51 protein-coding genes and 1 tRNA gene (2 of these 52 only partly in view) are annotated in these 57,671 nt (G+C 40.8%); 43 read left to right on the top strand and 9 right to left on the bottom strand.

What is annotated here, in order from left to right:
- The 6 genes in view from ACE1ET_RS16030 to ACE1ET_RS16055 are tightly spaced (at most 53 nt apart) and all read left to right on the top strand, a layout consistent with a single transcriptional unit that may run on beyond the window.
- Positions 1 to 307: the final stretch of a glycoside hydrolase family 97 protein gene (locus ACE1ET_RS16030; RefSeq protein WP_375729434.1), read on the top strand. The gene continues 1,646 nt to the left of window position 1, outside the view; 307 of the gene's 1,953 nt are visible here — the last part of the coding sequence; its start codon lies beyond the left edge, outside the window; it ends in the stop codon at positions 305 to 307.
- A 52-nt stretch (positions 308 to 359) separates the two neighbouring features.
- Entirely contained in the window at positions 360 to 1,289 is a 930-nt protein-coding gene (locus ACE1ET_RS16035) for an ROK family protein (protein WP_375729435.1), read from the top strand.
- A 35-nt stretch (positions 1,290 to 1,324) separates the two neighbouring features.
- On the top strand, positions 1,325 to 2,494 hold the full coding sequence (locus ACE1ET_RS16040) for an MFS transporter (protein ID WP_375729436.1): 1,170 nt from the start codon (positions 1,325 to 1,327) through the stop codon (positions 2,492 to 2,494).
- Positions 2,495 to 2,521: 27 nt separating this feature from the next.
- Positions 2,522 to 3,337, top strand: a complete 816-nt coding sequence (locus ACE1ET_RS16045; RefSeq protein ID WP_375729437.1) for a gluconate 5-dehydrogenase — start codon at positions 2,522 to 2,524, stop codon at positions 3,335 to 3,337.
- A 6-nt stretch (positions 3,338 to 3,343) separates the two neighbouring features.
- Positions 3,344 to 4,615: a DUF4861 domain-containing protein gene (locus ACE1ET_RS16050; RefSeq protein ID WP_375729438.1), complete on the top strand. Its 1,272-nt coding sequence runs from the start codon at positions 3,344 to 3,346 to the stop codon at positions 4,613 to 4,615.
- 53 nt (positions 4,616 to 4,668) lie between these two features.
- Positions 4,669 to 5,670, top strand: a complete 1,002-nt coding sequence (locus tag ACE1ET_RS16055) for a type I phosphomannose isomerase catalytic subunit (RefSeq protein ID WP_375729439.1) — start codon at positions 4,669 to 4,671, stop codon at positions 5,668 to 5,670.
- A 664-nt stretch (positions 5,671 to 6,334) separates the two neighbouring features.
- Here the strand turns inward: ACE1ET_RS16055 and ACE1ET_RS16060 are convergent.
- Positions 6,335 to 6,405, bottom strand: a tRNA-Gln gene (locus tag ACE1ET_RS16060).
- A gap of 327 nt (positions 6,406 to 6,732) precedes the next feature.
- Between ACE1ET_RS16060 and ACE1ET_RS16065 the strand changes: the two genes are divergently transcribed.
- Positions 6,733 to 8,424 (top strand): Na/Pi cotransporter family protein, encoded by a 1,692-nt coding sequence (locus ACE1ET_RS16065; protein WP_375729440.1) that lies wholly within the window; start codon positions 6,733 to 6,735, stop codon positions 8,422 to 8,424.
- Between the two features lie 2 nt (positions 8,425 to 8,426).
- Here the strand turns inward: ACE1ET_RS16065 and ACE1ET_RS16070 are convergent, their stop codons facing one another.
- The 3 genes from ACE1ET_RS16070 to ACE1ET_RS16080 all read right to left on the bottom strand — a co-directional run bounded on the left by ACE1ET_RS16070 (position 8,427) and on the right by ACE1ET_RS16080 (position 11,232).
- A complete protein-coding gene (locus tag ACE1ET_RS16070; RefSeq protein WP_375729441.1) occupies positions 8,427 to 8,615 on the bottom strand; it encodes a PspC domain-containing protein in 189 nt (62 codons plus the stop codon).
- A gap of 93 nt (positions 8,616 to 8,708) precedes the next feature.
- Entirely contained in the window at positions 8,709 to 9,965 is a 1,257-nt protein-coding gene (locus ACE1ET_RS16075; protein ID WP_375729442.1) for a metallophosphoesterase, read from the bottom strand.
- A 145-nt stretch (positions 9,966 to 10,110) separates the two neighbouring features.
- Positions 10,111 to 11,232 (bottom strand): GNAT family N-acetyltransferase, encoded by a 1,122-nt coding sequence (locus tag ACE1ET_RS16080; RefSeq protein WP_375729443.1) that lies wholly within the window; start codon positions 11,230 to 11,232, stop codon positions 10,111 to 10,113.
- A 159-nt stretch (positions 11,233 to 11,391) separates the two neighbouring features.
- On the opposite strand from ACE1ET_RS16080, the gene ACE1ET_RS16085 reads away from it, so the two are divergent.
- The 12 genes from ACE1ET_RS16085 (at position 11,392) to ACE1ET_RS16140 (ending at position 24,748) form a co-directional block, all read left to right on the top strand.
- Positions 11,392 to 12,351, top strand: a complete 960-nt coding sequence (locus tag ACE1ET_RS16085; RefSeq protein ID WP_375729444.1) for an ROK family protein — start codon at positions 11,392 to 11,394, stop codon at positions 12,349 to 12,351.
- A gap of 8 nt (positions 12,352 to 12,359) precedes the next feature.
- Entirely contained in the window at positions 12,360 to 13,031 is a 672-nt protein-coding gene (locus ACE1ET_RS16090) for a hypothetical protein (protein WP_375729445.1), read from the top strand.
- 51 nt (positions 13,032 to 13,082) lie between these two features.
- Positions 13,083 to 15,212 (top strand): HD family phosphohydrolase, encoded by a 2,130-nt coding sequence (locus ACE1ET_RS16095; protein ID WP_375729446.1) that lies wholly within the window; start codon positions 13,083 to 13,085, stop codon positions 15,210 to 15,212.
- A complete protein-coding gene (locus tag ACE1ET_RS16100) occupies positions 15,202 to 16,593 on the top strand; it encodes a TlpA family protein disulfide reductase (RefSeq protein WP_375729447.1) in 1,392 nt (463 codons plus the stop codon). The genes ACE1ET_RS16095 and ACE1ET_RS16100 overlap by 11 nt, the downstream gene beginning before the upstream one ends.
- A 122-nt stretch (positions 16,594 to 16,715) precedes the next feature.
- Entirely contained in the window at positions 16,716 to 18,347 is a 1,632-nt protein-coding gene (gene pruA, locus ACE1ET_RS16105) for an L-glutamate gamma-semialdehyde dehydrogenase (RefSeq protein WP_375729448.1), read from the top strand.
- Between the two features lie 166 nt (positions 18,348 to 18,513).
- Positions 18,514 to 19,635, top strand: a complete 1,122-nt coding sequence (gene holB / locus ACE1ET_RS16110; protein WP_375729449.1) for a DNA polymerase III subunit delta' — start codon at positions 18,514 to 18,516, stop codon at positions 19,633 to 19,635.
- Between the two features lie 41 nt (positions 19,636 to 19,676).
- A complete protein-coding gene (locus ACE1ET_RS16115; protein WP_375729450.1) occupies positions 19,677 to 20,867 on the top strand; it encodes a PSP1 domain-containing protein in 1,191 nt (396 codons plus the stop codon).
- A complete protein-coding gene (locus tag ACE1ET_RS16120; protein ID WP_375729451.1) occupies positions 20,827 to 21,330 on the top strand; it encodes a gliding motility lipoprotein GldH in 504 nt (167 codons plus the stop codon). The genes ACE1ET_RS16115 and ACE1ET_RS16120 overlap by 41 nt, the downstream gene beginning before the upstream one ends.
- A 13-nt stretch (positions 21,331 to 21,343) precedes the next feature.
- Positions 21,344 to 22,099 (top strand): tRNA (guanosine(46)-N7)-methyltransferase TrmB, encoded by a 756-nt coding sequence (trmB, locus tag ACE1ET_RS16125; RefSeq protein WP_375729452.1) that lies wholly within the window; start codon positions 21,344 to 21,346, stop codon positions 22,097 to 22,099.
- Positions 22,096 to 22,428, top strand: coding sequence for an MGMT family protein (locus ACE1ET_RS16130; RefSeq protein WP_375729453.1), 333 nt, complete (start codon positions 22,096 to 22,098; stop codon positions 22,426 to 22,428). The genes trmB and ACE1ET_RS16130 overlap by 4 nt, the downstream gene beginning before the upstream one ends.
- 6 nt (positions 22,429 to 22,434) lie before the next feature.
- Positions 22,435 to 23,544 (top strand): Mrp/NBP35 family ATP-binding protein, encoded by a 1,110-nt coding sequence (locus ACE1ET_RS16135; protein WP_375729454.1) that lies wholly within the window; start codon positions 22,435 to 22,437, stop codon positions 23,542 to 23,544.
- A 1-nt stretch (position 23,545) separates the two neighbouring features.
- On the top strand, positions 23,546 to 24,748 hold the full coding sequence (locus ACE1ET_RS16140; protein WP_375729455.1) for a dipeptidase: 1,203 nt from the start codon (positions 23,546 to 23,548) through the stop codon (positions 24,746 to 24,748).
- A gap of 218 nt (positions 24,749 to 24,966) precedes the next feature.
- Here the strand turns inward: ACE1ET_RS16140 and tilS are convergent, their stop codons facing one another.
- From tilS to ACE1ET_RS16155, 3 genes are all read right to left on the bottom strand, one after another.
- Positions 24,967 to 26,280, bottom strand: coding sequence for a tRNA lysidine(34) synthetase TilS (tilS, locus tag ACE1ET_RS16145; RefSeq protein ID WP_375729456.1), 1,314 nt, complete (start codon positions 26,278 to 26,280; stop codon positions 24,967 to 24,969).
- Positions 26,281 to 26,369: 89 nt separating this feature from the next.
- Positions 26,370 to 26,639, bottom strand: a complete 270-nt coding sequence (locus ACE1ET_RS16150) for a hypothetical protein (RefSeq protein WP_375729457.1) — start codon at positions 26,637 to 26,639, stop codon at positions 26,370 to 26,372.
- A 161-nt stretch (positions 26,640 to 26,800) separates the two neighbouring features.
- Positions 26,801 to 27,178 (bottom strand): hypothetical protein, encoded by a 378-nt coding sequence (locus tag ACE1ET_RS16155; RefSeq protein WP_375729458.1) that lies wholly within the window; start codon positions 27,176 to 27,178, stop codon positions 26,801 to 26,803.
- A gap of 330 nt (positions 27,179 to 27,508) precedes the next feature.
- Between ACE1ET_RS16155 and ACE1ET_RS16160 the strand changes: the two genes are divergently transcribed.
- Both ACE1ET_RS16160 and ACE1ET_RS16165 read left to right on the top strand, forming a co-directional pair.
- A complete protein-coding gene (locus tag ACE1ET_RS16160; RefSeq protein ID WP_375729459.1) occupies positions 27,509 to 28,714 on the top strand; it encodes an anaerobic sulfatase maturase in 1,206 nt (401 codons plus the stop codon).
- A 35-nt stretch (positions 28,715 to 28,749) separates the two neighbouring features.
- Positions 28,750 to 29,160: a secondary thiamine-phosphate synthase enzyme YjbQ gene (locus ACE1ET_RS16165; protein ID WP_375729460.1), complete on the top strand. Its 411-nt coding sequence runs from the start codon at positions 28,750 to 28,752 to the stop codon at positions 29,158 to 29,160.
- Between the two features lie 247 nt (positions 29,161 to 29,407).
- Here the strand turns inward: ACE1ET_RS16165 and ACE1ET_RS16170 are convergent, their stop codons facing one another.
- Positions 29,408 to 30,145 carry a TrmH family RNA methyltransferase gene (locus ACE1ET_RS16170; RefSeq protein ID WP_375729461.1) on the bottom strand — a complete coding sequence of 246 codons (738 nt, stop codon included), beginning with the start codon at positions 30,143 to 30,145 and terminating at the stop codon, positions 29,408 to 29,410.
- Between the two features lie 140 nt (positions 30,146 to 30,285).
- On the opposite strand from ACE1ET_RS16170, the gene aspS reads away from it, so the two are divergent.
- From aspS to cobA, 11 genes are all read left to right on the top strand, one after another.
- Positions 30,286 to 32,046, top strand: a complete 1,761-nt coding sequence (aspS, locus tag ACE1ET_RS16175) for an aspartate--tRNA ligase (protein ID WP_375729462.1) — start codon at positions 30,286 to 30,288, stop codon at positions 32,044 to 32,046.
- Positions 32,043 to 33,140 carry a Nif3-like dinuclear metal center hexameric protein gene (locus tag ACE1ET_RS16180; protein ID WP_375729463.1) on the top strand — a complete coding sequence of 366 codons (1,098 nt, stop codon included), beginning with the start codon at positions 32,043 to 32,045 and terminating at the stop codon, positions 33,138 to 33,140. Before aspS ends, ACE1ET_RS16180 begins: the two co-directional genes overlap by 4 nt.
- A 4-nt stretch (positions 33,141 to 33,144) precedes the next feature.
- Positions 33,145 to 33,885 carry a zinc ribbon domain-containing protein gene (locus ACE1ET_RS16185; RefSeq protein ID WP_375729464.1) on the top strand — a complete coding sequence of 247 codons (741 nt, stop codon included), beginning with the start codon at positions 33,145 to 33,147 and terminating at the stop codon, positions 33,883 to 33,885.
- A gap of 108 nt (positions 33,886 to 33,993) precedes the next feature.
- Positions 33,994 to 34,578: a nitroreductase family protein gene (locus ACE1ET_RS16190; RefSeq protein ID WP_375729465.1), complete on the top strand. Its 585-nt coding sequence runs from the start codon at positions 33,994 to 33,996 to the stop codon at positions 34,576 to 34,578.
- A complete protein-coding gene (locus tag ACE1ET_RS16195; protein WP_375729466.1) occupies positions 34,575 to 35,357 on the top strand; it encodes a hypothetical protein in 783 nt (260 codons plus the stop codon). The genes ACE1ET_RS16190 and ACE1ET_RS16195 overlap by 4 nt, the downstream gene beginning before the upstream one ends.
- Positions 35,358 to 35,838: 481 nt before the next feature.
- Positions 35,839 to 36,096 carry a DUF2061 domain-containing protein gene (locus ACE1ET_RS16200; RefSeq protein WP_375721605.1) on the top strand — a complete coding sequence of 86 codons (258 nt, stop codon included), beginning with the start codon at positions 35,839 to 35,841 and terminating at the stop codon, positions 36,094 to 36,096.
- 11 nt (positions 36,097 to 36,107) lie between these two features.
- Positions 36,108 to 36,554 (top strand): precorrin-2 dehydrogenase/sirohydrochlorin ferrochelatase family protein, encoded by a 447-nt coding sequence (locus ACE1ET_RS16205; protein ID WP_375729467.1) that lies wholly within the window; start codon positions 36,108 to 36,110, stop codon positions 36,552 to 36,554.
- An 8-nt stretch (positions 36,555 to 36,562) separates the two neighbouring features.
- Positions 36,563 to 38,341: an assimilatory sulfite reductase (NADPH) flavoprotein subunit gene (locus ACE1ET_RS16210; RefSeq protein WP_375729468.1), complete on the top strand. Its 1,779-nt coding sequence runs from the start codon at positions 36,563 to 36,565 to the stop codon at positions 38,339 to 38,341.
- Between the two features lie 18 nt (positions 38,342 to 38,359).
- Complete coding sequence (gene cysI, locus ACE1ET_RS16215) at positions 38,360 to 40,060, top strand: assimilatory sulfite reductase (NADPH) hemoprotein subunit (RefSeq protein ID WP_375729469.1); 1,701 nt, start codon at positions 38,360 to 38,362, stop codon at positions 40,058 to 40,060.
- Between the two features lie 40 nt (positions 40,061 to 40,100).
- Positions 40,101 to 40,925 (top strand): SDR family oxidoreductase, encoded by an 825-nt coding sequence (locus ACE1ET_RS16220; RefSeq protein ID WP_375729470.1) that lies wholly within the window; start codon positions 40,101 to 40,103, stop codon positions 40,923 to 40,925.
- Positions 40,922 to 41,659 carry a uroporphyrinogen-III C-methyltransferase gene (cobA, locus tag ACE1ET_RS16225; protein ID WP_375729471.1) on the top strand — a complete coding sequence of 246 codons (738 nt, stop codon included), beginning with the start codon at positions 40,922 to 40,924 and terminating at the stop codon, positions 41,657 to 41,659. Before ACE1ET_RS16220 ends, cobA begins: the two co-directional genes overlap by 4 nt.
- A 419-nt stretch (positions 41,660 to 42,078) precedes the next feature.
- Here cobA and tnpA read toward each other — a convergent pair whose 3' ends face one another.
- Positions 42,079 to 42,531 carry an IS200/IS605 family transposase gene (gene tnpA, locus ACE1ET_RS16230; protein ID WP_375729472.1) on the bottom strand — a complete coding sequence of 151 codons (453 nt, stop codon included), beginning with the start codon at positions 42,529 to 42,531 and terminating at the stop codon, positions 42,079 to 42,081.
- A gap of 607 nt (positions 42,532 to 43,138) precedes the next feature.
- Here tnpA and ACE1ET_RS16235 point away from each other — a divergent pair.
- The 11 genes from ACE1ET_RS16235 to ACE1ET_RS16285 all read left to right on the top strand — a co-directional run.
- Positions 43,139 to 45,313 (top strand): hypothetical protein, encoded by a 2,175-nt coding sequence (locus tag ACE1ET_RS16235; RefSeq protein ID WP_375729473.1) that lies wholly within the window; start codon positions 43,139 to 43,141, stop codon positions 45,311 to 45,313.
- 91 nt (positions 45,314 to 45,404) lie between these two features.
- The gene (locus ACE1ET_RS16240; protein WP_375729474.1) at positions 45,405 to 46,712 is read left to right on the top strand and encodes a DUF4861 domain-containing protein; all 1,308 of its coding nucleotides are present in this window, start codon (positions 45,405 to 45,407) and stop codon (positions 46,710 to 46,712) included.
- A gap of 3 nt (positions 46,713 to 46,715) precedes the next feature.
- Positions 46,716 to 47,441, top strand: a complete 726-nt coding sequence (locus ACE1ET_RS16245) for a DUF6250 domain-containing protein (protein WP_375729475.1) — start codon at positions 46,716 to 46,718, stop codon at positions 47,439 to 47,441.
- 184 nt (positions 47,442 to 47,625) lie between these two features.
- Positions 47,626 to 49,209, top strand: a complete 1,584-nt coding sequence (locus ACE1ET_RS16250) for a T9SS type A sorting domain-containing protein (RefSeq protein ID WP_375729476.1) — start codon at positions 47,626 to 47,628, stop codon at positions 49,207 to 49,209.
- Positions 49,210 to 49,220: 11 nt separating this feature from the next.
- A complete protein-coding gene (locus ACE1ET_RS16255; protein WP_375729477.1) occupies positions 49,221 to 51,515 on the top strand; it encodes a family 78 glycoside hydrolase catalytic domain in 2,295 nt (764 codons plus the stop codon).
- 164 nt (positions 51,516 to 51,679) lie between these two features.
- Positions 51,680 to 52,825, top strand: a complete 1,146-nt coding sequence (locus ACE1ET_RS16260) for a type III PLP-dependent enzyme domain-containing protein (RefSeq protein ID WP_375729478.1) — start codon at positions 51,680 to 51,682, stop codon at positions 52,823 to 52,825.
- A complete protein-coding gene (locus tag ACE1ET_RS16265) occupies positions 52,822 to 53,910 on the top strand; it encodes a hypothetical protein (protein ID WP_375729479.1) in 1,089 nt (362 codons plus the stop codon). Before ACE1ET_RS16260 ends, ACE1ET_RS16265 begins: the two co-directional genes overlap by 4 nt.
- Before the next feature lies 1 nt (position 53,911).
- Complete coding sequence (locus ACE1ET_RS16270; protein ID WP_375729480.1) at positions 53,912 to 54,913, top strand: GNAT family N-acetyltransferase; 1,002 nt, start codon at positions 53,912 to 53,914, stop codon at positions 54,911 to 54,913.
- 2 nt (positions 54,914 to 54,915) lie between these two features.
- Positions 54,916 to 56,286 carry a B12-binding domain-containing radical SAM protein gene (locus ACE1ET_RS16275; RefSeq protein WP_375729481.1) on the top strand — a complete coding sequence of 457 codons (1,371 nt, stop codon included), beginning with the start codon at positions 54,916 to 54,918 and terminating at the stop codon, positions 56,284 to 56,286.
- Positions 56,279 to 57,601, top strand: coding sequence for a B12-binding domain-containing radical SAM protein (locus ACE1ET_RS16280; RefSeq protein WP_375729482.1), 1,323 nt, complete (start codon positions 56,279 to 56,281; stop codon positions 57,599 to 57,601). The genes ACE1ET_RS16275 and ACE1ET_RS16280 overlap by 8 nt, the downstream gene beginning before the upstream one ends.
- A 31-nt stretch (positions 57,602 to 57,632) precedes the next feature.
- Positions 57,633 to 57,671, top strand: the 5' portion of a protein-coding gene (locus tag ACE1ET_RS16285; RefSeq protein ID WP_375729483.1) for a B12-binding domain-containing radical SAM protein. It continues 1,260 nt past the right edge of the window; the window shows 39 of its 1,299 coding nt (coding positions 1–39); the start codon lies at positions 57,633 to 57,635; the stop codon falls past the right edge of the window.

The raw sequence follows: 57,671 nt of genomic DNA on the forward strand, positions 1-57,671 counted from the left end.
TTGGGATGATACCAAAGTATTGAATGGTGAAATTGGTCAATACATTACGGTTGCACGTCGTTCAGGGTGTGAGTGGTTTGTGGGGGGTATTACAAACAACGATGCCCGTAAGCTGGAAGTCCCTTTTTCTTTTCTTAAAGAAGGTAAGAAATACACTGCAACCATCTATTATGACGATAAGAAATTAAACAGCCGTACCAATGTAAATATAAAAACAAAAACAGTGGATAGTAATTCAGTGTTAACGTTTAATTTGGAAAATAGTGGAGGTGTTGCTATTCATATTGTTCCTAAAGGCTCAAAATAGATATTTGAAGTTTTGTTTGTGAAATATTGAAAAGACTTTAAAATTTAAAAAAATGAAACGATTTGCAATAGGTGCAGATATAGGTGGTAGTCATATCAGTTGCGCGTTGGTTGATATGTTTGAAGGTCATATTTTGGCTGAAAGTCACACTGAAAGGGACATCGATAACAAAGCTAATGCTGATGTAATATTAAATGGTTGGACGGAAGCTCTCCAGGGTACAATTTCCAGGGTTGGAGAGGATAATGTTGCCGGTGTAGGTTTTGCAATGCCAGGTCCCTTTGTTTATGATAAGGGCATTGCTATGTTTGATACATCTGTAGCTAAATTTGAAAAGTTATACAAGGTAGATGTGGGAAGTGAACTTGCTATACGACTTGGCCTTGATGTTCCATTCTGTTTTATGAACGATGCATCTGCATTCGCTGTTGGTGAAGCCTGGCTTGGAGAAGCTTCCGATGTAAAGAAAAGCGTTTCTATAACACTTGGCACAGGCTTTGGGTCAGCCTTTATTGAAAATGGCGTTCCTGTGGTTGAGGGAGTCGGTGTCCCTCCTATGGGGTGCGTCTGGCACTTGCCCGTTATGGCCGGAATAGCCGATGATTATTTTTCAACACGGTGGTACATATCACGTTGGGAAGAACTCTCAGGGGAAAAAGTAAATGGAGTTAAATCCATAGCAGATAAGGCTACAACAGATGAAAAAGCATTGAGTATTTTTACAGAATTCGGGACAAACATGGGTAACTTTCTTGGGCCATGGCTTAAGGATTTTGGTTCAGATAAATTGGTTATTGGTGGAAATGTAACTGGTGCATATAACCTCTTTGGACCTGCTTTTGAATCCGTATTAAAGCATTTGGGCGTAGGTACACAAATTGTGTTGTCAGGTCTAAAAGAAGATGCTGCAATCATCGGAAGTGCTCGAATGATAGACCCTGAATATTTTAATCTCATAAAACCTGTCCTTCCGAAAATGTAAGACAACATAATTTACAATTAACGATACAAATTACTATGGCTCAAAAAACAAATTATGCAAAGATACTACCTGTACTGTTCGGGTTCTTTGTAATGGGATTCTGTGATGTAGTTGGAATTACTTCAGCACATGTTAAAGAGGATTTACTGGGTGCATACAGTCCCGAGTTTAGGGATACACTGTCAAACCTGATTCCGGTAGCTCTCTTTTCAATGTTTCTGATATTTTCTATTCCGACAGGAATGCTTATGAATAAAATAGGGAGAAAGAAAACAGTGGTGCTGAGTAATATTATCACCATCATTGCCATGTTTATCCCTCTGATCGATTATACCTTTATCATGTCGTTAATTGCATTTGCATTATTAGGAATTGCAAATACTATCCTTCAGGTCTCTTTGAATCCTTTACTTACAAATGTTGTTCAAGGAGATAAACTTACAAGCAGTCTTACTGCAGGTCAGTTTGTAAAGGCAATTTCATCATTCAGCGCACCATTTATAGCTGCATTTGCAGCATCGCAGCTGGACAACTGGCAATACATATTCCCTATATATGCTGTAATTACCTTGCTATCTACTATTTGGTTAATGGCAACACCAATAGTGGAAGAACCAATTGAAGCTGAAGTAAATACATTTGGGAATGTAATGGCATTACTGAAAGATAAAACGATTTTTCTACTTTTCCTTGGAATATTATTTGTTGTAGGAGTTGATGTAGGAATCAATACCGCTTCACCAAAAATTCTGATGGAAAGAGCAGGACTGGATTCCATTACAGCAGGATACGGTCCCAGTGTGTATTTTGCTTTACGTACTCTTGGAACCTTTCTTGGTGCTTTCCTCTTAGCTAAATACGCATCCTCAAAATTTTATAAAATAAATATTATAATTGCTGTATTGGCTTTGGTTGCATTGATTTTTGTCAATGAAAAGTACCTGATCTTTGGTCTGTATGGTGTTATTGGATTTACCATCGCAAATATCTTTCCAATAATATTTGGAATCGCAATTCAGAAACGTCCTGAGAAAGCAAACGAAATTTCCGGGTTAATGATTACAGGTGTTTTTGGTGGAGCAGTAATACCCTTCTTTATGGGCGTGGCATCTGATATTATTGGATCACAGGTAGGTGCTGTTCTGGTTATTTTAGCAGGGGCCTTATACCTGATGTATGCTGCATTTGCTCTTAAGGGGCAGTAGAATATAGAACTATTGATATAAACTAATATGGCTAAATTCGAGTTTAAACTCGACCATTTATTTGATTTGCAGGATAAGGTAGCACTTATTACTGGTGGTGGTCATGGTATTGGAATGGCTATTGCAAAAGCTCTTGCCGGTGCGGGTGCTAAGATTTGTATCAATGGGACTTCTGAAGAAAAGCTTTCCAAAGCTAAAAGGATTTTTCAGGACTTCGGTATAGATGTCTTTACAGTGCGATTTGATGTGTCTGATGAAGATGATGTAAATGCTGGTATTACTACTATAGAAAACGAAGTAGGATCAGTTAATATATTAATTAACAATGCGGGTATAATTAACCGTGTTCCAATTCTGGATCTTACTGTAAAGGATTTTAGACAGGTCATTGACATAGACCTTGTTGGGCCTCTGATTGTTTCGAAACGTGTTGTTCCTAATATGATCCGGAAAAGGGAAGGAAAAATCATCAATATCTGCTCACTGATGAGCATTTACGGAAGGTCTTCTGTATCAGCATATGCAGCAGCTAAAGGAGGATTAAAACTTCTGACTTCCAATATGACTTGTGAATGGGCCAAATATAACATTCAGATTAACGGTATTGGACCGGGGTATATTGCTACAGATCAAACAGGTCCAATAAGAGAAAACGGACACCCTTTTAATGATCTGGTGATGACCCGGACACCTGCTGCACGTTGGGGTGAACCCGAGGATGTTGGTAATGCGGCCTTGTTTTTAGCGTCAAAAGCGAGCAATTTCGTGAATGGGCACATATTATTCGTAGATGGTGGAGTATTGGCTAACTTTGGATATGTAGTGGGTGAAAATGATATTTAAAAAGATATGAAAAAATATACCATTTTAATTTTCTTTTTAGGAATAGTCCTCTTTTCGTGTAACAAGGAAATAACAGTTCAAATTGTTAATCCTTTGAACGAGGGAAGAAGCGATGAAGTAATTGTGCTATCCAGGAATGATATAGAACATAGAATCACTTTGGATTCCATGAATATTCCTTCTTTTAAATCAGGGGAAGAACCTGTTCCATATCAGCTTGATGATATGAATGGCGATGGTCTCTGGGACGAAGCTTCTCTTTTACTAAACTTTTCCGCAAAAGAAATCAAAACGATTGTTATAGGACAGGTATCTGAAAATGATACACCCAAATTTGAAAAACGCACTAATCTGCGGCTTGGAATTCATAAGGAAGATGGTAGTTATAAAGAGGTAGATACCTACAAAGCATTACCATGCACTGATGAATTCAGAATAATTGCACAAGGAGAAAGTGTGAGTTGGGAAAATGACAGGATTGCGTTCAGAGTGTATTTTGATTGCAGGAACGTGAAAGACCTTTTTGGTAAATTAAAACCAGGGATGATTATAGATAAAATTCATACTGCTGCAATTCCGGATTATCATGTATTGAATGATTGGGGAATGGATGTGTTACATTGTGGTAGTTCATTAGGCTCAGGAGGAATTGCATTGTTGAAGAACGATTCACTTTACAGGTTAGGATCGACAGATGTTTATGAGTATCATAAAATTACTGAGGGACCGGTTCGATCAGTCTTCGATCTGGTTTACAAGGGCTGGCATGTTGATGGAGATGTTCTTGAAGCTACCGAGCGAATAACAATTTATCCTGGCAAATATTGGTTTTTATCGGATGTAACAGTAACGGGTGCCCCAAAAGGATCACAAATTGTCACCGGTATTGTAACAAGTCTGCTCAAAAGAGAGCCATTTGCATTCGTAGCTGACAGTTTTCAATGTATCGGCACTCATGATAAACAATCGTTAAACAATGACGAACTTGGAATGGCCGTGCTTGTACCTAAAGATGACGCAGGTAAAATAGGGCGTACAAGTAATATTAACTTCTATGATTTAGGTTATCAAACTGTCCCTGAAAAAGGATTTAGTAATATTATTTCAGACACTTATTATATAGGGCAGAAATTTAAAGATAGCATTCCTGCACGACATTATTTCTTCTCGGTTTGGGGGTTGGAAAAAGATAAGTGGAAAACAGAAGATGGCTTCAAACGGTATATTGCAGATGAAGCAAAGAAGTTGTCACAGCCTAATATATGTAATTGGAAGTGATGAAACTTCTATCTGTTGTTATTTACTAATTGATCATTCAAGTATAGCCATAAATGTCAGAAAAATTAGCAAATAAAAAGTTATATCCTTTGAAATTTGATCCTATCCTGAAGGAAAGAATTTGGGGAGGCAATAAGCTTAAATCAATGTTGGGGAAAAATCCGGATAAACTTGAAAGTATTGGTGAAAGCTGGGAACTTTCTGCTGTTAAAGAAAATGTTTCATTAGTAGCAAACGGTGAATTAAAAGGAAATTCTTTAACGGATTTGATTAAGTTATTTAAACACCAGTTGGTTGGTAAAAAGGTGTATAATAAGTTCAAGGAAGACTTTCCTCTATTGATAAAGTTAATTGATGCAAAGGACGATCTTTCCGTACAGGTTCACCCGGATGATGTGCTGGCTACAAAGAAACATGATTCTTTTGGGAAAACAGAGATGTGGTATGTGCTTGATGATTCTAAGAAACCAAAGCTGGTAAATGGATTTAAGAAACATACCTCAAGGGAAGAAGTTTTGTCTATGCTCAGGGAAAATACGTTTACTGAACTTCTTAATATTGATTCAGTAAAGAAAGGTGATGTCGCCTTTATTCCGGCTGGACGAATTCATGCCATATGTAAAGGAAACCTTGTGGTTGAGATTCAGCAAACATCAGATATAACATACAGGGTTTATGATTACGATCGGGTAGACAAAAATGGTAAAAAGCGTGAATTGCATGTCGAAGATGGTCTGGATGCTCTGGATTATTCTGCAGTTGGAGATTCAATCATCCCTACTCGTGGGAAAAACAACAAAGTTGAAAAAATAGTAAAGTGTCAGTATTTTACCTGTAATTTAATTCAGTTTGATTCGTTGATTAGTCGAGAATATATGGCTCTTGACTGCTTTAAGATATTAATAGGGGTAGATGGAGTGACTGCTTTGAATGTTGAAGACAATGAAGAAATAATTAGGACTGGTGATGTAGTACTGATACCTGCAATAAAGAATAATATTAAATTGGTTACTGATCTAAAACCAGCAAAGTTGCTGGAAATCTTTATCGATTAATTGACGATGGAATAACCTTAATTCCAAACCAGATAATTAATCCAGTGATATTTTATACACGGATACAATTAGACTATTTAGAAAAAGCATTCTGCTTTTATATGATTTTTGCGTAGTAGTGAAGAGGTCAGGTATTATAATATAATTCCATTATAGCTGTGTCAAAATTTCCTTATTTTTCTAAATATCTAATGATTCTCGACACTTCTTGTGTTAAAATTGTAAAATATTGATGAGTTTTGTATATACCATAAAGTATGTGAAATCCACTTCGTATTATGAATTGAAAGGATTCTCTGAGATGTTATAAATTAACGATATTTTGGGTGTATTGTTCAGTCTGCTTATTGGGATGATATTTCACTAATAATTTCTAAAATATTCATAGATTTTAACGATTTAAACAATAAGGTTCTATAAATCTATTTCATGTCAGTAAGAATTAGAGAAAATTTCGTAAAAATTCTCAGTTGCAGATTCAGAGTCCAGTTCGTATTATGTATGAGAAAGATTTCATGATGTAGTAAAATTTATGTATTTTGTTAATTTGAAATTAAACAACATTTGAATTTAGAATTACACAGAAAGGGTATGAATAAGGGTATGACAATAAACCACTTTAAACAAAAAAGCCTAACTAATAGATAGTTAAGCTTTCTGCCTGTTGTCCCACAAGGACTCGAACCTTGACTGACGGTACCAAAAACCGGAGTGCTACCATTACACCATGGGACAATCCTGAGCTCATTTCGTTTGAGCGCTGCAAATATAGAACACTTTTCAAAAATGCCAAAGCAGAAAATATAATATTTCATATTATAGTTACAGGTGACGCGTGACATGTTGCGAAGAAAGAATTTTATTGTTCGTTTCTCACTTTAAATTGTTCATTACATAGTTCACCTGTAACCCAGTCACCCGTCACCTTGAGACCTGTCACTTTTTTAGAATAATTACATATTAGTATGTTTTTGGCTAAAAAATGAAACCCTGTTGAAATATCTGTTTCAAACCTGTTTCAAAATAATATATTTGCATGAGGAAATTTTGTAAACAAACACAATGAATTATTCCATTTACGATGTCCTGACGCTCATCGGGTCGCTTGGCCTTTTCCTGTTTGGGATGAAGATGATGAGTGAAGGTTTACAGAAAGTTGCAGGTGAGAAAATGCGGGCCATTTTAAGTGCCATGACTACCAACCGTTTTACCGGAATTCTCACCGGCGTTTTAATAACTGCACTTATCCAGTCTTCGTCGGCCACCACTGTTATGGTGGTTAGTTTTGTTAATGCAGGTTTGCTGTCGTTGATCCAATCTATCGGGGTGATAATGGGTGCCAATATCGGAACCACGGTTACCGCATGGATCATTTCCATCCTGGGCTTTAAGGTCAAAATGAGTGCCCTTTCACTGCCTTTAATTGGATTAGGTTTACCGTTTATCTTTTCAAAAATTGGAAAACGCAGGTTCTGGGGCGAATTTATCATTGGTTTTGCCCTGTTGTTTATGGGACTTGAATTCCTTAAGGATTCTGTACCCGATATCAAACAAAATCCTGAAATACTGAGTTTTCTTTCCAACTATACACATCTTGGCTTTGGTTCGGTTTTAATATTCCTGTTCATCGGAACGCTTCTGACCATTGTTATTCAGTCCTCCAGTGCCACCATGGCGCTTACGCTGGTGATGTGTAACAATGGGTGGATTTCATTCGATCTGGCAGCGGCTATGGTTCTTGGAGAGAATATTGGAACAACTATCACCGCCAATCTGGCTGCGGCTGTAGCCAATTCCACGGCAAAGAAAGCCGCCCGGGCTCATCTCATTTTCAATATATTCGGCGTCGTCTGGATGTTGATCATGTTCCGGTTGTTTTTGCATGGCATCGATTACCTGGTATCGGATGTTATCGGACTTGATTCACCTTACCAGGAGGCAACGGCTATTCCTATAGCCTTGTCGTTGTTCCATACATCGTTTAATGTAATCAATGTGCTGGTGATGTTCTGGTTGGTTCCCGTTATTGTAAAAACAGTCAACTGGATGGTCAAACAGAAGGAATCAGACGAGGAATTCAGATTGAAATATATTGCAACTGGACTGCTGTCAACATCCGAACTGTCGTTGGTTCAGGCTAAAAGCGAGATAACACTCTATGCCGAACGTGTACATAAAATGTTTAAGATTGTGCGCAAGCTGTACGATATAAAAGATGAACGTGATTTCAGCAAGCAATACAGCCGCATTGAGAAGTATGAAACGATTTGTGATAACCTTGAAGTTGAAATTGCCACTTATCTGACTCAGGTTTCCGAAGGAAAAATGACCCAGGCCAGCACCATTAAGTTGCGCTCCATGATGCGCATTATAAGCGATATTGAAAGTATTGCCGATTCAAACTTTAATCTGGCTAAAACTGTTTTGAGGAAAAAGGAGGGTAAGGTTAAATTTGATGAAGACATTGAAAAGGAAATCTTCATGATGTTTGACCTGGTTGAGAAGGCGTTGAAAAAGATGGAGGAAAATCTTGCCGTTACTGATTCAAAGGATATTAATATAAATGACGCGCTTAATATTGAACACGAAATCAATAACTACAGGGACCAGTTAAAGATTCAGCATCTTGAATACATCAAGACCAAACGCTATAAATACAAAGCCGGTGTAATTTTTATGGATCTGGTTACCGGAAGTGAGAAAATGGGTGATTCCATTATCAATGTGTCTGAAGCACTGGTAGATAAAAAATAGTTCTACCAGGGTTCTTCAGGAATCACAAAGATGCAAATGATGTAGGCAATAAGTCCTCCGCCCCACAGAGAGAGGACAACCCACAGAATTCGCATAATAACCGGGTCTACATTAAAGTATTCACCCAATCCGCCGCAAATGCCGGCTATCATCCTGTCGTTACGACTTCGGTATAATTTTTTAGTATTCATCTTTGCTGTTTTTACAACAAATATACTGTCGGTCCGGCTCGATGTCCAGAAAGAATAGATGAAATGAGGAATTTTGTCGGTTAAGTTATGGAATCAGGCTTTGCGAAGTTCGAGCAGCGTAATTTCAGGAGGCATACCGATGCGCATCGGTATCCCGATAAAGCCGAGCCCCCGGTTCACATATAAATGGCGGTCGCCTTTGGTATAAAGTCCATCCCAGTACCGGTATTTCCATTTGGCCGGACTCCATTTAAGATTTTTATAGCTGATTCCCATTTGCATGCCATGGGTATGACCTGCGAGGGTTAGTTCTACATTTGAATCCGGTAATATCTCGGCTTCCCAATGATCCGGGTCATGCGACATTAATATTGTAAAATCATCTTTCGATATGCCTTTCAGTGTCTTTGTCAGGTCTCCATATTGTGGAAACGGAGGTAAACCCCAGTTTTCGTTACCGGCCAGCTTAATGGTCTGATTGTTTAAAACCAGGTCTACATTCTGATTCCTCAGTAGTGTGAACCCAAACCGTTTATGAGCCTGGACGATTTCATCGAAGTTGCGTTTTTTTGCTTCTTTGGATTTCCAGCGGCTGTAATTCCCGTAGTCGTGATTCCCCAGTATAGAGTATTTGCCGTATTTAGCTTTGAGCTTATTAAATACAGGAGCCCAGCCAATGGTTTCATCACTGAAGTTATTGACGAGATCACCGGTAAAGAGAATCAAATCAGGATTCTCGTCATTGATCATATTAATAATCGGATACAACCGATGATACTCCTTGTTATAATTGCCCAGATGAATATCCGATATCTGAATAATTTTGTAACCATCGAAGGCATCCGGCAGGTTTTTAAATTTAACGGGAGCATGCTTTACATAATAGTTGAAACGGCCTTTAGCCATTCCATACAGCATGGAAGCAAAGGGTATTGCAGCCATCAGCAGACCTGCTTTGCCTAAAAATTCCGAACGTGTAATCTTGTCTCCTTTACGGGGACGGCGCTCACTTTTAAGGTTTACAACAAACTGCCGGATCAGATTATAGATTGTATTCAGAAGGATGAAAAAAAGGTAGATCAGTTTTGGTACATATATCAGCAGGAACATCCCTATAATCCACATAAAATGGTAATAATAGTTTCCCGTGTCAGCCTGTTTTAACAATGAAAAATAATAGACAAAGATCACAGAGAAAGCTACAGGAATAATCCAGTAGACGGTAAAAAAAGATAGTTTAATGAGTTTTTGCTTCCGGGTCATCCAGCGGTTGATGTACTTATAGATTAGTCCGTCAGCAATGAATAATAAAGCAATAATTACAAATAAAAACCAAAAATCAGCCCTCATTCCCTTTTCTGAATTTGGAGGGCAAAAGTAATATAATTCTTTTACTAAGGTGTTTCAAATTAAATAATTAACAAAAATTGCCTGTTGTTAAGATTTTGAATGTTGTGGTAGTGCAACCCGAAATCGTACTACCATGATAACATCCTTAAATATCCTTTTTAAAACACCGCTTCCTTTTATGCTGAATATGATCGAACGATTTCCACATCTGTATGGCTACAAAATTATTCTCGAGCATAGCTGTTGTTTCAACATATTTAATTCCTGCTTTATTGGCTGTCTTCCATAAATCATTCATCATTAGTGCTGCCACGCCCCGTTTTTGAAACTCCGGTACGACCCCAGTGAGCATCAGGTCCATTTCATCCGGATTTTTGAACGCCTGCATGATATGATACCACCCAAACGGGAACAGCTTTCCTCCGGCTTTTTGCATCGCTTTTGATAATGACGGCAATGCAATCAGGAACCCGATCATTTTATCATTCTCATCTACCACAAGTTTTACATATTGTGGTAAAAGAATGGGATAATATTTGTCGATGTAAAAGGTGATAACCTTTTCCGGCAATTCATATGTTCCGAACAGTTCAGTAAATGCCTTATTAAACAATTGAAAAATCTGTTCCTTATAAGGATCAAGTTCTTTTTTCGATTCAAATTCAAGGCTTCTTAGTTTGAACCGGTCACGTAACAAATCAGCCACACGAAATGATTTTTCAGGCAGGGCTTCAGGGAAGGTGATCCTGAATTCCAGCCAGTCTATTTCCTTTTCAAAGCCTAATCTGTCGTAATGCTTTTTGTAATAAGCAAAGTGGTAATCCGATGCTACAGCAGGCAGCCATTCGTGGCCTTCAATAAGTAGGCCCTGGTGATCCAAATTTGAAAATCCAAGCGGACCCATCAGGGTTTGCATGCCTTGCGATTTTGCCCATTCTGTAAAGGTTTCAAATAATTTATCTGCCACTTCTTCGTCGTCAATAAATTCAGGCCGTGTGAACCGTGCTATTTTTTCACCGGTCTTTTCATTGCGGGCCGGAATAATTATTCCTCCAATGCGGCCAACCGCTTTGTTGTCACGGTAGGCAACCCAGAATTTTGAAACAGCAAATTCCATGGCAGGATTTGTTTCGGGCGAAAGTGCTTTCTCCTCGTCTTTTTTCATGGGTGGAACCCAGTACGGATCGTTCCTGTATAATTTGTACTGAAAATTTACAAAATCCTTAATCAGTTTGGTTGAGTTTACCTCTTTAATTATGACTGCCATGATGAATTGTATTTTAAGCTGTGAAAATAATAATTTTTAACGCTTCCAGGAAAATTCATTTCATATATCATATCATTCAGGCTATAATTCCGGTCTTTTTAAAAAAAACCGTATATTCGGGAGTTTTAAATCTAATCACGAAATCGTAAGTTTAATAATATGGAAAAGGTAGTTTTAGGAATAGATATTGGTGGAACCAATACTGAAATAGGTTTTGTTACGGAAAAAGGAGAAGTGGTTGCCACAGCTCACACGCCCACGTTAACCAATACGGATTTCAAACATTATTTTAATGCGCTGGTTAAGGCTATTCGAAGGGCAGAGCAGTCTCTTAAGGGAAATTACAAAATTGCTGGTGCTGGTATTGGTGCTCCGAACGGAAACTACCTGAATGGTTGTATTGAGAATGCCGTAAATCTGGGCTGGGGAGATAAAGTACCAATCATCGATATGTTAAAGGAAGAATTTGACTATGACGTATGTGTGCTTTCCAACGATGCCAATGCAGCAGCCGTAGGCGAAATGATCTTCGGTGGAGCCAGGGATTTTAAAAACTTCATTATGTTAACCCTCGGAACCGGACTTGGAAGCGGAATTATTATAAACGGACAGTTGGTGGTTGGAACAGATGGCAATGCGGGTGAACTGGGCCATCTAACCGTTGTCCCGGGTGGCCGTGAATGTGGTTGCGGTCATCTTGGGTGTCTGGAAAATTATTGTTCAGCTACGGGCATGGTAAGAACAGCGCTTGAGTTTATGGCGTATAATAAGGTACCAAGTGTTTTGCGAGATTTCAAAGCGTCGGAGCTGACATCCAAAGATATTTTTGATGCTGCACAGGCAGGGGATTCTATCGCGCTGGATACATTTCAGTATACCGGTGAAATTCTGGGTGCAGCCATTAACGATATGATTACTTTCTCAAGTCCTGAAGCCATTGTCCTTTTTGGCGGACCAACAAAAGCAGGTGATTTTATCCTTAACCCAACTATAGAATCCATGAAGGCCAACAAGCGCAAGTTTATGAAAAACGACGTAAAAGTTTTGATTTCCGAACTTGACGGAGCACAGGCTGCCGTGTTGGGCGCTGCAGCCATGGCCTGGAACGATATTCAGTAAGGCAAGTCATGAGTGCCCGGTCTCTGATACTCACAATCCTGTTGTTGGTGCCGTTAATTCTGCCGGCTCAGGATGATGTGTTCATAACCGAGGAGGACGATCTGCCATACTACGGATTCTTTGTTCCGATCAATGTTGTTGCCAACCGTAATGAATCCCCGTTGAAGGGAGGGGCTGGTTTTGGATTTATGTATGCATCGAATCCCTTACCCAATAAAGCAGTTTATATGGGAGGAGAGTTTTCGTACGTATTTATGGGAAGTGATAAAATCACGTATAACGAAGATGAATATCTCTCCAGTTCTGCGTCATTCTGGAACCTGAATTTATTGTTGCAATACAGAATTTTCAGGCATAATAAATTCGGGGTTTACCCGGAAATTTCTGCAGGTTTGCTCATGCCGGGTTTTTCATCTACGTATAATGTTTACGATTATCAACAGGATGACTATGTGGGTTCATTAGAGAAAATAAGGCTGTTTCTTACCCCAAATTCCGGTATTGGTCTTGGCGTCAGGCTGTTTGAATATGTTGATGTTAAATTCAGGTACAGCGTAAGTATGCCTGTTAAGCATTTTCACCCGTCCGATGTGTATGAGGTTGGCTCAAAAATTTTCTATCCTTATGTTAAGAAGCCCATCAACAGATTTGAAATAAATCTGGCGGTTATGGTTAATTAAGCTTATTATGACTGAATTTTACTAAATTTACAGGAGTCAAAACTGAAATGAATGGCTGCAAAAATTAAAAAGAAACATTTTGGATACCTGTACCGGGCTTTATTATTTATGGGTGCGGTGGCATATATTTTATATCTGTTCCCAAGGGAAGGTAAGTTTCGTTATGAATATCAGAAGGGCAGAACATGGCAACACAGTACGCTTTATGCCCCGTTTGATTTTCCGGTTATGAAGTCGCAGCGGGAACTGACGGCAGAAAAAGATACACTTTTAAAGAATCACCATCCCTACTATAAAGTTTCATTAAAGGAAACTGAAGATATTGAAAAGCAGATTGATAAGCGCTTCGATCTGGAATGGCAGCAGTATGACCTTCAGGAGAATAAGGAACAGTCGTATCTTGATGTGGTGAATAAACTTGTTGATGATACCTATTCGCAGGGTGTAATTTCATATTCCGATTTTAACCAGTTACAGATTGACGGACAGGAAGCCGTTGTGGTGATAGGAGAAGATTTTGCCAAAACAATATCAATTTTCGATCTGCAAACATCGAAAATGGCGTATGAAAAGATCATGAACGCTGTTGCAAAAATTGATTCTCTGCCACGATTTTCGGAGTTTGTGACCAGTCTGGATCTGAACCAGTATCTGGCATCGAATCTGGACTTTGATAAGGAACTGACCACAAAGTCAAGAGAAGAGCTTTTGGATAAAGTTTCTCTTAGCAGCGGACTGGTGAGGGCCGGTGATCCGATTGTGGATCGTGGTCAGCGCATTGATGACCAGGTTTTTAAGGTGTTGGAGTCTTTCAGAACGGCTTATGAAAGCAGACTTGGATCATCAGAAAAGCGGGATATTATTATTTTGGGTCAGGGAATTATTATTACGGTATTGCTGACAACCTTCTATACTTTTCTGTTTTTCTATCGCATTGATATATTCAATAATAATCGTGATATCACCTTTATTGTTTTCAATATACTGATATTTATTACCATTACGGCATTGCTAAGGAGGTTTACATCTCTGTCGTTATATCTGATTCCGTTCGCTATTTTACCCGTTGTATTGCGTACGTTTTTTGACTCACGAACCGCGATTTTTGCAAATGTGATTACCATCCTGCTGGCCTCCTTCTTTGCAGGAAACAGCTTTGAATTTATATTGCTGGAGATAACAGTTGGTATGGCTGCGGCTTTCAGCCTGAAAGAGTTGTATAACCGTGGACAGTTGTTCCGTGCGAGCATTATCGTATTTCTTTCCTACTGTTTGATCTATCTTGGGCTTGCACTTGTACAGGAAGGGAGTTTCAGTCAGTTGGTGCTGGAATATAAACACTTTTTGTATTTTGTGCTTAACGGACTACTGATGTTGTTTGCCTATCCGCTGATTTACATTTATGAAAAGGTGTTTGGCTATTTATCGGATGTGACGCTTATGGAGTTATCCGATACCAACCATCCGCTGTTGAGGCGTCTTTCTGAAAAAGCACCTGGTACATTTCAGCATTCCATTATGGTGTCGAACCTGGCACAGGAAGCAGCCATAAGAATTGAGGCAAATCCGCTTCTGGCACGCGTCGGAGCACTGTATCATGATATCGGTAAATCGGTTCAATCCGTATATTTTACCGAGAACCAAACAGGGCATATAAGTCCGCATAGCTCGCTGGAACCGGAAGAGAGTGCGAAGATTGTCATAGACCATGTAAAAGAAGGGGTGAAGCTGGCCAATAAATACGGATTGCCTAAAATGATTACAGATTTTATTTTAACACATCATGGCTTAGGTAAAACAAAGTTTTTCATGATCCAGGAAGCCAAGGCTCATCCTGATAAAGAAATTGACGAACACAAATACATGTATCCCGGACCGAATCCGTTTACAAAAGAAACGGCCATTTTAATGATGGCTGATTCTGTTGAGGCGGCCAGTCGGTCTCTGGAAGAATATACCGATGAATCCATTAATAACCTGGTGGAAAAGATCGTTCAGAATCAGTTGGATGAAGGTTTCTTTAAATTTGCGCCTATTACCTTTCTGGAAATAGAAAAGGTAAAAGAAACCTTTAAAGAAAAGCTAAAGAATATTTATCATACCCGTATTGCGTATCCAAAGGAAGCACTGGAATCAAAAAAGGATAAACAGAATAAGACTAACAGTACTGATGAGAAGTAAGGTTCTGTGGCTCGCGGTTCTGTCTTCTGTTTTGCTGAATGGTTTTGTGTTTGCCCAGTCCACAACCGTTGTTGCAGGCAGGGAAAGTTCACTTGCCGGGCGAAAACTAAAAGTTCAAAGTTTTAATCAGCAGATTTTTATTCATCCGGTCACGCTTGATACAACCACTGCAGACAGTACCGGTGCATTTCTTTTCAGGTTTAATATTCAGGGAGTGAGATCTGCTGAACTGAATCTGGGCTCCTTTACCTTACAATTTTTCGTTGATCCGGGCGATAGCTTATTCCTGCATTTACCTGAATATTCGCCATTAACACGATCGCAGTTGTACGATCCTTATTTTAAACCCGATGTTTATCTGTATGTGCCTGACGGGGAAAAATCCGGTCCGTTGAATGAAAAAATTCTGACGTTTGAAACCTGGTATGATTCGGTTTATCAGGCTTCCATGAAATCGGTTGTGGTTTATCATAATGATTCGGTAGTGGCAGACACCTGGCTGAAAAATTTCGGATCAATGCCCAGAAACAGTTTTATGGATGGTTACAAATGGTTTTCTTCTGCCTCGCTATACCAGATGGCTTATCCGTACGCAAAAGATAGTCTGATAAAATTGTATTTCAGAGGATCGGGACCTGATTTGTATAATCCTGCGTTCTGGAGTGCATTCAATGCCACGTTTAAATCTGCCATTATTGAAGAAGGGAACAATACCATATTTAAAAGTGTGGTGGATCCTGTATGGAAAGGCGATTACATTGGGCTGCGTCGGGCGATAAATTTATTTTACAGGTTAGAGAATGATGCAATGAGCGATTTGGTCACGCTGAAGGGTGTGTATGAGGTATGGTTCCTTTTCCCTGATCTGCATCCCATGCTGGAAAAACTGTTGAATAATGGATTAGGATATATTCAGGATTCCAAAATAAGAACGATGGCAACAGATATGCAGCGGGAGTTGACTGCCTTGCTACCCGGAAAACCCGTGCCGGAATTCACTTTGAAAGATGTGCGTGGTGGCTCAGTTAACCTTTCCCGTCCCGGGAATTATGTTTTGTTGGGATTTGTAAGTCCCGAACTTTTACAGTGCCGTAAAGATTTTATGGTTCAGGATGAAAAGGCTGAACTTTTCGGTGATCATTTAACAATGGTTAATGTGGTTTTGTATCAACCTAAAAAGGACTTTCAGGAATTTATGAAATCTTACCAGGGCAAAATACGGTTTGCATATCCGGATCAAACCGAAAAGCTGGTGACCGGTTTTAACGTAAAAGGCTTGCCTGAGTATTATCTTATAAGCCCTACAGGTACTATTATTGCTGTGCCACAGCACGTGGGATTAGTACAAATGTTCGAAAAACTTGAAACTTTGTATAAATAAGGGCACTCCTGATTTTTTTCATACTTTTTCCATCGCCTGACCCATATATTTGTTACCGCACACAAGTCAGAAAAACGGGTGTTTTACAACTATGCCCGAATTTTTAAAATTTACAGATTAACATGGGAAAAGGATTTTATCACGTACCGGTTGCAAAAAATGAGCCTGTGATGAGTTATGCTCCGGGTTCGAAAGAGAGAGCAGCGATAAAAAAGAAATTGGCTGAAATGAAAGCAGTGACAGTGGATATACCAATGGTTATTGGGGGTAAAGCTGTTTACACTGAGGTAAAAAAAGACATTCGTCCGCCGCACGATCATAGCCATCTTTTGGGACAATTTAATTACGGCGATCAGTCGCATGTAAAATTGGCTATTGAAGCTGCATTGGCAGCAAAAGAAAAGTGGGCTGCTCTGGAATGGCAGCACCGTGCCGCCATATTTTTGAAATGTGCAGATTTAATTGCAGGTCCTTACCGCGATAAAATCAATGCAGCTACCATGCTGGGACAGTCAAAAAATATTTTCCAGGCCGAGATAGATGCAGCCTGCGAAATGGCTGACTTTTTCAGATTTGGAGTCAAGGAAATGGTTAAAATGTACGATATGCAACCAGAGTCTTCTGCCGGTATCTGGAATTATAATGATTTTCGTCCGCTGGAAGGTTTTGTGTTTGCGCTCACACCATTTAACTTCACCTCAATAGCCGGGAACCTGCCTGCTGCGCCTGCCATGCTTGGCAATACAGTGGTTTGGAAACCATCGCGCACAGCGATTTACTCGGCTCATGTATTGATGGAAGTATTCATTGAAGCAGGTGTACCTGCCGGTGTCATAAATATGATTTTTACATCGGGACCTGAAACTGCTGAGGTGGTTTTTGAACATCCCGATTTTGCAGGAATCCACTTTACCGGATCAACGGGAGTTTTTCAGGGCATTTGGAATACCATTGGTAAGAACATTCATAAGTATAAAACATATCCACGTATCGTGGGTGAAACAGGTGGTAAGGACTTCATCTTTGCCGATCCTACAGCAAACCCACAGGCTGTGGTTACTGCTATGACCCGAGGTGCATTTGAATACCAGGGGCAGAAATGTTCTGCTGCATCCAGGGCTTACATTCCAAAATCGATATGGAGTGAGGTTAAAGAAGGTGTTGGAAAAGATCTGGCTGCCATTAAAATGGGTGACCCGGAAGATTTCTCAAACTTCGTGAATGCCGTGATTGATAAGGCATCTTTTAACAAACTTTCCGGCTATATCGGGGAAGCTAAAAAATCGGCTGATGCTGAGGTGGTGTTTGGTGGTGTATGCGATGATTCCAAAGGATATTTCATTCAGCCCACTATCATTGAGGCAAAGGTTCCGGATTACATCACGATGCAGGAAGAATTGTTCGGTCCTGTGCTAACGGTTTATGTCTACGATGATGAAAAAATGGAAGAAACACTGAACATCCTTAACAGTACTTCGATGTATGCACTGACAGGAGCTATTTTCTCTCAGGATCGTTATAACATCACACACATGGTGAAAAAGCTGGAGAATGCTGCAGGAAACTTCTATATCAACGATAAACCAACCGGTGCCGTAGTTGGACAACAACCATTTGGTGGTTCAAGAGGATCGGGTACAAATGATAAGGCAGGCTCTATTTTCAATATGCTGCGCTGGGTAAGCGTTCGCACTATCAAAGAAAATTTTGTGTCGCCCAAAGACTTCCGGTATCCTTTTATGGATGCGGAATAACCATACCAATATTTTTTTTACCATAAACAGGCGGCATTTTGTCGCCTGTTTTCATTTATGAACAACCAGTAGCCTGACAAAAAATATTTTGCCAACTTCTGATATCATTTTATAAATCTTGCCTTCTTACTTTTTTAGGTTAAATTTGGGTCTTTAAAACGTAAACATGTATTTCAAAGATATTGCCGGACAGACTGTCGTGAAACAACAATTACTGGATGCCTTTAAAAAACAGCGCATTCCCCATGCCATGTTGTTCAGTGGACCCGAAGGAAACGGGAAGCTTGGTCTGGCAATTGCTTTTGCCCGGTACATCGCCTGTAAGAACCGCACAGAAAACGATGCGTGCGGTACATGCCCGTCGTGTGTAAAATTCAATAAACTGGAACATCCGGACATGCACTTTGTGTTCCCGGTGGTTAAAAAGAAGGGTAAACAAGGTATATCTGACGAGTTTGTAGAAGAATGGAGGTCTTATATTATTGGATCACATTATGTGTCTATTAATGGCTGGATGCTGCAGATTGATGCCGAAAACAAGCAGCCCATTATTTACACTGAGGAAAGCGAGTCGATTGTTAAAAAGGCTAATACAAAATCCTACGAAGGTGGTTACAAGTTCATGATCATCTATTATCCTGAACGTATGCACCTGAGTTGTGCCAATAAGTTGCTGAAGCTGATAGAGGAGCCGCCGGACAAAACATTGTTTATTCTTGTAAGCGAAAATTCAGATCAGTTGCTGACGACAATTCTGTCGCGATGCCAGATTATCAATATCCCTCGCATTGCAGATGAAGAACTGAAAACGGCGTTACTTGAATCTGAAGATATTGAAGATTCCAGGGCTGATGAGGTGGTTCGTCTGGCAGGAGGAAATTTTGTAAAAGCCAGGGAGTTGATTTCTCAGTCAGAAGAAAACCGGGCTAATCTGGAATATTTTATCAGATTGATGCGTCAGGCTTATGGCCGTGATATTGTGTCGCTGAAACAGTGGACGGAAGAAATGGCATCTTCGGGAAGAGAGAATCAGAAAAACTTTCTGAACTTTACACAACGGCTCATCAGAGAGAATTTTATATTAAACCTGAAGCAGGAGGATTTGAATTACATGAGTGCAGAAGAACGTAATTTCTCGGTGAAGTTTTCGCCGTTTGTGAATGAACGTAATGTGATAAAAATTTATGAAGAGCTTGATCTGGCGCAACGGCATATTGAACAAAACGTACACGGGAAGATGGTTTTTTTTGACCTGTGTCTCAAAATGATCATGTTGCTTAAGTCCTAATTAAAAGCTACTTTTGCATATTTAATACTAAATTATTAGTGATGGAGGAACGAACTAACGGAGGGTTGGAAAACAATAACATAAATCCCAATATCAACATAAAATCCGATCAGTTACAAAGTTTCAGGCTTGATGCCCAGAAGCTGAGTGTACACGATTGGTTAAGTGATTTGCCTGAGGCTGTTCAGGCCAGTGATCTTGTAGAAGTTCAGTTTAAAAATACACGAAAAGGCTATTTTCGCAATTCGGCCAAACTAAAGTTGACAATTGGCGATATTGTGGCAGTAGAATCGTCTCCCGGGCATGATATCGGAGTGATAACACTGATGGGCGAACTGGTGTTGCGCCAGATCCGTAAAAACAATATAGATACAAACCGGTATGAAATAAAACGCGTCTATCGGGTCGCCAAACCCAACGATCTTGAAAAGTGGGAAAAAGCCAGAGCAAGGGAACATAACACCATGATTCGCTCACGCCAGATTGCCAAAGATCTTGGACTTGATATGAAAATCGGTGACGTTGAATTTCAGGGCGATGGCAATAAAGCCATTTTCTACTACATTGCGGATGGGCGTGTGGATTTCCGCCAGTTGATAAAAGTGCTGGCGGAGGAGTTTAGGGTCAGAATAGAGATGAAGCAGATTGGCGCAAGACAGGAAGCAGGACGTATCGGAGGTATTGGTCCTTGTGGCAGAGAATTGTGCTGTTCATCATGGATGTCAAAATTTACATCAGTAAGTACAGCTGCTGCGCGTAATCAGGAGCTATCGTTGAATCCACAAAAACTTGCAGGTCAGTGTGGTAAACTGAAATGTTGCATGAATTATGAACTGGATAACTACCTGGAAGCCAGGAGTGAATTGCCGGATACCAACATCGCGCTTGAAACGAAAGATGGAAGGTATTTCCATCAGAAGACAGATGTTCACAAAGCATTGCTAACCTATCTGTCCAGCGGTTCTAAAGGACCTAATATGGTGACGATTTCTGCTGATCGCGTGAATGAGGTGATCCGAATGAATAAGAAAGGTAAAATGCCTGATAAACTGGAAGCCAAGGCAACGGTTGAGGCAGCACCTGAAGTTGGTTACGATAACGTGGTAGGGCAGGATGACCTGCACCGGTTTGATAATAAAGCCCGTAAAAAAAGGCGCAAACCAGGCAGAAATAAAAGGAATAACAGACAGAATGGTCAGAATAATAACCGGAACAACAATACTCAGAATTAGGAAACTGATTACGTTTGGTACGTTATCGTTATTACTGTATGCCTGCGATCCACACATGGTGTACGATACCTGGAACACCATTCCTGATAATTCATGGAATAAGGATAGTGTGACTGTTTTCAACCCCAACATACTCGATACGATAAATCCGGTAAATATTGTTATAGGTGTACGTAATACAAACGACTATCCATATAGTAATCTTTGGTTGTTTGTCACTACCAAAACGCCATCCGGAATGTCACTAAAGGATACCTTTGAAGTCGTTCTTGCTTCATCTTACGGTAAATGGTATGGCTCAGGATGGGGAAATACGTATACATCACTGCATTATTATCAGCGTAACGTTATTTTGAACGAAAGTGGGGAATATACTATTTCATTGCAGCACGGCATGCGCAAAGATAACCTGGAGGGCATTAATGCTGTCGGGCTCAGGATTGAAGAGGTACAATCTGAATAAAGTTGGTTGAGTCGTGGGAAAAGGAAAACTACAGAAGTTTGCTGATATGGAAACGTTTCCTCACGTTTTTCAGTACCCGTTTGGAGTGCTGAAGGAAAAGGGGTTTTCGTTGAAAGGGAAATGGAATAAGGAATTTTTCAAAAATACAAATCCTGTTGTATTAGAGCTGGGTTGCGGTAAAGGTGAATATACTGTTGGCCTTGGACGGTTGTTTCCTGAGAAAAACTTTATTGGAATTGATATTAAGGGAGCCCGCATGTGGAGCGGTGCACGGCAAAGTTTTCAGGAAGGCATGAGCAATGTAGCTTTTATAAGGACCAGTATTGAATTGCTTGATCATTTTTTTGAACCGGGCCAAGTAAGTGAGATTTGGCTCACGTTTCCGGATCCACAAATGAAAAAGGTCAGAAAGCGTTTGACCGCCACAAATTTTATGGAACTTTACCGTAAGGTGATGAAGCCGGACGGATTGATCCATCTAAAAACCGACAGCAACTTTCAGTACCGGTACACCTGCGAGATGGTAAAAGAAAACGGATTTGAGGTATTGGAATCAACCGATGACCTGTATCACGAGGATTATACAGGTGAGGTTTTGTCCATTCGCACGCATTATGAACAGCAATGGCTGGAAAGAGGCCTGACCATAAAATATATCCGGTTCAGGATGCATGATAAATCACTGAGGGAGCCGGAGGTGGAAATTGAACACGATGCATACCGCAGTTACAATCGCAGCAAAAGAGGTATGAAAGAGGCAGGTGCATGAGCGATTTATATGATCAGATATACAATATTGTGCGTCAGATACCGCCAGGCAGGGTAACTTCATACGGTGCCATTGCCCGTTGTCTGGGAACCAAAAGTGGCGCAAGGATGGTTGGTTGGGCCATGAATGCAAGTCATAGTACTGAGAATTGGGTTCCTGCGCATCGTGTGGTGAACCGGAATGGAATGTTGAGCGGGAAGCATCATTTTGGCGGATCAACCGTTATGGAAGACCTTCTGAAAAGTGAAGGTATTGATGTGGTGAATGATCAGATTGTGGATTTCAGGAAACATTTCTGGGATCCTTTTGTTGAACTGGAAATAAAATAAACAGTTATGGATCAAATATATCCCAAATTAGTGACCGAGGCGTTAAGCCATGTAAAATATCCCGGAAACGGAAAAGACATTGTTTCTCTGGGAATGGTAGAGGACGACATCAGAATTGACGGACGAAAAGTTAGTTTTTCACTGATCTTTGAAAAGCCAAACGATCCGTTCCGTAAATCCCTTGTAAAGGCAGCTGAGACCGCCATTAAAACCTACATTGGATCAGATGTGGAGATTGAAGGGAATGTACATATTAAGGTGAAGGAACAGCCTAAAAAGAAAGAACGAAAAATATTACCGGAGGTAAAAAATATTATTGCCGTTGCTTCAGGGAAAGGTGGCGTGGGGAAATCTACCGTAGCTTCAAACCTGGCTGTAGCTCTGGCAAAGGCCGGATACAAGGTGGGCTTGTTTGACGCAGACTTATTCGGACCTTCGGCACCGAAAATGTTTGATGTGGAAAACGAAAAACCTGTGGCTATTGAGTTTGAAGGTAAAGAAGGCATTGCTCCCATTGAAAAGTATGGTGTCAGTATGTTATCTATCGGTTTTTTTGTTGATCCGAACAATGCCCTGGTTTGGCGTGGTGCCATGGCAACCGGTGCCATTAAACAGCTGATTGAAGAAGGTCACTGGGGCGAACTGGATTATTTTGTCGTTGACCTTCCTCCTGGAACTAGCGATATCCATTTGACGCTGGTTCAAACGGTACCGATAACCGGAGCCGTAATTGTAAGTACACCTCAGGAGGTTGCTTTGGCTGATGCCAGAAAGGGAATAAATATGTTTGAGAATAACAATATCAAAGTGCCTGTACTAGGACTGGTGGAAAATATGGCCTGGTTTACGCCGGAAGAATTGCCGGATAATAAGTATTATCTGTTTGGTAAAGAGGGGTGTAAAAAACTGGCAGAACAGATGAACGTTCCGTTACTGGCACAAATTCCTATTGTGCAAAGCATACGTGAAGGTGGCGACGAAGGGCGGCCTGTGGCACTGGATGAAACATCCATTATGGGAAAGGCTTTTGCTGATCTCGCAAAACGTGTGGTGGAAGAAACTGACCGGAGAAACCGCGAACTGGAACCCACAAAAAAAGTAGAACTTAACGATTAACATGATACGAACTACCCTGCTCTCACTCTTAGCAATACTTATGTTCAGTTGCTCCGAAACTCTTGAACAAAAAGCAAACCGGATTCATAGTACAATTGTCACACTTGATTCGCATACCGATACACCATTGAATCTGATGGACAGCACATTTGACATGCAGCAAAGGCATGATCCTCTCGTCACACATTCAAAGTACGACTATCCAAGGATGAAAGAAGGCGGACTTGATGCTGCTTTTTTTGCGGTTTTTGTGGGACAGGCAGCACGCACTGAAGAGGGAAATCAAAAGGTGATTGCTAAAGCACATCAGATTATGGATGCCATTTCCCGTGAGGTTAAAATGAACAGCGATGTGGTTGGTCTTGCTGTTGATCCGGATGATGCTGCCCGATTGAAATCAGATGGTAAACGGGCCATTTACATGGGAATTGAAAATGGGTATGCCATTGGAAATAATATCAGTCTTTTAGATGAATACTATAATCTGGGCGTGCGTTACATGACCCTTTGCCATACCCGTAATAATGATATTTGTGATTCTTCGACCGATTCGATGGAATTTTCCGGACTCTCAGAGTTTGGTTATAAAGTGTTGGATCGTATGAACGATCTGGGAATGCTGGTAGATGTATCGCATATCAGCGACAGTTCGTTTTACGATGTGATCCGGGCAACTAAAGCGCCGGTTATTGCGAGTCATTCCTGTGCAAGAGCCATTTGCGATAATCCGCGTAATTTAACGGACGATGAATTAAAAGCACTGGCTAAAAATGGTGGCGTGATCCAGATGTGTATCCTGAGTGATTACGTTAAAACTCCCGCACCTAATCCACAACGCGATTCTGCTATGGCAGCACTAAAGCAGCGTTATAACAACTTTAAAAATCTCACAGACGAGCAGAATAAGAAGGTATGGCAGGAGTGGAGTGATGTTGATGATGAATACCCAAACGAACTGGCTACCGTGAGCGACGTGGTGGATCATATAGATCATATTGTTGAAGTTGCCGGAATCGACTTTGTTGGCATCGGAACAGATTTTGACGGCGGAGGTGGCGTGAAGGACTGTTTTGATGTAAGCCAGATGAAGAATATTACCATTGAACTGTTACGTCGTGGATATTCTGAAGAAGATATTGCCAAAATCTGGAGTGGTAATTTCATGCGTGTCTTCAGGGAAGTTCAGAGTTTACGGAAGGTTTGAAATATTCATATATTGCCCTTTCAGGGCGGTTTATTCTCATCATTTGTTATATTCCAGGTATTGCTCGGAATTGTTGCAGTAAAGCCGTTGTCGTATGTAAATCACCGTTTTTTGAATAAAGTCCGAAGGACTTAAAGCATTAGCAAAGGGCAACGCCCTTTTGTTTAGTCGTTAGACTAAGAATCGCCCTGAATGGGCAGAAGCATAAAATAAAGAGATTATTCCACCAAATGTTCAATCCAGAGAATGAATTGGGTGTTTTTTGTGGTTTTAAACCGGTCGTCAATTCTGTAGCCAATAACCCAGATTATATTATCTCCTGAAAGCAGTACATTAACGCTTTCTTTTTCGGCCAGGTTAATTTTATTATCAATCAGAAAATCGCTGACTTTTTTAAAACCTTTCATGCCCAGCGGTCTGAATTTATCGCCTTGTCGCCATGGTCTGATCCGTAAAGGCAGTGTAAGTTGATCCATGTCCAGACAGGCAATATGTGCTTCTTTGGGAATAGATTCCAGTTCATTAATGGAAAGTTCCTCAAAATGCAGGTTTGAATCCAATTTATTTTCCGGATAAACCTCTCTGGCTCCAACCTCTTGCTCTTGCTGTTTTACGGGCTCAATAAGCAGGTAGTCCCGGTCCGCCAATATATAGTATGCACCTCCCAAAAAACGTGAACCGCTTTGATAAGGCCAGGCATTATAAATGTCCTGAATAGCAGAGGCCCCGAAACCAAATTCAGACAGGATGCCGTATAATATGGTCAGGCTTGCAGGACTTTGAAACAGCTTCTCAATCGGAATCCGATCCTGATCAACCATGTTTTTCCCTTTCCATTTTCTGATGTATTCTTCAACAATGATCCCGGATTCTGCAAAGCGCTGCGATAAATCATCCACAGATTCTGTAAATGCCGGATTCAGCTTTTCGATACGTGGAAGAATTTCGTGCCGTATAAGGTTGCGCCGGATTGTGGTATCCGCGTTTGTGGCATCTGTCCTGAATTGAAGTTTATGTATGCTGACATAGTCTTCCACTTCTTTTCGGGTCATGCATAACAACGGACGGATGATCTTCCCGTTTTTGGGCAACATGCCTCTCATCCCAGTAATTCCGGTTCCGCGGATCAGGTTCATCAGGATGGTTTCGGCCTGGTCATTTTTATGGTGTGCCACAGCAATGGCATCAAGTTGATAGGTTTCAAGCAGCTTATTAAACCAGTTATACCGGATCTCGCGGGCAGCCATTTCAACCGAAAGTTTATGCTTTTTGGCATAGGCTTTAGTGTCTTCCTCCAGGTAGTAGAAAGGAATATGAAGCTGTTCACAGAAATTACGGCAAAACCGTGCATCTTCGTCAGAAACTTTACCACGCAACCTGAAGTTGACATGCGCGGCTTCGCAGGTATAACCCAGCTCAGAAAGCAGATGCAGTAGTACAACAGAATCGGCACCACCGCTAAAGCCAACAAGGACTTTTTCTGATGACGCTATAAGTTCATGCCTGTCAATAAAATCTGCTACCTTTTTCATCCTGGCAACAAAGGTATAAAAGTTTGGCCTGAAAAGATATTCGTGTAAATGGAATCAGAGTAGTTGCACTGAAAAGATGCCAATTGGTTTTAGCGCATTATTCCTGCACCCATAACCATCGTTGAAAAAGCTGTAACTGCTATTCCTGCTCCGATAATGATAATAAAAATACCGATCCATTTAATGATATTCCGGACTTTTTCGTAGTGGTACTGCTCTATCAGTCCCTCAGGAACTGGTTTGCGAATAATTAAGGAAAGAATGGTTTCAAAATGATCTTTGATCAGTAAGCCGATACTGATCCACAAACCGGCTTTAGCCAGCGAAAGTAAGAATGGGATAAAAAAGAACATGCGCATAAAGTATATGTTAAAGGTTAATCATAATATTCTGTTTTTGACAGGAGCGTTCAGTCTAAATATAATTTCTAAAAGTAATTAATTATTTACAATCATCGAATATGTATGATTACATCTTCTGTTAAAGTGTTTATAAGGAAAAACGGAATAATGCTGTAAGTTTACGTTGTCAGCCATTTCAGCGCTTCTTCTTTTGTTGAAAAAACACGAACAATAAATCCTACTTCATCCAGTACTCTGTTTTCAAAAAAGAGGGATAAAGCTGTGCTGACCGGATCATCGACAAGTAAAGCCTGTTTTTTCCCTTTCAGAATTTCTTTGAGGTTGGATAATATGTCAATTATATCATCAATTTCACTGATAGTACCGGTTATTTTCGAGTCGGAGTAGTCCGATAGTAGGTTGTATCCCTGGCTTGTGAATTCGGTAATTTTCAGTAATTCATCCCATGCTAAACCGATATCTTCTTTTCTGATAACTCCGGAATGCTTATATCGTATCAGCTTGTTGGTATGATCTGTTTTTAATGAAAAGTTCATGTTTATCAAAATTAGGGTTATATGTTTTGCAAAACATGAGTAACTCAAAAGCCTGTTAAGAGGGACATTTCATAAATAAGGTAATATTTTGGTTTTATCTTGACAACCATAAAGTTAAGATATTTATTCGACATCAGGAAGTAGCTGAGCCAATAGAAAACAGACCCGTAATAACTATTTCTTTCCCACGCATCCATGCATAAATGAAGTTTTTTACTTATGTTAAATATCTGTCTGATATCTGATCAACTGACCATTCAGAATCTTAACCTGTCTTTTATAATCTGTAACCTGTTTAGTTTTTATTACTTTTGAGGAAAATCATTTAATATGGCATTTAAACCATTGGAATCTGTTTTGATCAAACCTGCCGGTCCGGATTGCAATCTGGGGTGTACGTATTGTTTCTATCTCGAAAAGGAGCAGTTATTTACTCAAACCCAAACGCACCGAATGAGCGACGAGGTATTGGAAATGCTGATCAAACAGGTTATGCAGCAGTCAGGTCAGTCTATATCCATAAACTGGCAGGGTGGCGAACCGACTTTGATGGGACTGGAATTTTACCGCAAAGCCATGGAATATGAGAAGAAATACGGTTTTGGGAAAAATGTGGGGAATGGACTACAGACCAATGGATTATTGCTGGATGAACGATGGGCTGATTTTCTGAATGAATATAACTGGCTGGTCGGATTAAGTCTGGATGGACCTGAATATATTCATAACAGGTACCGGCTGACCCCAAACAGCAAACCGTCGCATGCCATTGTAGAAGAAAAGGCCAGAATGTTGCTTCGCAAAGGCGTGGAGGTAAATGCCATGTGCTGCATTACCAGTTACAGCTCGGGATATGCCGAAGCACTCTATAACTATTATAAAGATCTTGGAATCAGTTGGATGCAGTTTATTCCCATTGTGGAGACGGACAAGGATAATCCGCGTAAATCTGCCCCATTCTCACTTACAGCAGAGCAATACGGTGATTTTATTGTGGAGCTCTTTGATCTCTGGAAGGCAGATTTTGTGGATGGACAACCAACAACGCACATCCGCGATTTTGATTCGGTATTTTATCCTTATGTTGGATATGAGGCCCCTGAGTGCACCTTGCGGCCGGAATGTGGTGTTTATACTGCCGTGGAACACAATGGCGATGTATATTCCTGCGATTTTTTTGTGGAACCCAAATGGAAACTGGGCAATATTATGGAAGGGGACCGACTGATTGATATGCTCAACTCTAAAAAGCAAACTCAGTTCGGCCTGATGAAAACCAAACTTCCCCGTAAATGCCAGGTCTGTCATTGGAAAAAATATTGCTATGGAGGATGTACAAAGGATAGGATAAAGGATCCAAGAGACAATGGAATGCCCCGGTTTTGTCGGTCATACATCACCTTTTTTGAACATGCCGATCCGTTTTTAAGAGAACTGGCCGGGAAATGGAAGGTGGATCAGGCAAAAATGGATGCCCAACAGCAACAACAACAGTCCAACAGCAATACCTATAATGCATTCGGAGATTTTTCCTGATTTAAACTTTTTGCCCGGATAAGAATTATACAGATATGGTTACTCAAAAAGAATTTACACTCGGAAATAAATCAAGGGGATTTCATTTGGTCACAACTGAAGTGTTACGTCATTTAGACACATTACCGGAGACCGGATTACTGCATTTGTTTATAAAACATACATCTGCTGCTTTGTCATTGAATGAAAACGCGGATCCTTCAGTGCGTTACGACTTTGAGCAGATTATGAACCATATTGTACCAGAGAATGAGCCGTATTATACCCATACCCTGGAAGGGAGTGATGACATGCCGGCGCATGTAAAATCATCTCTAATAGGGCCCTCTGTAACGGTGCCTATTAAAAATCACCGGTTGAACCTGGGAACCTGGCAGGGGATTTATCTCTGTGAATTTCGTAACTATGGTGGTGCCAGAAGATTAGTGGCAACGATTTATTCATAGCTTTCTCCTGCAGATTTCGCAGATAATTGCAGAAATAAATTTTGTCGTATCAGGGGACAACGCTTGAAATCATATAGCTACTGCTAGAGAAGTTACTTAAGGTATCTGTTTTGGATAAAAATGATTAATATGTTTGGTGGACCCTGTAGGGAATTAAAGGGTAAGCGCAGGAATAAAAACATGCGTCATTTCATACTTTACATGATATTAGAATATAAAATCTAATCTGCGCAGATCTGCGGGAAACTCAAATGCTCCTTCTGAACTCCGAGCACACAATGGCCGTTGCTGTCGCCACATTCAGTGATTCAGAAGTTTGTGAATTCCCGGGATATGGAGGAATATAAAGTTTATGTGTAACCAGGTCTGATACAGCATCCGAAATTCCGTTACCTTCGTTTCCCATTACAATAATTCCGTTCGAAGTAAGATCAGAAGAGTATATATCCTCTCCTTCCAGAAATGTGCCATAAACAGGTGCTCCCGAAATCCGCAGAAAGTCTGTCAGGTCAGTATAATGAATATTTATCCTTCCCAATGCGCCCATGGTGGACTGAACCACTTTAGGGTTATAAACATCCACTGTTCCTTTGGAACAGACAATATTTATAATTCCGAACCAGTCGCAGATTCGAATAATGGTTCCGAGGTTTCCCGGATCCTGAACGTCGTCCAGTGCCAGGATTAATTCTTTGCCGGGATCGCAAAGTGATAAGTCAGTACGTTTGTATTTAAATACGGCAAAAACACCCTGTGGATTTTTTTGGAGAGAGATCTTCTGAATATCGGATTCTTCAACAACTTCTGCCTTAAACCCTTTAAAATCTTCTTCGAATTTGTGTTCAATAAAGATACTTTCTGGCTTAAAATATGGCAGCAGATCAAGCACCAGTTTAGGTCCTTCTGCTATAAAAACCTGTTCATTGTCCCTGTTCTTTTTCAGCCCCAGAGAGCGGTAATACTTTATTTGTGATTTTGAAAGCATGTACAAATATAAGTGATTTTCCTTAGCGAGGGTTTCGCTTTAAGCGAAGCCCTCGCTAACCATAGAAACCATGATAAAAACTATTTTTCTAATTCTGCGGATTCAGTTATCTTTGTTCGACATTTTTAAACCGTATTTCGATGTACAGAACACACACTTGTGGAGAACTAAGATTAGACCATGTAAACCAGAATGTTACCCTTGCAGGATGGGTGCAGCGTACCCGTGATCTGGGTGGCATGACTTTCGTGGATTTGCGCGACCGTTATGGGATTACCCAGCTGGTTTTCGATATGGATACCAATAAAGTTTTATGCGAATCGGCCCGGAAGCTTGGACGCGAATTTGTGATCCAGGTTGAAGGGACTGTTCAGGAACGAAGCAATAAAAACAATAAAATACCTACTGGTGACATTGAGATCATCGTTAATAAGCTATCTGTTCTGAATCAGTCGGATGTTCCACCATTTACCATTCAACGGGATACTGATGGTGGTGACGAACTGCGCATGAAATACCGTTATCTGGATTTACGCCGGGAACCTTTAAAGGAGAATCTTATGCTGCGTCATAAAATGGCTTTTGAAACACGCCGTTATATGGATGAACAGCATTTTGTGGAGGTGGAAACACCGGTACTGATTAAATCCACACCGGAAGGTGCACGTGACTTCATCGTGCCATCGCGTGTGAATGAGGGACAGTTTTATGCACTGCCTCAAAGTCCGCAGACCTTTAAACAATTGCTGATGGTGGCCGGATACGACCGTTATTTCCAGATTGTAAAATGTTTCAGGGATGAAGATCTGAGGGCTGACCGTCAGCCCGAATTTACACAGATTGACTGCGAGATGTCTTTTGTGGAACAGCAGGATATTCTGGATACGTTTGAGGGATTGACTAAGCATCTTTTCAAAGCCATTAAAGGCATTGATATGTCGTATAGTTTCCCTAGAATGTCTTACGATGAAGCCATGACCAGTTATGGTTCCGATAAACCGGATACACGTTTTGAAATGAAGTTTAAGGAGTTGACCAGTCTGGTTCAGGGAAAAGGATTTGTGGTGTTCGACAATGTGGAATATGTGGGTGGAATTTGTGCTGAAGGATGTGCTGAATATACCAGGAAGCAACTGGATCAACTGACTGATTTTGTAAAAAAACCGCAGATAGGCGCCAAAGGTCTGGTTTACGTGAAGTTTAACCCGGATGGCACTATTAAGTCATCTGTTGACAAGTTTTACAGTGAAGAGGATCTGAAAACATGGGGTGAACAATTCGGGGCTAAACCTGGTGATTTGGTTTTAATTCTGGCCGGTGACCGCAAAAGAACATTGACGGCATTGAATGAGCTTCGCCTCGAAATGGGAAGCCGTTTGGGTTTGCGTGATAAAAATACGTTTTCGCCACTTTGGGTGGTTGATTTTCCGCTGTTTGAATGGGATGAGGAAACACAACGCTTTTATGCCATGCACCATCCGTTCACATCGCCTAAAAAAGAAGATGCTGAATATATCAACAGCGATCCGGGAAGGGTTCGCGCCAATGCCTACGATCTTGTGATCAATGGTGTTGAAATTGGTGGGGGGTCTATCAGGATTCATAACGAAGACCTGCAGCAAAAAATGTTCGATGCCCTTGGGTTCACTAAGGAAGAGGCCAAAGCACAGTTTGGATTCCTGATGAATGCATTTAAATACGGAGCACCGCCGCATGGTGGTATCGCTTTTGGTTTCGACCGCCTGGTTTCAATGTTTGCAGGACTCGATTCTATCCGCGATGTGATTGCCTTCCCGAAAAATAATGCTGCCCGCGATGTGATGATAGATTCACCTTCGAAAGTGGCACAGACTCAGCTCGATGAACTCAGCATAGCGCTGAATCTAAAACCAAAAGCGTGATTAAAGTCAGAGAGATAACCGAGGTACTGGAGGCTTTTGCTCCGTTGGCACTGCAGGAGAGTTACGATAATGCCGGCTTGCTTGTAGGAGATCCGGATATGAATGTCAGGGGTGTTCTGGTGACACTGGATGTAACATCCGAAGTGCTGGAGGAAGCCATGCAACACAAGCTTAACATGATTGTGGCCCATCATCCGTTTATCTTTTCTGGTCTTAAAAAAATAAATGGTAAAAACGATATCGAAAAGTGTCTGATTACAGCTATTAAAAATGATATCGCTATTTATGCCAGCCATACCAACACTGATGCAGCAGTTAATGGTCTGAACCAAAAATTTTGTGATCTGCTTCAGTTGAAGAACTGCCGGACACTTTCTCCAATGAATGATGCATTGGTCAAACTGGTCACATTTGTTCCTTCCGATCATGCTGAAAAAGTACGACAGGCCATTTTTGATGCAGGAGCCGGACACATTGGTAACTACGATTGTTGTAGTTATAATCTGGAAGGAGAAGGAACATTCCGGGCTTTGGAAGGAGCCAATCCGTTTGTAGGCGAAAAAGATCAGTTGCACGTTGAAAAGGAGGTTCGGATCGAAACGGTTTTGCCGGCCTTTATGCAACACAAAGTGGTGGCAGCTATGATCAGGTCACATCCGTACGAAGAAGTGGCTTATGATGTGTTTCCTCTGAAAAACACCTGGAATGGTGCCGGAATCGGTATGATTGGGGAATTGAATGAACCTTTGCCGGCTTCAGATTTCTTTAACGTGCTGAAAAAAACGTTAAATGTGTCTGTGGTAAGACATACAACGTTTTTGGATGGACCGGTTCAGAAAATAGCGGTTTGCGGAGGTGCCGGATCGTTCCTTATTAGCGATGCCATAAGGGCGAAAGCAGATGTTTTCATTACCGGAGAAATTAAATATCACGATTTTTTTAAGGCAGAAAACAGAATAATTCTGGCTGATATAGGACACTTTGAAAGTGAACAATTTGTAAAAGAAGTTTTTGGAGAACTACTTCAGAAAAATTTTTCTAAATTTGCAGTCCGATTATCGGAAGTAAATACAAATCCAATTAAATATCTGTAACAACATGGCAGAGAAAGTAATGACCGTTGAAGAGAGGTTAAAAGCGTTATTTGACCTTCAACTCGTAATGTCCGACATAGATAAGATTCGTACGCTTCGTGGTGAGTTGCCACTGGAAGTTCAGGATCTTGAGGATGATATCGCGGGTCTGGAAACACGTATTTCCAAATACAAAGAGGATATTGAAGAGCTTGAGACAGCAATTTCGACCAAGAAAAATGAGATAGAGGAAGCAAAAATGCTGATCGAGAAATACACAGAGCAGCAGAATAATGTACGTAACAACCGTGAGTACGATTCTTTGTCGAAAGAGATTGAGTTTCAGGGTTTGGAGATAGAGCTTTTTGAAAAGCGCATTAAGGAATTTACTGCTGAAATAGGGCAGAAAAAGGAGAGTGTTGAAGGTGCTGAAACAGAACTGAAAGAGCGGAATGAAGACCTGGAAGCTAAAAAAGGCGAGTTGAACGAGATTGTCAATGAAACAAAAGTTGATGAAGAAAGTCTTCGCGATAAAGCTCAGCAAATTGAAACAAATATTGAATCTCGTTTACTGACAGCATTCAAACGTATTCGTAGAAACGCACGTAACGGTTTGGCCGTTGTTACCGTTGAACGTGATGCCTGTGGTGGTTGTTTCAACAAAATTCCGCCGCAAAGACAGTTGGATATCAAACAGCACAAAAAAGTTATCGTATGCGAATATTGTGGACGTATTCTGGTTGATAACGAATTGAAAGAAAGTTAAAAGACTTAAAACTATATTGACAGAAGGGTAATCGGGAACGGTTACCCTTTTTTTATGCAGTGATTTTGACTAAATTTAGGTTGAAAACAGCAAAATGATTTACAGCACATGAATCTTAGGGAGCTTTTACTCAGAACCAGGAGTTACAGACGGTTTGATGAATCATACAGGATTCCGGAAGCAGAGCTGGAAGCACTGGTGGAACTGACACGGTTGGCACCTTCGGCAAGAAATCAGCAGGTGTTACGCTATATTATTGTTTCGGATAAAAAGACCTGTGATGCCATATTCCCAAATACGGCCTGGGCCGGATATCTGAAGAACTGGAACGGTCCGGTAAAAGGCGAACGTCCTTCAGCCTATATCCTGGTTCTTAAGGTTCGCGATCTGACTTCCAATCTTTATTGTGATGATGGTCTGGCCATACAGACCATTATGCTTGGCGCTTCAGAGAAAGGCCTCGGCGGTTGTATCATCGGCTCGTTCAGTAAACAGGCTTTGCTTGAGATGTTTAATCCCGGAGAAAATTATGAAGCACTGTATCTTATCGCTTTGGGAAAACCAATTGAAACTGTTGTAATTGATGAGATTCAAAATGGAGATATTAAATACTGGCGCGATGACAAGCATGTACATCACGTGCCCAAACGTCCGTTGAAAGAATTAATTTTAACCAAAAATGATACGCCATGAAGAAACGGTTATATTTCCTTGCAGCTTTAATGCTTTGTCTGACTGGTGCTCTTAAAGCGCAAAATGGAACTGATTCACTCACTTTTACCGGTACAGTGTTCGACCGTGTTACATTAGAAACGCTTGATGATGCGGTCTATTTTAAAGGGCATCATACATATGGACTACAACCTGGTGGAAAGTTCAGAGTTAAAGCCGCTGTCGGGGATACCATCATTTTTAGTTATCTGGGTTATAAAGATCTGATTGTTACGCTGGATGATTCCCTCGCCAATAACGATTACCTGATGGGTGTATATCTTTCTCCGGTTGCAACAATGCTTTCCGAAGTAGTGATTGTTCCGCGGTATTACAGCCTTGACGTTCTGGTCGCCATTGATCCGGTAAAACAGGCAAAGGAACAGGCATATGCAGAACGTAACCTTAAAATGTCAGCCTACCAGGGACTTTTACCGGCGACAAAGATGGATAATGAGATGAATCAGAAAATGACCATCGAAAAACACCGCATGGATGTGGAATACAAACAAATGCTGAGTCCGAATCAGATGGTTGGAGTCAACTTTTTTACTGTTGTACCAGAAACGAAGGAATACCTGGCCGGATTAAGGGAAAAAGGATTAGCCCTGGATCTGGGAAAAATAACAACTCAGGAGGAAGAAAACTATCTTCGGTCTATTTTTAAAGCTATGCAGTTAGAAAATAAGGCTAATAGAAAAGATATCGAGATTGAGGATACGTTACTTAATGAGGAGATCAAAATTCCAAAAAACGATTAGCTGCATTCCAGAATTCTACCACTGGCTTATTTAAATCAGTGATATTAAAAGAAATTTTTTTGTGTTCTGTGGAATACTTAAAGTAAGACTTATTATGCTGATTTTTAATTCTAAAACTTATTGGTTGTTAGTATTTATAAAGGGTTTAGAAACAAACTATAATTTAGATTGAATAAAAAAAGACTTGTTTTGAAAAATTATTACTCTATATTTGCCTTTGAAAAAGGTGACAAAAATCATATTTTAACTCTGTGATGATTAAAAATTCTTCTGACATAAAAGTAAACATGATGGCATGTATGATGTGTATGTGTTGTAACGGTTATGTTATGCGGAAGGATAAAAATATATAGTAAGCGAATAATTTTAATTATAGGCCCTTCTGCTACCGCGGGAGGGCCTTTTTTATTGTTTTCAGATTTTCAGGTGACCGCAGGGTTACTTTGTAAAGAACAAAAGAAAAATTTTAAACAAAACGTTTATGCCAAAAAAACTTGAGAGTGCCAGGATCGTAGAGAAGAGAAGCAGAAGTATTGTGAAAACAATATCGTGGCGCACGCTGGGAACAATTGATACCATTATCATTTCGTATTTTATTATAGGCGATGTGCATTTTGCCATGGCCATAGGAGGCGTGGAGGTATTTACCAAAATGGCCTTGTACTTTTTCCATGAGCGAGCCTGGAGCAGGATCAATTTTGGAAGAGCAAAGGAAACACCCATTGATTATGAAATATAAAAACGATTAACATGGCGCATAATTTCTTACCCATCGCAATTGATATTGCAAATCAGAAAATCCTTATCATAGGTGGAGATCAAAGTGCATATAAAAAGCTTAAGATACTTCATCGCTATGGTGCCGAAGTCGAAGTTCTGGCCAATTTTATCTGTGATGAGATTAAACAGACCGGCGTGAAGTATTTTGAAACGGATTATGACAAATCGTATTTACAGGGTTATCTGATGCTGTATTCCTGTACCAATAACGATGTACTGGATCAACAGATCGTAATAAATGGTAACGAGGCAGGTGTTTTAGTCAACATTCATGATAAACCTGACCTATGCCAGTTTATTTCACCGGCCATCCACAGAACAGGAAATATCTCAGTCGCAGTAAGTTCAAACGGCAAAGATGTATATGAATCCATCCGGATACGAAACAAGATCCGGGACGAACTAACTATTGAATAAAAATAATAATGAGCATAAAATCAAATCCATTAAATGAAAACCAGCTAAAAGCCTTTAATCTGCTGGTGGAGGAGCTGAGCCCGAACCAGTTGTTCTGGATCAGCGGATATCTGGAAGGCCGGCTGGCAGCAACAGGTATTAAATCTGACAACACAGTTGATGCGGCGACCGTAGTAACACATCAAAAAGCAAGGCTTACGGTTTTGTATGGCACAGAAACGGGAAAGTCTCAAAAAGTAGCTGAAGAGCTGGCAAAGAAAGCCGGAGAAAACGGAGCCGTGGTGAACCTTGTCAGTTTGTATGACTATAAGCCAAAATCTCTGAAGGACGAAGAGCATGTAGCCGTTATCGTGAGCACACACGGCGAAGGCGAACCACCTGATATGGCTGAAGATTTTTATTCGTTTATAACCGGTAAAAGGGCTCCGGAACTGAAGCATGTAAAATTCGGGGTGCTGGCGCTTGGCGATAAGTCTTACCGTTTTTTCTGTAAAACAGGAGAGGACATATACAATGCCTTCGAAAAGTTGGGTGCTCAAAACCTGACACCACTTGTAAAATGCGATGTGGATTATGAAGACGATGCAACAACATGGGTTGATACACTGGTTCAGAAACTGAAACCATCTGCTCAGGCCGTAGTTGAAACTAATCAAGAAAAGACACAGGCAACATCTGAATATTCAAAAAAGCATCCTTTCCTGGCTCCGGTGCTTGAAAAAGTGAAGATCACAGGTCGGGATTCGGATAAGGAAGTATATCATTTCGAATTGTCTCTGGAAGGTTCCGGGTTATCCTATGAACCGGGTGATTCGGTGGGAATCTTTACCAGGAATCCAAATCTCCTTGTGGAGAGGATTCTGAATCATTCCAGCCTTGATCCCGTGCAAAAGGTGAACCTTAAGATAGGGGAGGTTACTCTTGCAGATGCCCTGACCTATCACCTTGAGATCACGGTCCTGTCATTGGATATTCTTCAGAAATACTACAATAAAACGCAGAATGAAGCATTGAAGGAAGTGTTGGATAACAGTAAAATCCTTGAAGAGTTTTTGTACGGAACGGACCTTCTTGATCTGCTGGAAGACTTTCCTTACAATTGGGAAGCTCAGGAATTGGTGGATCTGTTGCGGCCTCTGCCGCCAAGGTTATATTCTATTTCATCCAGTCAGGAAAGTGTTGGAGAAGAGGTTCATGCCACCATTGCCATTGTGCGCTATACACGAAAAGACAGGGACCGGCTGGGAGCATGTTCCACTCATCTGGCTGATCATGTGGTGTTGGATGAGAAAATCCCGCTCTACATTGAAAAGAACCCGGCATTTAAACTGCCTGCAAATGGCGCTAAAATCATTATGGTAGGCGCCGGAACAGGCGTTGCCCCGTACAGGGCATTCCTGCAGCATCGTGAAAGTCAGGGTAAAAAAGGAAATACATGGCTCTTCTTTGGCGAACGCAGATTTCAATCCGATTTTCTTTACCAGGTTGAGTGGCAGAAACTACTGAAATCAAATCATCTTGAACGTATGGATGTGGCTTTTTCAAGGGATCAGAAGGAGAAGCATTATGTACAACACCGGCTGAAGGAGCAACAGAAGGAAGTTTATGAATGGCTGGAAAACGGTGCCCATCTTTACCTCTGTGGCGATATGAAACATATGGCAAAGGATGTAAACAGAACACTGCTGGATATTATTCAGGATCAGGGAGGTAAAAACATAGAAGAGGCACAGGCCTATGTGAAGCAGCTGAAAAAAGAAAAACGGTTCCAAACCGATGTGTATTAATTGAAAAAACCTTTGATAATGAGCGATAACATAAAATGGGAAGAACTTTCCGAAGTTGAAAAAATAAAATATGACAGTAATTACCTGAGGGGAACACTGAAAGAGAGTCTGGCTGATCCGATTACGGGAGCCATTGCAGCTGATGATACGCAGGTGTCAAAGTTTCACGGCATTTATCAGCAGGCGGACCGGGATATTGAAAAGGAACGTAAACAGCAGAAGCTGGAACCGGCTTATTCCTTTTTAATCCGTCTCCGTCTGCCGGGCGGCAAGGTTACACCGGAGCAGTGGCTGAAGATGGATGCAATTTCTGACCGGTATGCCAACGGAACACTAAAGTTAACCACCCGTCAGACATTTCAGTTACATGGCGTTTTAAAACGTAACCTGAAACCGACCATTCAGAAGATGAATGAGAGCCTGATGGATACCATCGCAGCATGTGGCGATGTGAACCGTAACGTGATGAGCCATGCCAATCCTGCGGAATCTATTCTGCATTCCGAGGTGATCGATTTGGCCAAACGGTTAAGCCTGCATCTCATGCCTAAAACGGGCGCTTACCACGAAATCTGGCTCGATAAAAAACTGGTGGCTGACAGCAAGGATGAAGTGGAACCATTATATGGCAAGCGATATCTGCCCCGTAAATTCAAAATTGGCGTTGTTATTCCGCCCCAGAACGATTGTGATGTTTTCTCACAGGATTTAGGGTTGATTGCCATTGCTGATACAGATAAGATTGCCGGATATAACGTAGTTGTCGGGGGTGGTCTGGGGTCAACATTTGGTATGGAAGGCACCTATCCACGAACCGGAGATGTCATCGGGTTTGTTAAACCGGATCAGGTACTGGATGTGGCTGAAAAAATTTTAACCTTTCAAAGGGATTACGGGGACCGTAAAAACCGCAAACAGGCGCGACTGAAATATACGATTGACCGCCTTGGTCTGGATTGGTTTGTTTCGGAAGTGGAAAACCGGTTGGGATATAAACTGGAAGAGGCAAGGCCATATAAACTAACCCGTAACGGAGATAATTTCGGTTGGCGAAAAGGAACAGATGGCAGATGGCATCTGACCTATTTTGTGGAAGGAGGACGCGTGAAAAACACCGGCGATAAACGTCTTAAGGATGCCTTGCGCGAAGTTGCAGAAACCATTGATGGTGAGTTTATTCTGACCGGTAATCAGAACCTCATTATAACGGGCGTTTCGGATAAATCAAAGGAAACCGTGAATGCGATTCTGAAAAAATACAAGGTATCACCGGAAAATATATCGGGTCTGCGCAAGAATTCCATTGCCTGCGTGGCATTGCCAACCTGTCCGCTTGCTTTTGCGGAAGCGGAGCGTTACCTGCCTGACCTTGTCACAAAAATTGAGCATATCCTTGAGAAATACGGACTTTTTAAAAAGGAGATCGTAATTCGCATGACCGGCTGTCCCAATGGATGCGGCAGACCATATCTTGCTGAGATTGGCCTCATCGGTAAATCTCCGGGCTATTATAATCTTTACCTGGGAGGTAATTTTGTTGGATCCCGGCTTAACACTCTTTACCGTGAAACAATACCCGAGGAAACTATTTTGTCGGAGTTGGATCTTATCATTAAGGATTTCTCTGAGGCACGACGTACCGGAGAACAGTTTGGTGATTTTGTGATCCGAAAAAATTATGTTAAAGAGATTAAGGAAGGAAAAGAATTTAAGCATTAATGCCCTGATCTTTGTTTAATATGAAAGGCAGAAAAAGAATATGAAAGAAAAAGTTTCCATATTGGGTTGTGGCTGGCTGGGAACAGCAGTTGCTAAAAGACTTATCGTTGCCGGTTACACCGTCAGGGTTTCAGCAGCTACACCTTCACATGTAGAAGAACTTGAGGATTCCGGCTTTGATGCGTACCGCGTGTTGGTTCATCCGGAATATCTTGAAGTGGATGATCCGGCATTTTTCGATTGCGATGTGCTGATGATCTCCATTCCGCCAAAACGTATCGATACTATTGAAACCGTTTTTCCATCTCAGGTTTCTCAAATAATTAACAAAGTGAAAGAACACGCCATACAAAAAGTGGTGTTCATTTCCTCTACATCCGTATATGAATCCAAAGGGACCATTGTTAAGGAAGGAGAGGAAGGAGAACCTGAAAAAGCAAGTGGAAGAGCATTGCTGAAATCCGAACTGATGTTGTTGGCTCAAACGGAATTTCAATCAACTATACTTCGCTTTGGCGGCTTAATCGGCGGAACCAGAAATCCTGCCCGTTTCCTTTCGCGGAGATCGGAAGTTCCGGCTCATACACCGGTCAACCTGATTCACCAGGACGACTGTGTGAATATAATTCAGCAAATCATCGAAAAGAATGTTTGGAATGAAATCTTCAATGCAAGCAGTCCGGTTCATCCAACACGAAAAGAGTTTTATACCCGTGCTGCTGAGGTAAGTGGTTTACCTGCACCTGGTTTTACAGATAAAGAAGAGCCTTATAAAATTGTGAGTAGCGATAAGCTGATCAAAAGACTGGGCTACCGGTTTGTTTACGAAAGTCCGGTGGATTACCTTAACGATATTGAACCATGACCGACGGACATCTGATATCCATTGTTGGCGCCGGTCCGGGTGATCCGGAATTGCTGACTGTAAAAGCGCATAGGAGACTGAAAGAAGCGGATGTGATATTGTACGACGCCTCTATGGGAAGTGAAATGTTGCAGCTGGCAAAGCCTGACGCCATTAAAAAATTTGTAGGAAAGTCGGCTGCTGACGGCCAGGACCAGACTGTGAGACAGGATGCCATCCATCGGGAATTTCTGATATGGGCTGCACAGGATAAACGTATTATTCGGTTAAAAGCAGGTGATCCGATGGTTTATGGCCGTGGTGCCGAGGAGATCAGGTTTTGTAAGGAATGCGGACTGAATTATGAGGTCATTCCGGGATTAACGGCAGGAGTGGCTGCTTCGTCCCTTTTTTCGCTCCCTTTAACAGAACGTGGGAAAAATAATCTGATCCTGTTTTATACCGGACAGGATAAAGGGGAAGGATTTCCTGATATTGAAACCACAACAAATGTACTGAAGAACGGATCGCCGGTAATTGTGTATATGGGATTGAAAACGCTTCCGTTGCTGTCTCCGCAGTTAGTCAAAAAGGGCGTGGATCCATCCTTGCCGGTTCAGATTCTAAGCAGGATTTCCCAGAAAGATCAGTCTCATCTGTCAACAACACTTGCGGATGTCAGTACGCTGTTAAGCCAGGAAGACCCTCCTACACCTACCCTGGTCATTATCGGAAGAAATACAGGGATGATTTGATTCTTTTCTTATGCCCCTTCAGGGCGAATGATTTTCAGCTTTGGTATTCACAGGGCTTCGCCCTGCGTTTGTGCTTAAGCACCTTCGGTGCAATTACAACATAACATTTACGTGTTGGAATAAAGTCTGAAGGACTTATAGCATTAGCACCTGGCATCGCCCGGTATTGGGTATCATTAAAGTTCCATTGCCCTGAAGGGGCAAAAGAATAACAAGTTTATTTCCATCAGAATGTGATGATAAGAACATGGATAAATACGCAGTGTGGTGGCCTTCATTTCTGCTTAAGCAACTTCGGTGCACGCTTAACACCATTTTTGCGAGTCGGTAAAAAGTCCGAAGGACTTAAAGCACCAGCACCGGGCAACGCCCGGTATTGGATATCATCAAAGTTACATTGCCCTGAAAGGGCAAAAGAATTAATCCCATAAGTATCTCTCATCATACTCAATATTGTATTTCTCAAGAAATGCTCTTAATTCATCCTGAAATGTTTGAGTCTTATGATGTTCTTTTTGATTTAGAATATATTCTGTAATAACCTTTACTCCTGTTGGATTAACAGAGAAGATGCCATAGCCATTTTGCCAGTAAAATGATGCATATCTTGGATTAATGGTCTTGATCCAAATTGACGATTCTTTTTTTAGCTTTTCAAGTAATATGGCTTGTGTAATCTTTCTTGAGAGAATGCAAAGGATGTGTATATGATCATTATATCCTCCAATTTGAACAGGATTACATTCAAGTCCTTTACAAATTCCACCCAGGTAATCGAAGAGTCTTTTCTGAATTTCTTCATCTATCAATGCTTTTCTGTTTTTGGTACTAAATGTAATATGCACATAGACCTTAGATAATGATTGAGGCATGGTATTTCGTTTAGAGTTAGGAATATAAAGTTATGAATTAAATAAATGCGAAATGATAAATTCTTCTAATGCCCCTTCAGGGCAAAGGATTTTCAGCTTCGGGAAACACAGGGCTTCGCCCTGCGTTTATGCTTCAGCACCTTCGGTGCAATTTTAACACCATTTTTGCAAGTGGGTAAAAAGTCCGAAGGACTTATAGCATTAGCACCGGGCATTGCCCGGTGCCGATATTCAACACGGTTCCATTGCCCTGAAAGGGCAAAAGAATGATAAGTTTATTTCCATCAGAATGGGATGATAAGAACATGCATAGATACACAGTGTGGTGCCCTGCGTTTATGCTTAAGCACCCTCGGTGCAATTACACCATAACATTTTAGCGCTTGAATAAAGTCTGAAGGACTTATAGCATTAGCACCTGGCATTGCCCGGTATTGGGTATCATCAAAGTTCCAATGCCCTGAAGGGGCAATGGAATAACATCTTATTAATCATCAGAATTGGATGAAAAGGACGTGCGTTTACGGTTCATTGCCGGAAGCCGTTTTCAAAACCTAAATATTTAGTACCTTTATTCGGATTTTTGAAAACCTCAGTCTTAAGTATTATGGTTCAGTTCCGCTCTATCTTTCGAAAACCGAATTTTTGTCTGGTTTTAATCCTTTCATTTATTAGTGTGATGGCCTGTAAGTCAGGTGAAAAGGATGTTGTCAATTCAGAACCAATTGATCGTTACGATCTGGTGACCCGTCATAATGTGGTGATCCATGAAACTGATCCGATGGCAGTTATGTCGGTAGGTAACGGAGATTTTGCGTTCAACGCTGATGTAACCGGTTTTCAGACGTTTGAAGATTATTATTATACTAATGGCATACCGCTGGAAACACGTACGACATGGGCCTGGCACTCCTTCCCTAATACGCAGCATCTGACACTGGAAGATGCCATGACAGCTATCGATTTTCATGGAAGGGAAATTAAATATGCCAGTCTGCAGAAAACGCCTGCCGGTGATTATTTTCGTAAGAATCCGCATCCGGTTGCTATGGGGCAGATAAGCCTGGTGGATCAGGATAACAAAGCATTAGGACCTGACGCTATTGATAAGATTAATCAGAAGCTTAATCTCTGGACCGGTTTGGTGACCAGTCAGTATACCGTTAATGGAGAATCAGTTCAGGTTGAAACCGTCAGCGATCCTGAAAGGAGCCTTGTCGCTTTTAAACTTGTATCGACGCTTCTGAACACTGGTAAACTGCAACCTGCTTTCCATTTTCCGTATGCCTACGACCTGACTAAAAAGAACAAACCTGCCCTGGATTGGAGTAAGCCTGATCAGCATGAAACAACCGTTATTTCTGAAACCCCGAATGAGGTTATTTTGCAGCGAACCGTTGATACAAGCCGGTATATTGTAAAGATTCACTGGAAAGGGAAGGCAAAATGGGTAAGAGATGCTGCTCACCGGTTTCATCTGAACTGTACCGGAAGTGACAGTATTGAGCTGGTATGTGAATTTTTACCTGAGAATACAGCCGATGAAATTCAATCATTTGATGAGACCAAAATTGCATCGGCTTCCTCATGGAATGATTACTGGATGACTGGAGGAGTCGTTGATTTTTCAGGTAGTACAGATCCAAGGGCAAAAGAGCTGGAGCGGCGCATTATTTTGTCGTTATACCTGATGAAGGTTAATTATTCCGGATCGTTTCCACCGCAGGAAACCGGTCTGGCCAACATCAGCTGGTACGGGAAGCATAATTCAGAGGTCTACTGGATTCATGCGGCGCATTTTTACCAGTGGAACCATAGTGATCTTTTAGAGAAAGGACTGCAGTGGTACAGGAAGATACTTCCTGTGGCGATGGCTGATGCCAAAAGCAAAGGCTTTGAAGGAGCACGTTGGCCGAAGATGTCCGGCATTAACGGAAGAGTAAGTCCCGGAGGCATAAATCCGTTTATCATCTGGAATTTTCCAAATCCGGTTTATTTATCGGAGCTCGTTTATCGTGCGCATCCTGATTCCACAATATTGAATACATACAGTGATATTGTTTTTGAATCCGCAAAATTCCTGGCATCATATGCCTGGTACGATGAGGCTACGGATCGTTACATTTTGGGTCCGCCCATAAAAAGTGTAAATGAAAGCACCATAGAAAATACAACGATGAACCCGACATTTGAGCTGGCGGAGTTTTATTACGGACTGAAAGTTGCGCAGGACTGGAGGGAGCGACTGCATATGGAAAGTGAACCGCATTGGGATGATATTCTGAACAAGCTTGCACGGCCTACGGTTCAGGACGGAAAATATGTGGAACTGGAATCCGATCCTAATATGTATAACAGTCAAAGGCATTATTCGTCTGCCATGCTGATGGCTTTGGGATATTTACCGAAGACACCGATGATAGATGAAGACACGATGCGGAACACCTTTGAAACCATTTATGAACGAAATGGCCTGAATAGCTTTGTAAGCTGGAGCATGGGAAAAGGTGCGCTCACTGCTGCCCGTCTGGGGGATGCTGAGAAAGCCGTTAATATTGTGTGTAATGATGCTCCTCAGGCCAGGTTTTATAAAACCGGGTATGTGCCGCGTCCCAAAGAAGGCAGAAAAAATCCGGCTTATCTTCCGGTTAATGCATCATTTCTGGAGGCTGTTGGGCTTATGGCAGCCGGATGGGGTGAAGATGAGCAGGACATAGCACCCGGATTTCCGAAAGATGGATCGTGGACCGTACGTGTGGAAAATCTCAATAAGTTACCGTAGTGCTGCATAGAAGGTTTTTCGGCATAAAACTGGTTCACCAGCCATACTTTTTTTAATTTGGCGGAATAAAATGAAAATCCAAAATTAGTATATGATGAAAAAACATTTTATCACAACAGCTTCAGTATTTTTAATGGTTTTGCTGTTCACCCATTGTGGAACGAAACAGCCGGAAAAGGAGATTAGTTTAACAAATACATCGGATGTTAATCTGATTGATAAGGCTATCTCTGTTAAGCGGTCTGATATTCCGGGCTATTCCAAAGAAAGTGCTTATCCGCTCATATTATCTGAAAAAGGAGATACGATACCGTCGCAGTTAAATGACCTGGATGGTGATAAAAACTGGGACGAGTTATTTTTTGTGGCTGATCTTCCTGCAAAAGGTTCCGGTATATTCACGTTTAAGTGGATTCAGTCACAACCGCAGTATGTCATCAGAACCAGTGCACGGTTTGGAAAACGGACCTCTGCAACGACTCCGGTTAAAGCGGAAACCAGTGATACCCTGTATGCGAAAGATTTACCCAAAAGTCTGGGATATCAGCCTTATCAGACGGACGGGCCATCATGGGAAAATGATAAAGTCGGTTTTCGCCACTATTTTGACGGAAGAAATGCCAACGACCTGTTTGGAAAGAAAGCTCCGTTTATGTCACCCGAAGATGTCGGGATTAATGCCAATGGTGAGGTGGAAGACAATTATCATGTCATGGCAGACTGGGGCAGAGATATTCTCTCTGTCGGGAATTCTGTTGGCCTGGGAGGTTTCGCCCTTATGACCGGTGATCAGTTGTTGCGTTTGGGTGTAACTGTAAATGATTCAGTGAATAATGTGGCTATGACCTCATTTGAAATTACGGCTGAAGGTCCGGTAAAATCTGTGATGAATTACCATTACATGAACTGGAACCCTGAAGGTGAAGACAGGAATTACGATGTTAAAGAGACCACCAGCATCTGGCCGGGCATGTATGCCTATCAGAATAAAGTGGAGTTTGAGGGTCTTATGGGTGATGAAACCCTGGTGGTAGGACTGGTTAATATCAACAATCAGAATCCATTGGAGGAGATTCCGGTGAATGATCAGTGGATGGTACTGCTGACGCACGATATGCAGACTTACGACCGTCAGTGGTGGCTTGGCCTGGCGCTCATTGTTCCGCGTGATATCTACGAAGGCTACACCGAAGCTCCTAAAACAGGTCAGTTGTCTAATACCTTCCTGGCAAAACTTAAAGTATCTAACCATGAGCCTGTAACATATTATGCAGCAGCAGGATGGGAGATTGCTGATGAACGGTTTAAAGATCATGATTTCTGGGTAAATTATGTGGTGGATCTGACCAGACAACTGTCAGCAAAGGTGGACGTAAGCGTAAAACCAAAAGCAGAATAGCAGATGCTGAACTTAAAAACAAATCATTTTTTTTCAGTCATATTACTTACCGGTATTGTTTTTGTAAGCTGTGGTTCAAAAAAAGAGAACAGCGGTGGTCCGGATCAGTATAAAAAAGGCAGGTTATTGTATGCTGATGATTTCTCTGATGGCTTGAAACAGTGGGTTCCTGAGGTTGAAAATAAACCGGGTTCTTATGTAAAAGTCGAAGACGGGAAAATGATTGCTGATGTTCAGGGTGGAGCGACTATCTGGTTCAGGCATGAGTTGCAGGGAAATATTTTGATCGAATTTACCAGGGCTGTCATCATAAATGGCGGCCCAAACGATCGCTTATCGGATATGAACATGTTCTGGATGGCTACTGATCCAAATAATGATACCCTGTTTACCCGAAATGGTGTGTTTGCAAGGTACCATCCCTTGCTGTTGTATTATGCCGGTATCGGAGGGAACACAAATTCTACCACGCGGTTCAGAAAGTATGATGGTACAGGCAACCGGATTCTTTACACGGATTATTCGGATGAGGCTCATTTGCTGAAACCCAACAAAACATATAAGATTCAGATTGTAGTGTATAACGGAACCACCAAACTGTTTCAGGATGGGGAGATGTATTTTTCATTTGCGGATGATGATCCGCTAACCGAAGGATATTTTGGCTTCAGGCTGGTAAAGTCGCATCAGACAATGGATGATTTTAAGGTGTACAGGCTTAAAGAATGAATAATTAATATTGAAGAGTGAATAGTTGGTTTTTATTGAAAGTGGTTTAGCAGGGGACAGAAGGGTGAGCGAAGGGAGGTATATGTATGTAGTCTCATTTGTCTGAACGACATGAATTTTTAACTATTCATTGTTCACTTTTCATTAAGTAACACGTAACGTGTCACCCGTAACTATAATTAGGATGAAGAAAGAAATTTATATTGTTTTGGGTATGCTGATTGGTATATCTGTGGTTGTGAGAGCGACATCGTATTATGTGGCTACAGATGGGAGTGATACAAATCAGGGAACGATAGATCAGCCTCTGGCATCCTTACAGAAGGGACAGGAAAAAGCATCGCCGGGCGATACAGTATTTGTAAGAGGCGGTACATACCAGGTTTCTGCCAATGCGGTTTCCAATGTGGTATCCGGGTTGTTTGCCTGTGTAACGTATCTGGATAAAAGCGGCCAATCAGGAAAGCTGATGCATTACTTTAATTATCCGGGAGAACGGCCTGTGTTTGATTTTTCATCTGTGAAACCTTCAGGTCAAAGGGTTGTGGCAATTTATGTGCGAGGTGATTATATACATATCCGTGGTTTTGAAATGACCGGCGTTCAGGTGACTATAACTGATCATACAGAGTCATACTGTATTTATAGTCGGGGGAATTATAATATTTATGAGAATCTGATTATGCACGATAATAAGGGAACCGGAATACGGCATTATGGTGGTGGTCACAATCTGTTTCTAAACTGTGATGCCTACCGGAATCATGATGATGTCTCAGAAGATGGCAGGGGTGGCAATACCGATGGTTTTGGCTGTCATCCCGGTGATGGTGGTATCGGAAATGTATTCCGAGGTTGTCGCGCCTGGTTCAACAGTGATGATGGGTTTGACTGCATTCGCGCCAGGGAGGCCATTACATATGAAAACTGTCAGGCTTTTTATAACGGTTATTCCCCAACTTTTCAGAGCCTTGGTGACGGTAATGGTTTTAAAGCAGGAGGTTTTGCACATGATGTTGCAGCTGATATTCCCAGTCCGGTGCCTTCGCATACCGTGCGGTCCTGTCTTGCAGTAAATAACAAAGCCAATGGATTTTACTCTAATCACCATCTGAACGGCAATAGGTGGTATAACAATACAGCCTATCGCAATGGCGTAAATTATAATATGGTGAACCGGGAAAGTCCGGAATCGGACAATATCAATGTGAATGGGTATGATCACGTTCTGGTCAATAATTTGGGATATAAAGCCAGGAGCAGTGAAACAGCATATATCGATCTGAGCCAGAATACATTGTTAACGAATTCGTTTGATAACAGCTCAGTCACAGTTTCGGATGCTGATTTTCTGGAACTGAACGAATATTATATTACCCTTCCCAGAAATTTAGACGGGACTATACCGGATAATGACTTTATGCATCTGGCCCCCGGAAGCGATCTGATCGATGCAGGAACGGTAACAGGTAAACCATATTACGGCAAGGCGCCTGATATTGGTGCCTTCGAATATGAACCGGGTGAAGCATATAAGCCTTCTGCAGCTGTAGGGTTTGCAATCTCTCCAAATCCCGTAAAGTCGTATATTAATTTAGATACAGATGAGTATAAGGATATTAAAATAATAGATGCAACAGGCAAGGTTTCAGGATTCAAAAGTGACTTCAATAAGCTGGATGTTTCGGATTTGAATACAGGCATCTATATTTTAAAATTGATCGCAAATAATGGCAATATGCTGACAAGTAAATTTGTTAAGCTGTAACCTCATTTTTAATGAATAAGAAAAAAAAATTACTTCCCGTTCTCCTTTTGATAAGTCTTTTTTTTGTTTTTGGCTTAATTACAAAAGGCGCTGTTAATGAAAAATGTCAGCCAACAGAACTATCCGTCAATTTCCTAACCCGAGCCGGGCAGGTATTTTTGAACGGCTATCCGGTCAATACAACTTTACATGATGCTGTTCACCGGAATGAAAATTTCCAGTTTACAGAAATTGCCCAAAAGAAACCGTTTTTTGGCTGGGTTGTAAATTCAGATCAGGAAAATACGTTGCAGACCGCTTATCGTATTCTGCTTGCATCCAATCTGCAAAATCTACAAAATGATAATGGCGATCTGTGGGATTCAGGGAAAACAGAAAGTGACCAGTCTCTGAATATAAGCTATGAAGGGAATGCTTTGCAAGCTAACGCTGTTTATTTCTGGAAAGTAAAAACCTGGGACAATCATGGAAATGAATCGCCCTTTTCTGCGGTGTCACAGTTTAAAACAGCATCAAACCTGGTGGATTATGAAACCTCCCGTTATCCCTTACAAAAACAGGATGAGTTCCCTGTTGCAGTAAAGGATCAAACGAACAATGTGACCTTTATTGATTTTGGGAAGGATGCATTTGGAAGGCTACGGCTCAATCTTGAAAGTCAAACAGGCAAAGATACGATTACGATTCGCCTGGGTGAAGTGGTAAAGGATGGCAATATTGATCGCAATCCGGGAGGAACGCGCCGTTTTTCAACGTATCAACTGGCGTTGAATGCAGGCCGGAATACCTACATCATTGCTATTCGTCCGGATAGGAGAAATACCGGATCGAGGGCCATCCATATGCCGGCTTATACAGGTGAAGTCACACCATTCCGTTATTGCGAGATTGAAGGTTATAATGGTAAGATAGAACAGTGTGACATTATCAGGGAGGCTGTATTTTATCCTTTTAATGAAACAGACTCTTATTTTACCAGTTCTGATAAAGTGCTGAACCAGGTGTGGGAGCTGTGCAAATATTCCATGAAAGCAACTTCGTTTACCGGCGTGTTTGTAGATGGAGACCGGGAACGGATACCATATGAAGCCGATGCTTTGATCAATCAACTGGGATATTACAGTGTGGTACGGGACTACAGTATCGGACGTTATACTGAAGAGTATCTGATTCATCATGCCACCTGGCCAACGGAATGGATTCTGCAGTCTGTTGTAATGGCGTGGTACGATTATCTGTATACCGGAAATAAGGAATCCCTTGAGCAATTTTATAAGGATCTGCAGGCTAAAACACTTTTACCACTAGCTGATGAGTCGGGATTTATCAGTACCAGAACCGGGAAAGTAACCCCGGAATTGTTAAAGTCAATACATCTCAATGATAATATCCGTGATATTGTGGATTGGCCGCATACGGGTATTCTGGGCCTGGGTAAAAATGAGAAGGGAGAAACCGATGGTTTTGTGTTTATGGATGTAAATACGGTAGTAAATGCCTACCACTATTTTGCATTGAACGCAATGGCAACCATTGCAGGAGAATTGGGTAAAAAAGAAGACCAGGAGTTTTATGCATCACAGGCCGGGAAACTGATGGACGTTTTTAATAAAGAGTTACTGGATAAAACAAGGGGAATTTATGTAGACGGCATCGGAACAGATCATTCTTCGCTCCATTCCAACATGTTCCCTGTAGCTTTTGGTCTGGCACCAAAGAAGAATGTGGATCAGATTTCTGATTTTATCCGCTCAAGGGGAATGGCCTGTAGCGTGTATGGATCACAGTTCTTGATGGAAGCCGTTTACGACAATCATGACAGCCGGTATGGTCTGGACCTGCTAACCTCAACGTCGGAACGCAGCTGGTACAATATGATCCGTGATGGCTCCACCATTTCCATGGAAGCCTGGGGAAACAAATACAAGCCAAATCAGGACTGGAACCATGCATGGGGAGCTGCACCGGCCAATATCATTCCGCGTAAACTCATGGGCATTGAACCACTTGAGCCCGGATTTAAAAGAATACAGATCAAACCACAACCTGCTGATCTTGAGTACGCCAAAATAAAATGCCCAACCATCAGAGGCGCAGTGTATGTGTCGTTTACAAATAAACCCGGAGAAGCTTTTAAGCTGGATATTTCTGTTCCGGCCAATACGACAGCTGATGTTTACGTTCCGGTTCAACCCAATGCCAGACATTTGTTTCTTGACGGACAAAGGATCAAATACAAAAAGGGGAAAGGATTTCTTAAGGTAGAAAATGTTGGTTCCGGTAAAAAGACATTTGAACTGAAATAGGACGTTCGAAAGTCAGATTGACTGAAAGATACCTGGCATTCTCAATTGTAATTTTCATTTGAAATGAATATATTTAACAATATCAATATTTGTTGATTTTGCGTGTAAAATATTAGCCTGATTGATCACTGCCACTTTTTGTGACAAAACCAAATTGTGTAAAAATGTATATCAAAGCTGAAATACTGGATTTTATTAATAGAAACAGTAAAAATGAATATGATTCATTTTATGTGTATGATAGTCAAAAAATAAGAGAACATTGCCGTGCCTTTAAGTCTATAACATACAAGAATAAGTCCATTCATTTTGCATCGATGGCAAATGTAAATCCACAGTTTCTAAATATTGTAAAAGAGGAATATCTGAACATTTTCGTTAATTCTGTCATGCATATGGAAATGGCTTATAAGTCAGGTTTCAGGGCTGATGAAATAATTTTTACTTCATCAGCATTGAGCTGTGAAGTAATGAAAAAAGCAGAGAGTTATGGTGTTCAGATCAATGCCGATTCACCAAATCAGCTTATGCAATGGATGAAACTTTTCCCGGATAAACCAATCGGAATACGCTGTAATATTGGTGATGCAGTTAAACCTTATTCAAATCATGCTGGCTCCTTTATAGGTAATAACAGCAGATTAGGATTTACAATCCGTGAGATCCGCGATATTCCAGATAAGTCAAAAGTAAAAGGCTTCCATTTATACGTAGGGACCGATATTTTCGATATCAATTATTTCATTGATTGTTATAAAGAGTTGATTGCATTAACTGAGGATTTTCCAGAACTGGAATATTTAAATTTTGGTGGCGGATTTGGGGTGTCTGAAAACGGAGACGAGAAATTTGATTTTGGGCAATACAATACACGGGTTTCGGAACTGATGCAAGATATTTCGCACAAAAAGGGGAAAAGCATAAAATTAATACTTGAACCCGGACGCATTATTGGGGGTGAAGCAGGGTATTTTGTATGTTATGTAAGTGACATAAAGGACAGAAAGGAGATGCAATTTGTTGGTGTGAATGCTTCCACCGTGCAGTTTTCACGCCCACTGCTCTATGCCGATATCGCTGATCATCCCGTTATGGTGATTCGGGGTGGTACACCGATTCAAACTGATGATAAGAGGGCAACTACTATTTATGGATGTTCAACATATTCCCGTGATATTTTTTCGAATAATATTGAATTACCTGAACTACAAACAGGGGATACAATTGTATTCGGTAATGCCGGGTCATATTGTGCATCATCTTATATGCAGTTTCTTGGATTTCGAAAACCAGAAGAATTCTTTGTATGAAAGTAGAGTTGCTGGAAGGATCAACAGGATATAAAGCATTTAAGAATGTTTGTACAAATGTCTATTCTGGAAATAAATTATACAGAGGAACAGAAGCCGGGATTGAAAAATTGTTGTTGCATTCAGGAAGTTCCTACGCTAAACATTCAAACATAAAGCTGTTCAGTATCAGGGATGGAAGCAGTGATGTAGCACGCTTTGCCCTTATCCGGGATTTCCGGTTGCCTGACTATGTTCAGGTCTCTTTTTTTGAAGCACACGAAGGATTAGGAGATATCTTTCCCTTGATCAGAAATACAATTCATAAACATTTCGCCAGTTGTAAAAAGATTGTAGCAGGTTTAAACGGGCACCTTAATTATGGTGCAGGGATTTTACTGAATCGGTTTGATGAAGCGCCCTTATTTGGTCTGCCATATAATCCGGAATATTATGCCGGTTATTTTAAGGAATTGCACGCCCGAAAAATGGTAACATTTCGGTTTAATTTTGACCAGTATATTAAATGGGCCAGTGCGTACTCTGTTGAAAGAAAGATTGACGGACTTAAAGTTCGTTTTATGAATAAGCGTGATATTGAAGCTGAAATTGAAATTTATACAAGGCTAAATAATTTGGCCTTTAAAAAGCATCCTTATTGGGCTGATCGTGATATCGCTGAAGATTTAGAACTGTTCAGACCATTCCGGTTTTTAATGGATAATGAAAATTTGATATTTGCTGAAGTCTATGGAAAACCCGTAGGTTTCTTTCTTTGGTATCCTGATTTTAATAAGCTTGTTTCATCACAAAGGGATTTAAATGCAATGGATGTGTTAAAATATCGGATGGGCAGATCAATTGATACCTTTCGCTTTACAGAAATTGGCATTGTCCCTGAATATCAGGGCAGCCCTGTAGCTTTAGCCTTAATTAATAAGGCATTACCAGTGCTTATTAAAAGAGGATATAAATTTTGTGAGGGTGGTTTTATTTTTGAGGAGAACCGGAGTTCCATTGCATTTGTAAAACGCATCTTGACACGCTCATTTGGTTCAGAACCTGAGATCTACCGTGAGTTTGCAACCTTTGAAGCAGATTTATAGCATGACAAATTTTGATTGTATACATAAAGCAGAATTTTTACCTGATCAGTGGGACGTGCTTGCCGACAATTATTTTCAGCGGACTAAATTTTTATGGCATACAGAGAGATTTAATCCCTGCAGTCAAAGATACTTTCTTTGTTATGATAGCGACAGACTTGTTGCTGCTGCAATTGTATACACCTTACATTTAGATTTGTTTACGTTTGCAGGAATTAAAAGTCCGCTTAAAATGAACATCGTTGGGGTTCCTTGTTCTGTGTCAGGTTCGGGAATATTTGGCGAAAAGCATGCTGTTGAACTTCTGAAAACACACATTTATGATACTGTAAAAGGGTTTGTTCTTTCCCTTAATCTGTCAGAAAAGCCTCTGTCTAACAAAAATGCGGCAGGTAAAACGCTGCCTTCCATCGAATTAGTCAATCGATTTGAAGATTGGAGGGATTATAAGGCTTCATTACGTTCAGGTTACAGGCGGAGATTGGTTAAAATAAATCAGGAGAACGGAGATGTGCAATTTAAAAAACTTAAATGCCCTGAATTTAATTCAGGAATGTACCAGCAATATCTGAATGTGTATAACAGAAGCCATGGGAAGCTGGAGAAACTGAATCACGATTTTTTTAAAAATCTTCCCTCTGAATTTAACTTGACAGTCTGCATGAAAGAAGGGAAAATAATTGGATGGAATATAGGACTTGAGGATAATGATGTATATTATTTTTTTTTAGGAGGGATAGATTATACGCAAAACAAAATTAGTAATACCTATTTGCGACTACTTTCCGGAATAGTGAAAGATGGGATCGAAAATAAAGCCCGGTTGATAGACCTTGGTCAAACGGCTGAAACAGCGAAAATGCGAATGGGAGGGAAAATAAAACCTTTGTATATGGAAGCGCATCATAGCACAAGGTTTATTAATTATCTTCTTAAAGTTTTTCGCCCGTTGCTTGAATACAGGAAAGTGCTTGAAAAAACAAAAGCGTTAAAGGAGGTATAGACATGAAAATACTGATGGTACGCCCCAGACCTTCTTCGGAAACAATAGGACTGCAGCATTTAATGATTGTGGAACCACTTGAACTGGAAATTCTATGCGCATTAAAAAGGGAGGGTGATGATGTTGTAATTATCGATATGATTCTGGAAAGGCGACCTTTTGAATCGTTTATTTCTGAACATAAACCCGATGTGCTGTGTGTTACAGGTTACATTACAAATGTCTCAACCATAATATCGTATTGTACTATAGCCAAAAAAAATCTTCCCCAAATTACAACAATAGTTGGTGGTGTGCACTGTGAAGTATGCCCGGAAGATTTTGATAATGAAAGCATAGATTTCCGGGTTATAAGAAATGCATCATCAAATTTTACTGCTTTGCTGAATCATATAGATCATAAAGCAGGTATCCCACAGGGAATTTTGCAAAAAGGGGGTTCGCTAAAAAATATGCAACTTCCTGATCCGGATTTTTTTGTTCCTTTCCCTGAACGTAGTGCTGTTTCAAAATACCGGGATAAATACTTTTATATATTTCATAATAAGGTTGCCTTAATAAAAGCATCATTCGGCTGTCCGTATAATTGCACGTTCTGCTTTTGCCGAATAATCACTTCCGGAAGATATCATCAAAGACCGGTAGCTGAAGTGATTCAGGAACTTGAGCAAGTACATGAGTCGGAGATCTATATTGTTGATGATGATTTTCTTGTAGATGTTAAATGGTTGCGATCATTTATAAAAGAAATAAAACACAGAAATATTAACAAACATTTCCTGGTATACGGACGTGCGGATTTTATTGCGGGCAATCCGGAAATCATACATGAACTTGCCAAAATAGGATTAAGAACGGTAATTATTGGTTTTGAAAGTTTTTCTGATATTGAGCTCAGCAGATACAACAAAAAAACATCGTTGAAGATTTACAGGAAGACAATGGACGTAATTCACCGGGAAAAACTGGATGTGTTTGCTACCATTATTATTCCACCAGACTGGGATAAAGGCGATTTCAGGAATATGGTTAATGTATTAAAATCACTGAAAATTCACTTTGTTAACCTGCAGCCTCTTACACCTCTGCCAAAAACGGGAGTGACTTTTCCCGAAGAAGATATCATACTTGATAAAATGGATTATGCCCGATGGGATCTTGCGCATATATCGGTGCGTCCGACAAAACTTTCTGTTCCGGAATTTTATCAGGAGATATTGAATGCTTATAATGCGATCCTGTATAATCCACGGGTGCTATGGAAGTATCTGATAAGTTATAAACCGCGGATGCTTTACAAAATGTTGATTGGAGGAAGCAGAGTGGCAAAACAGTATAAAACCAAAATTAAAGAAGTAAAAAATCATGCCTAAGATTTTATTTATACAACCGACTCAATATGCAGAAAACGGGAAACTTTGTAAACAAAAAAGAATTAACCTTCCGGGACTTGCTTTCCCGCTATTGGCTGCTTACACACCTCCTCACTGGGATGTTGAATTACTTATAGAGGTAGTGGATGAAATAGATTACGATATAGAAGTTGATATTGTGGCAATAGGGACCATGGGGCATGCTACGTTTAGAGGGATTGAGATTGCAGCAGAATTTAAAAAAAAGGGACGAATCGTAGTGATGGGAGGATATATGGCATCAATAGCCCATGAAGAAGCGGGGAAATATGTGGATTCAGTTGTTATTGGAGATGCAGAGATTTCCTATCCTAAAATGTTGCAGGACTATGAAAAAAAGGGCACATTGGAACCAGTTTATAATTATCCTGTAACAGAATTAAAAAATCTTCCGGTGCCAAGGTATGAACTTCTTACACAAAAAAATATTGGATCAATGTTACCGGTTCAGGCAGGACGCGGGTGTTCTTTTACCTGTTCCTTCTGTTCCATTGCCTGTCTCTACAAGGGCAAATATATGTTCAGGCCTGTTGATGAGGTTATTAATGATATAAAGGAAGTAAAACGTTTGGGTTTCAACAGATTTTATTTGATCGATGATAACATTGTATCCAATCCAAAATACCTTAAAGAACTGTGTGAGAAAATACAGCCATTAAAAATGAAGTGGGCCAGTCAGTGTGCGATACACCTGGCAAATAATGCAGAGCTTCTTAAAATTGTTAGAAATTCGGGTTGTGACCTGATGAGTTTTGGTGTTGAGAGTATTCAGCAGGATGCAATTGATAGCCTTGACAAACAATGGTTAAAAGCCAGCGAACATGAGAAAAATATTAAAATTCTTTCTGAGTCAGGAATAGCAGTCAGCACTGAAATGATCATAGGTTCGGATTATGATACGGAAGAGTCCATAAGGGAAACATATCAATTCATAAATAGAAATAAAATACCGATTCCAAGATTTTATATTTTAACTCCTGTTCCGGGTACGGAATTACATAAGCAGCTTAAAACAGAAGGACGGATGTTAACGGATGATCTTCGACTTTTTGACGGAACACGATGCGTTCATATTCCAAAAAAAATTACCCCTGAAAGACTTACGGATATGTACTGGTGGCTCAACGGAAAAGTGTTTAGTTTCAGAAGCATTGCTTATCGTGTTTTACTGAATAGAAAATTGTGGCATAATCCCGGTATTTTATTATTTGCATTGGCGGTAAATTTTCACTACAGATCATATATAAAACGTAAAATAACACCCAACATTTTTTAATGATACATACCAGTCTTACAAAAATAAAAGCATGAAAATTACCTTGATAAAACCTGGTTTAGGTACTAGC

It is taken from the genome of Quyinboa mangrovi (assembly GCF_042219825.1).
GTDB lineage: Bacteria > Bacteroidota > Bacteroidia > Bacteroidales > UBA5342 > JBHJHP01.

Excerpts from the sequence above, each read along its gene's own strand:
- pruA (WP_375729448.1), top strand. The coding sequence starts at position 16,716 with ATGGGAAAAGGATTTTATCACGTACCGGTTGCAAAAAATGAGCCTGTG.
- ACE1ET_RS16070 (WP_375729441.1), bottom strand. The coding sequence starts at position 8,615 with ATGAATACTAAAAAATTATACCGAAGTCGTAACGACAGGATGATAGCC.
- ACE1ET_RS16195 (WP_375729466.1), top strand. The coding sequence starts at position 34,575 with ATGAAGAAACGGTTATATTTCCTTGCAGCTTTAATGCTTTGTCTGACT.
- ACE1ET_RS16270 (WP_375729480.1), top strand. The coding sequence starts at position 53,912 with ATGACAAATTTTGATTGTATACATAAAGCAGAATTTTTACCTGATCAG.
- tilS (WP_375729456.1), bottom strand. The coding sequence starts at position 26,280 with ATGAAAAAGGTAGCAGATTTTATTGACAGGCATGAACTTATAGCGTCA.
- ACE1ET_RS16085 (WP_375729444.1), top strand. The coding sequence starts at position 11,392 with ATGGAAAAGGTAGTTTTAGGAATAGATATTGGTGGAACCAATACTGAA.
- ACE1ET_RS16115 (WP_375729450.1), top strand. The coding sequence starts at position 19,677 with ATGGAGGAACGAACTAACGGAGGGTTGGAAAACAATAACATAAATCCC.
- ACE1ET_RS16155 (WP_375729458.1), bottom strand. The coding sequence starts at position 27,178 with ATGAACTTTTCATTAAAAACAGATCATACCAACAAGCTGATACGATAT.
- ACE1ET_RS16140 (WP_375729455.1), top strand. The coding sequence starts at position 23,546 with ATGATACGAACTACCCTGCTCTCACTCTTAGCAATACTTATGTTCAGT.
- ACE1ET_RS16150 (WP_375729457.1), bottom strand. The coding sequence starts at position 26,639 with ATGCGCATGTTCTTTTTTATCCCATTCTTACTTTCGCTGGCTAAAGCC.
- cysI (WP_375729469.1), top strand. The coding sequence starts at position 38,360 with ATGAGCGATAACATAAAATGGGAAGAACTTTCCGAAGTTGAAAAAATA.
- ACE1ET_RS16235 (WP_375729473.1), top strand. The coding sequence starts at position 43,139 with ATGGTTCAGTTCCGCTCTATCTTTCGAAAACCGAATTTTTGTCTGGTT.
- ACE1ET_RS16135 (WP_375729454.1), top strand. The coding sequence starts at position 22,435 with ATGGATCAAATATATCCCAAATTAGTGACCGAGGCGTTAAGCCATGTA.
- cobA (WP_375729471.1), top strand. The coding sequence starts at position 40,922 with ATGACCGACGGACATCTGATATCCATTGTTGGCGCCGGTCCGGGTGAT.
- ACE1ET_RS16160 (WP_375729459.1), top strand. The coding sequence starts at position 27,509 with ATGGCATTTAAACCATTGGAATCTGTTTTGATCAAACCTGCCGGTCCG.
- ACE1ET_RS16275 (WP_375729481.1), top strand. The coding sequence starts at position 54,916 with ATGAAAATACTGATGGTACGCCCCAGACCTTCTTCGGAAACAATAGGA.
- ACE1ET_RS16075 (WP_375729442.1), bottom strand. The coding sequence starts at position 9,965 with ATGAGGGCTGATTTTTGGTTTTTATTTGTAATTATTGCTTTATTATTC.
- ACE1ET_RS16120 (WP_375729451.1), top strand. The coding sequence starts at position 20,827 with ATGGTCAGAATAATAACCGGAACAACAATACTCAGAATTAGGAAACTG.
- ACE1ET_RS16035 (WP_375729435.1), top strand. The coding sequence starts at position 360 with ATGAAACGATTTGCAATAGGTGCAGATATAGGTGGTAGTCATATCAGT.
- ACE1ET_RS16265 (WP_375729479.1), top strand. The coding sequence starts at position 52,822 with ATGAAAGTAGAGTTGCTGGAAGGATCAACAGGATATAAAGCATTTAAG.
- ACE1ET_RS16250 (WP_375729476.1), top strand. The coding sequence starts at position 47,626 with ATGAAGAAAGAAATTTATATTGTTTTGGGTATGCTGATTGGTATATCT.
- ACE1ET_RS16255 (WP_375729477.1), top strand. The coding sequence starts at position 49,221 with ATGAATAAGAAAAAAAAATTACTTCCCGTTCTCCTTTTGATAAGTCTT.
- ACE1ET_RS16040 (WP_375729436.1), top strand. The coding sequence starts at position 1,325 with ATGGCTCAAAAAACAAATTATGCAAAGATACTACCTGTACTGTTCGGG.
- ACE1ET_RS16200 (WP_375721605.1), top strand. The coding sequence starts at position 35,839 with ATGCCAAAAAAACTTGAGAGTGCCAGGATCGTAGAGAAGAGAAGCAGA.
- ACE1ET_RS16210 (WP_375729468.1), top strand. The coding sequence starts at position 36,563 with ATGAGCATAAAATCAAATCCATTAAATGAAAACCAGCTAAAAGCCTTT.
- ACE1ET_RS16045 (WP_375729437.1), top strand. The coding sequence starts at position 2,522 with ATGGCTAAATTCGAGTTTAAACTCGACCATTTATTTGATTTGCAGGAT.
- ACE1ET_RS16170 (WP_375729461.1), bottom strand. The coding sequence starts at position 30,145 with ATGCTTTCAAAATCACAAATAAAGTATTACCGCTCTCTGGGGCTGAAA.
- ACE1ET_RS16260 (WP_375729478.1), top strand. The coding sequence starts at position 51,680 with ATGTATATCAAAGCTGAAATACTGGATTTTATTAATAGAAACAGTAAA.
- ACE1ET_RS16220 (WP_375729470.1), top strand. The coding sequence starts at position 40,101 with ATGAAAGAAAAAGTTTCCATATTGGGTTGTGGCTGGCTGGGAACAGCA.
- ACE1ET_RS16080 (WP_375729443.1), bottom strand. The coding sequence starts at position 11,232 with ATGGCAGTCATAATTAAAGAGGTAAACTCAACCAAACTGATTAAGGAT.
- ACE1ET_RS16065 (WP_375729440.1), top strand. The coding sequence starts at position 6,733 with ATGAATTATTCCATTTACGATGTCCTGACGCTCATCGGGTCGCTTGGC.
- ACE1ET_RS16205 (WP_375729467.1), top strand. The coding sequence starts at position 36,108 with ATGGCGCATAATTTCTTACCCATCGCAATTGATATTGCAAATCAGAAA.
- ACE1ET_RS16100 (WP_375729447.1), top strand. The coding sequence starts at position 15,202 with ATGAGAAGTAAGGTTCTGTGGCTCGCGGTTCTGTCTTCTGTTTTGCTG.
- ACE1ET_RS16050 (WP_375729438.1), top strand. The coding sequence starts at position 3,344 with ATGAAAAAATATACCATTTTAATTTTCTTTTTAGGAATAGTCCTCTTT.
- ACE1ET_RS16055 (WP_375729439.1), top strand. The coding sequence starts at position 4,669 with ATGTCAGAAAAATTAGCAAATAAAAAGTTATATCCTTTGAAATTTGAT.
- ACE1ET_RS16185 (WP_375729464.1), top strand. The coding sequence starts at position 33,145 with ATGGCAGAGAAAGTAATGACCGTTGAAGAGAGGTTAAAAGCGTTATTT.
- ACE1ET_RS16165 (WP_375729460.1), top strand. The coding sequence starts at position 28,750 with ATGGTTACTCAAAAAGAATTTACACTCGGAAATAAATCAAGGGGATTT.
- holB (WP_375729449.1), top strand. The coding sequence starts at position 18,514 with ATGTATTTCAAAGATATTGCCGGACAGACTGTCGTGAAACAACAATTA.
- ACE1ET_RS16130 (WP_375729453.1), top strand. The coding sequence starts at position 22,096 with ATGAGCGATTTATATGATCAGATATACAATATTGTGCGTCAGATACCG.
- ACE1ET_RS16280 (WP_375729482.1), top strand. The coding sequence starts at position 56,279 with ATGCCTAAGATTTTATTTATACAACCGACTCAATATGCAGAAAACGGG.
- tnpA (WP_375729472.1), bottom strand. The coding sequence starts at position 42,531 with ATGCCTCAATCATTATCTAAGGTCTATGTGCATATTACATTTAGTACC.
- ACE1ET_RS16095 (WP_375729446.1), top strand. The coding sequence starts at position 13,083 with ATGGCTGCAAAAATTAAAAAGAAACATTTTGGATACCTGTACCGGGCT.
- aspS (WP_375729462.1), top strand. The coding sequence starts at position 30,286 with ATGTACAGAACACACACTTGTGGAGAACTAAGATTAGACCATGTAAAC.
- ACE1ET_RS16090 (WP_375729445.1), top strand. The coding sequence starts at position 12,360 with ATGAGTGCCCGGTCTCTGATACTCACAATCCTGTTGTTGGTGCCGTTA.
- ACE1ET_RS16190 (WP_375729465.1), top strand. The coding sequence starts at position 33,994 with ATGAATCTTAGGGAGCTTTTACTCAGAACCAGGAGTTACAGACGGTTT.
- ACE1ET_RS16240 (WP_375729474.1), top strand. The coding sequence starts at position 45,405 with ATGATGAAAAAACATTTTATCACAACAGCTTCAGTATTTTTAATGGTT.
- ACE1ET_RS16245 (WP_375729475.1), top strand. The coding sequence starts at position 46,716 with ATGCTGAACTTAAAAACAAATCATTTTTTTTCAGTCATATTACTTACC.